The following is a 54,857-nucleotide window of genomic DNA, read 5'->3' as shown; positions in this document are numbered from 1 at the left end:
AACCTTCACGTCATTCTGCAAGCAGAATGTTTACTCACTCGTTGTTCAGTTTTCAAAGATCAAACTTGTTCAGTCACTGTCACTCATTCGCTTCAGTAACTTTTATATCATATCATTTCCGAACCAACTTTGCAAGCTTTTTTTCAAGTTTCTTTCGAAGCTTATTATTATTTGCTTGCCGCACCGCGTAAGCTGTGTTTTCTTGGCCGGATTTAGAATATACCATAACGTACAACCCTTTGACAACTTGTAAAATATCCCAGTAGGTATTCTTTTAAAAAGATTACTGATTACTATTATATAAGAACCTCAACACACTTGTATAATGAATATTGATACTACACTAATATGTTGCATTGTTTTAAATACTTATTACTGCTCCTGCACATCAATTAATAGAATAAGAATAAGCAGGCCATTGTTTCCTTAATGATTATCCTCATGCCTGCATCCATCATATCCCCCTCTCATCCATTGTTATAGATAAAGCTAGCCTTGGTAGCATGTACTCATTTATTCTAGTCTCTAAACAACCGCACTTACTTCCTCACCCTACTTCATCCCATCGGAAAATCTGGCCATTACCACGGTATCGTAATACTGTCCATCCGCATGCCGTCGATCTCGCTTGAGTACACCTTCAATTTCAAAACCGGCTGCCTCATATAATCGTATCGCTTTATCATTCGTTGCAAGTACCTTCAACGTTACCTTTTCAATCCCTTGTTGTTCTACCCATTGTAAAGACGACTCCAATAACTCTCTTCCTATGCCATATCCCCAGAAAGAACGGGCAACACATACTCCAAACTCAACCTGATGCGAAAAACGCTTTAACTCAGATCCGGCACACCTGCAGTACCCGACAATGTCACCTGATGCCACTGCAACCAGAAACAGATGGTTACGCTTTGCGGTATCCATGCGAATCAGCTCTCTGAATCCAGCAACATCAATGAAGGCTTCTCCCGCTTCACGATCCATGTTTTCCGTCTCTCCGTCCAGCTGCACACGAAGTGAGCACAACGTATCCGCATCCTTTTCCACGGCTGAACGAATGGTATATTGCATCCCTTTGACTCGATACTCCCGGTCATCAATGATCATCTTGCCCCTCTCACACCTTTCACGCTTATCATTAAACAACATTATCTACTCCGGTTAGGGTACATTCTATACTCTCGTTGCGTCATTCTCCACTTAATAATGCTCTTTTCAGTGCAATTACCTAATTCAATCTGGCTTGAAACCCCGAATCTTCAACTTGCCAGACTGACAACTCTTCCACCTCAACCCACCTCTGACGGGCTTTTCCCCGTTAACATCTTGAACACCTGGCTAAAATACGTCGCATTTCGGAACCCCGTCATCTCACTGACTTCGTACACCATATAATGTCCCGACTGCAAAAGCTCCACTGCCCGCTGGATACGATACCCGTTCAGATAGCTGACAAAATTCTCTCCCGTTACCCTTTTGAATAGCTGGCTTAAATACTTGGGGTGCACAAAAAGACCTTTAGCAATGGACTCAAAACTGATTTCCTCTGCATAATGCTCCTCTACGTATTGTTTCACTTGTGCGATAAGCTTGTTGCTTTTCTTCTCCCCCATCTCCTTCCGGATCTGCTCCAGCCATCCCTTAATGACGCCATCCATCCAGTTTATGAGATCATGCAAGGCATATTTAGACTGTATTTCACGCAGAAAATCACTCATCGTGAGTGGCGGTGTCAGCAACGGATGTTGCTTTTTCCAGCTGTGCATCATCGTATCAAATAAACTAACCGCTACCACCTGGGTATCCTGAATGCTCGCACAGTTCCCCTCATGCAGCGATTGGAATAGTTGATGCCAGACCTCCTCCGCCTCATTAATACGTAGATCAGTCCACGCCTCATCCCACTGATGGAGCAGCAAAGAATAATCCGTCATACTCTGCTCCACCCCTTCCGCTGTTTCCACATGATATATGCGGTTTCCGCCCTGAAACTCGGCTCGTTCTACAGCTTCCCTGCTCTCCAGATAAGAGTCGATAACCTCGCAGGGATGATCTTTCACCCGACCAATGCCGGCGCTAACTTCAATTTTCAGATACGTAAAGATTTGATCAATCATCTGGCCTACGAGAGCCTGCAAGTCCTCCAAATAATCCTTGTCTCCGAGCATAACGAGCACAAATACCTGATCGGAATAATCCACCACCTCTACCTGGCCATTTGCCATCCTAGCGGCCTGCTGCTTTACGGTCTCCTGAATGATATCCGCCGCTCCATAACGTAACAGTTGCCAGTCCCGCTCTTTCATACGTGTCATAAACCCCGGACGATTCAGCTGCAAACTGACTGCACGAACTTTATCATAGATTGCAAATCCGATATATTCCATCCGTGCCTCGGGTAATTCGTCCGCTCGATAACGTGTAGTCAGCAACTCATGAAGGAACTGTTTGCGTAAGTATGGGAGCACGCGTCCCGCTTCTTGTTTGTACGTCCGCTCCAGCCGCTCTCGTCGCTCTCGCACATCTTGTTCCAGTAACACCTCCCGCAGCACTGACTCAATCTCCTCCACCTCTGCTGGCTTTAGCAAAAAGTGATTCACGCCCCAGCGCATAGCCGCTCTGGCGTTTTCGAATTCGTCATATCCGCTAAGGATGATAATCGGCAAGTGGGGATAGTCACGCCGCAGTTCCTGCGTGACTTCAAGCCCGGTCATACCCGGCAAGTATACGTCGGTCATGACAAGATCGGGATGCACGCGGTGGAACAGCTCAAGTGCGTCCACCCCGTTTGCCGCTGTACCAGCAATACTCAGGCCCAAGGAGGGCCAGTTAATATGCTCGGTCAGCGCTTTAATAATATGCGGGTCGTCATCGACAAGCATAATGGTTTTCATCATTTTTCACCGTCCAGCCACAGATTTAATTGCTCTTCGGTCTCAATGCGCGGTAGTGTAATCTCCACTTCGACACCGCCTGAACTTCCATTCCGTAGTTGCGCGCCATACCTTTGTCCACAATACAACTGAATGCGTTGATGTACATTACGAACACCGATACCGCGCGCATCCTCCATGTTCCAATCCTCCGGCAAACCTTGTCCATTATCCGTGATTCGAATGGTGATGTCAGCAACAGATCCTTCCGCCGGGGCAATACATACTTGGATACGCAACGTTCCTTCTGATGGATGCCCATGCATCACCGCATTTTCAATAAAGGGTTGCAAGATGATCTTGGGGATGTGGCACCCACGTATACGTGGGTCAATGCGCTCCTCATATTGAATCGAGAACGGTAAGCGTTCAGATTGAATGCTGACGTAACAACGGGCATGCTCTAATTCATCCCTTACACGGATAAACAACCGGCCCCCACTCAGCCCGATCCGTAGCAGCTTGCTCAATTGCACAATCATACGACTAATGTCCTTCGCTTCATAATCAAGTGCACGCCAGTGAATCATATCCAGCGTATTGTATAGGAAATGGGGTTTGATCTGAGCCTCAAGCAAGCTGGTTTGTGCTTCCCGTTTCGCTCGGCTCTCTTCCTTGACCTGCTCCATCAGCATCGTAAGCTGTGAAGCCATATGGTTAAAACCATACGCGAGATGGGCGTACTCCTCTGTAAACGACAGTTTTACACGCGTATCGAAGTCCCCTTTTTCAAGCTGTCTCATTCGTTTGATCAGTTGGCGCAGAGGCCGAATAATCTGCCGTACAAACAAATATGCAAGTACAGCCGAGCATAACAGTCCAAACACGGCGATGCCGAGAATCTGCCAACCTGCTTGGCGCACCGGGGATAACAAGGTATATACAGGAATGGTCTGCACAAGACGCCACTGAAGCATAGCAGGTCTGGAGTACAGCACCAACTCTGCTCCACCCGGTTGACCTGATACCACCTCGAATCCATCTTCCCCAGGCCGAGCATGCTCCTGAATCCAGGCACTATCTATAATAGAAGAAGATGAATCGGTCCCGTCCACCGTTCCTTGAATTATAGTCTGTTTTTCTCCAGAACGTGATCGATCTTCTTGATCAGACGCACCTGCACTCCACCCTGACGGATCCGCTTTCCCCATCCGCATCACCACATTGCCTGCGGTATCGACCAGCAGCACTTTGCCATCGAGCACCATTGGAACATCGGCAAACCTGCGTACGATATCCGCTCTGCTTAAACGAATGAGTACGTAAGCGACCGTCCCCCCTCGACTGTCATAGATGCGCTGTGCATATCCCACTAAAGATTGCCCTGACTCATTTTCACCTAACGGAACCCAGGCTGCGTCCGCTTTATCCAGTGCTGCAAACCATGAATCATTCGATATAACATCTACAGGGAAAATACGGTCAGCCATCGTCACCGTCACTTCATTAAAGGCATCGGTGTACAGCTCAATCGAGGTAATCCCTTCACTCACCACCATGGTATGATCCAGAATTTTTGAAACCTCTCTCCGCTGATGGATCTGTGCCAACCTGCCCGTACGGGATGTATCCAACAAATTGGACAGCTCCCTGTTGCTTGCAAGCCCATAGGCCGTGCCTGTTACCCCAGTAATAAAATCAAAGCCCCGCCTGGTGCTCTCATTCAAAAGAGCAAGACGTGCTTTGCTGATTTCGGCAAATGTGACCGCCGAGAAGGATTGGTAGGCCAGCCATACAATAATGGAAACAAGCAACAAATTAAACGCAATAAAGCAAGTCACCATCAATGTGGAGAGCTTGCTTTGTTGCAACTTTTGAAGAATGTAGGTAGACCATCTTGTTTTTCGCACTCGGAATCAACTCATTTCGTCTTGGAATTACCCTTTGAGCCCAGAGGTCGCGATTCCTTCCACGAAGTACTTCTGACACACGATAAATACGATAAAACATGGCACAAGGGATAAAACAGACATTGCAAACATCGGACCCCAATCGGACTGTGAGCTCGAATCCAGGAACAGGCGTAGTCCCAGCGGAACGGTGTACTTGCTCACATCGCTCAGGTAGATCAATTGACTGAAGAAATCATCCCATGTCCACAAGAACGTAAAGATCATCGTCGTTACCAGTGCCGGAAAAGCGAGCGGGATAATGATTTTGGTATAGATTCTTACCGGGCCACAACCGTCGATCGTCGCAGCTTCATCCAATTCCCGAGGTAATCCCCGGAAAAACTGTACCATCAGGAAGATGAAGAATGCATCCGTTGCCAGCCATTTTGGTACAACAAGCGGCAAGTACGTATTCACCCACTCCAACTTATTAAAGAGAATATACTGCGGGATTAGCGTAACATGATGCGGTAGCATAATCGTCATCAGCATTAGCCCGAAGCAGATCGCTTTGAAGCGGAAGTTTAGCCGGGCGAAGGCATAGGCGGCCATCGAACAGGAGATCACATTGCCCAGCACGGCTCCAAGCGACAGAACGACGGAGTTGGTCAGAAATTTGGAAAAGGCATTCCCCTGAGCACCGGACCAGCCTGTCATGTAATTTTGCCAATTCCACTCCTTTGGCCAGAACCAGGTCTCCGTAAAAATCATATGCCCCGGCTTGAACGAACTGCCCAACATCCACAGAACAGGATAGAGCATCACAAGGGCAATACCTGAAATCAGTACATGTTTGGTGACAATCCATGCTACGGAGTTACGTTGTCCAATCATGATTTTCCACCATCCTCATAGTGTACCCACAACTTGCTGCTGCGGAATACGAGCAATGTAAATACGCCGATCAGGATTACCAGCACCCACGCCATGGCAGAAGCATAACCCATCTGGAAGAAGGAGAACCCTTTTTTGTATAGATAGAGAGAGTACATCAATGTGGAATTTACCGGACCCCCGCTGCCGTTACTGATAATGAAAGCCTGTGTGAACGATTGAAAGGACGTAATCAGCTGCATAACTAAGTTAAAGAAGATGACAGGTGACAGGATCGGCAACGTGATATAGAAAAATCTCCGCATCGGACCCGCACCGTCTACCGCAGAAGCTTCATCATACTCCGGTGGAATCTGTTTGAGCCCTGCCAGGAATATGATCATGGATGAACCGAACTGCCATACAGACAACAGAACAATGGAATACAGTGCGTACTTCGGATTAGCAACCCAGTCAGGTGCTTTAATGCCTACCATCGCCAGTACGCTGTTGAGCAATCCGTCACCGCCCAGCATTTTGCGCCACAACATTGCGATAGCTACGCTACCTCCCAGCAATGTCGGGATGTAATACACGGTGCGGTATATGCCAAGTCCGCGAATGCCTTTGTTGAGCAGCATCGCGACAAATAGGGCAAAAATCAGTTTGAGTGGAACGGAGACAGCAACGTAGGTAAATGTCACCTGAAGTGACTTGGTGAACAGCTTGTCAGACGTAAACATGGTGACGTAGTTATTCAGACCGACCCAGTTCGGGGCCGCCAGGATACTATAATCTGTAAAGGAAATGTATAACGAAGCAAGCATGGGACCCAGGGTCAGAAATACTAATCCGACAAGCCAAGGGGCGAGAAAAAGCAGTGCGGCTCCATTATGGGCGTATCGACGTTTCATGCGCCGGGCGGCTACTTTCTCGATTCTGGCTTGACTGACCTGTGATGTCGTCATTTTCGCAACCTCCCCGCAGTATTTGAAGTTAATCAGAACGATTTCTGCCAGTTGTATCTGTAAATATATCTACGCGATATATTTACAGATACAGATACAGGTTAAACTCGTCTAGCTACAAGTTATATTCTCTTTACTGGCTTGATCCAAGCGTTGCTTTGGCACCCTCAATAAACTGGGCAATGATGTCCGTCATACTACCTTGGCCAAAAGCGATCTGTTCGCTTGCACTTTTGAAACTCGTGTCTACTTCAGCAAAACCTTGCGGGTATGGTGGGCTAATTTCACTGGAATGCTTTGATACAGTGTCAATGAATTGGAAAATGACTTTTTCTCCCTCTGACAGCTTCGGTTGCATCTGCTCACGGATGCTCGCATTGACCGGTACACCGCGCTCTGATCCAAGAATCGCTGTCGCTTCAGGGTCATTCACCATAAAGTCAATGAACATGGCTACTTCTTTTGGATGTTTGGATTTGGCATAACCGGACAGGAACTGGCCTGGCTTCAGATACTCGCCGATCCGTTGTTCGTTCACACCATGTGGCAACACTTGAATGCCAAGCTTATGATCCTGGTTTTTGTTCACTTGTTGGAACGTAAGCAGTTGGTTGGACCACGCAAAGTCCATAGCCGCTGTACCCAAAGAAATCGGTCTGGTTTCAAGTGCATTTGTTGTGGAAGCAGCGACTTCAGCGGATGTAGCCCCTCTGTTCTCACGCAACGCAGCCCACATCTCAAACCACTCTTTTAATTGGTCGCTTGTTGCCGTCATGGTACCATCCTCGAACAAACCTTTGCCGGACTGGCGTACAAATACCTCAAACATATTCGTAGCACCGGAAATATCAGCCGAACCGTAGAATCCGTCTCCCTTCGCCGCAGCAATCTTGGCTGCAATGGCCGAGAAGTCCTCCCATGTCCAGCTTTCCTTCGGCTCTTCAATGCCCAGTTGCTGGAATAATGTTGCATCGTAAATGACACCTGGCGCATTCACCCCAAGGGTGATGGCATATAATTTATCGTCGATCGATCCGGCTGTAATCATGCTCTTGTCGTGGTCTTTGATGCGTAGCTCTTTATCTGCATAAGGCGTCAAGTCAAGCAAAGCACCGCGCCGTGCAAAGTCCGTCAGAAACGCGTAATCCATCTGGATGATATCCGGAGCGTTCGAGCCTGCAACCTGAGTCGTAAGTTTGTCAAAATATCCATCCCAGCCCGAATATTCAGCTTTAATCGTAATGCCTGGATGTTTCTCTTCAAACAGTTTAATCACTTTGGTTGTCAGATCATGTCTGGTCTGTGATCCCCACCAGGTCATGCGCAGTTCAATTTTGTCGGAAGCACCGCCTTGGCCTGATTCACCGGAAGATGCCGGTGTGCTTGAGGTTCCTCCAGAACAGGCTGTAGCGAATAATAACAGGGACAGGCAGAACAGGGTTACCCACTTTTTGTTGATGATCATGAATGAATTTCCTCCCCTTTTTGCTTATATGAAATCGCTTACAAAACTATTGTAATCGCCTGTCCCTTTACATGACATAAACAAAAGTAAGCTATCCTGTCAAAAAAGTAAGGGGTTCATCGGAAAGAAAAACCACCGGAAACCACATTCCCGGTGGCGCTCATTCCTTCATGATGGACAAGGAGTAAAATGAAACAGCTAGGAAGCTGGTACGACCTAGTTTAACCGGAATGCACGGCAGAAGCTGCAGACTTCGCCGGGCGCTCCGATAAATATTTTTCCATTTTGGCTACCTCTGTTCCAGCCAGCATCATAATCCCGATCCCGTGATTATCATTCGTAACGGTACGCAAATCTTGATCGTAGTATTCAGCCGTGAATGCATATCTTGAGCCGCTACATACACCATGAACGTTCCCTTGACGGTCAATGGCGTTGCTTACCAGTCCCTTCCAGGCCCGTTGAGCCGCTGTAACGTATGCCGAAGGATCTTTAAACCAGCCGAAACGCACACCACGTGCGAAACCATACGCAAACATGGCTGTACAGGAGGCTTCCAGATACGTTTCTGAATGATTCAACACCTGATGCCAGAGCCCGCTTTCGCTTTGCAGTGCTGCATAACCCTCGCATAGCTCGTTGAAAAACTCGATTAAAGCGGGACGCTCCGCGTGATCTTCAGGCAATGCCTCCAGTACTTCCGTCAGGGAGAAAAGAGTCCACCCGTTACCACGCCCCCAAGGAATCTGAGTCGCCTGTTTATATTTGAAATCATATACATGAGACATGATCTTGTATTCAGGCATAAACAAATATTTGCGATACAGTGAAAACTGTTTGGCCGCCTCATCGAGTGCTTCGGATTTCCCTGTCACACGAGCATACCGCACCAAGAATGGTGTACTCATGTAAAGGTCATCCGCCCACATCGTATTCTCGGCATATTCCCCAGCACATGTGCGATAGAACGCCCCGTCCGCTTGACGCTCCAAACGGTTAAGCATAAAGTCTGCGATTCGTTCGGCAATGGGAAGGAAAGTTGGTTCCTTGCATTCCGTATATGATTCCAACATCGCTGAGCCGAAGGAACCACAGTTGTCCAACATTTTCAACATAATTAACTGCTGATTAATAGAAGGGAAACCATACTGCTCACGATCCCATACAGAGTACTCATACATCCGGGTGCATGACTGTACATGTTCTGCGGCATAACGCGTAATATCTGTTCTTTGCATATATCGTCCCGCCTGGAGCAGGCCATAGACTGTGACACCCAGCGGGTAGTCCCAACGTCCGTAGTTGGTTACACTGCCCACGGTCCATTTATTGCTCAGCATCGCATTTTCATAATAAGGTCGGATGAACGTGTCTGGCCGATCCAAACGCCAGTACGTCCGCTCTGCTTGCGAAACGCCGCTCGTCCCTGTACCTTGCTGTCCTGCATTAGTCCGGTACACGCGATCCAAGCGCATCAAGTCTGCAAGTTCCGGCTCGCCTCCAGATTCAAAAGGACCTGCATAGAACCAACATTCCTCCAATGCTCCCTGCACTCGTTGCGGAAGCTCCAACTGAAGAGACTCCGTACCGACGGAAGCTTTCAGGTCAAATCCCCATGAGCCAGCACCGGCTTGACATTCACTTCGTACCAGAAGATCATTTCGGCCAAATGCGGCTTCTACCTGCACTTCAAACGATCCTGCATTTTTTATTGTTGCAACCGACTTGTCCCCGAGCCAGATCTGTATTGGACCAGAGGATTGTCCGGATAATCGAACTGGACGTCCAGAGGTATCACGATTGTTCAGGTGCGTCCATGCATAAGCATGTCTGCCCGGAAGCAGTCCATAGATTCGTTCCAAAGCCGGTTTATTCCGATCGGAAGCAGACCACTGGGTCTCTGGCAACCATTTAAGATCACTCTCTCCTTGACTCGCGAGCAGGTTTGGCTGGGCTTGTGCGGATGTCACAGGTTCAGAGAAGACCCATCCTGCTTGACCCGAACGCTCCTGAAAAGGAGAAAGCACATTAAGAATACGTACTTTGCCCTCATCAGAACCGAACTGGCATCCGAATCCGGCAGGGGTGTTTTTCATCTCCAGCCACACGGTATTCCAGCCAGGCTGAATGTCAATTCCAAGCTTCACCGTGGCATCTGGCGTTATCTCATCAATGACCGTAGAACGGTAGATCAACTCGCTGTTAAAATAAAAACGGACCGGTCCATAGCAACGTACCAGCACATCGAGATTACGGTTCTCATCCCCCCATACCAGTGCTGCGGCATAGGAGATGTGATCTTTCGGCGCATTTGGAAAGCGTTTACCAAGATTCAAATCATAAAGCCCTTTATCATTTTGCAAAATTCCGGAGTGCTGAAACGCCCGATATACGAAATCGGCCTGTGCATTAGCACCAATATATCTTTCGGCAAGCACCTTCAATACCTGCTCCTGATCTTCTCCAAATCGATAATACATGCTCTGCGGTTCACTGAAATACGTTGTCATTGAATGCCACATTCCTCTCATGTTGAAGTACTTCTCCATCTTATAAAGCCCATGCTTGTTTACAGGACGTTGTTCACTTATTTTCAGGATATAGATATAGCGCTTAACCTCAGTAAGGTTGCCCCTTTGTGGGGATGACAAAAGTATTACTTTTAACATTCATACCGATTAATAATCCTAGTATAACTGACATAGCTCATGGTGGCTATAGATTTTTGTTTACGCTTACAATACAATCGAAAATCCTCTCTTCGCTCACCAAAACCATGAAATATATGGTACCTGTTACAATCATGGTTAAAAGAAATTCGAGACGTAGCCGATATATATGAGGTAGTTTAATAACAACACATACTATTTTGGAAAGGACAGATTTATATTGAATACGCTAGAATCTCTGGTCAATTCGATGCCCTTCGTACGTCAAATGTTCCGTGATGATATCTCCATATCGATCAATGATCATGAAAAGGTATTATATTTCTCCGAAGCCCAAAGTCTAGATATTGGTGTAAAAGCCGGCGACGAACTACATGATGACTACAAACATTTCAAAATGCTAAGCAACAAGGATTCCCGCACTATTGTACGTATGCCTGGTGATCTCCAAGGGAGGCCGTTCGATTCCATCCTCATCCCTGTAAAAGAAAACGGACAAGTTGTCGGCATCCTGGGGGTCAACTATGCACTTGATAATCACCTGACACTGGAAACGCTGATTAGCGAAAGTGAAACAACAATCAACTCCCTTGTTGGCGGCATTCAGCAAATTGCAGCTCATTCGGAGCAACTGTCAACAACCTCGGAGGAAATTTTGCGAAATTCTAAGAAGGCATCCGAAAATTCAATTAACGTCACAAAAGTCACTAACGTGATTCGTGAAGTGTCCGAACAAACCAATCTACTTGGATTAAACGCAATGATCGAGGCCGCTCGTGTCGGTGAGCAAGGAGCCGGATTCGGCATCGTAGCTAGCGAAGTACGTAAACTCTCCGATCATACAAAACAAGCTGCATCGGATATCGAGACCTCTCTGGGCAGTGTGCAGCATTCCATGAAATATATGGAACAAGAAATTGGCCAGATTACGACAGCAACTGGAGATCAAGCCAAGCTTGTGACAGAATTTATGCAGAGTATCGAACAACTGAGCGAGACCAGTACGAATTTGAAAAAGTTTGTACAGCAGATGCTCGCGCTTGAGTAAACTTGAGTAATTTACCCTAGTCCTCACGAATTACATAAGAAATAGTCCCATCAAGACACACCTAGAGCCTCCGCTGTCATTCCCTGTTCGGGAAATGAGCGGAGGCTTGCTATGTACATGATTGAATATAGCATTCAGGCGTACACGGGAAAGAGAATGTACGTGCGAAAGCATACACTCGGAAGATCCTTATATCTCTACCGCAACACCAAAATGATCGGATACGACAGGCCCATTTTTACCATTTAACACAACGTTGGAGGTTTGAGCCTGGATAGGACGATTCGAGAAAATATAATCAATCCTTAGCGGTTGTTCATTATTCGCCCAGCCGGCAATCGCTTTGACTACAGTAGCTCCGTCGTCTTTTTGCCTGGCTGTCGTGTACAGATCATTCCAGCCATGCTCCATCATGTAATCGTAGCCTTGTCCACGAATCTCCGCCACATTGTTGAAGTCCCCCATCAGATACAACGGTTGATGCATATATGGTGCAAGCGCACGCTCGGTCAAATCCCATTGTCCCTTAAAAGGTTCCTGTGCATCATCCCACCAGTTATAATGTCCATTCACAAACCATGTGGATGTGGACTCACCTTCCGGGGTAGTCTCAATCCCGACGATTTTGCGTGTTCGATAGTTGTCATAATCCCGCATGTGGGATACGTATTCGCCGAATGTACGAGTAATGGGTGTTCGGCTTAGAATCGCCAGCCCCTCATCGTATGTACGAAACCCGATATGTGTTGGAATCCAGGTCCAGTAATACGTCTCGGTCAACTGCTGTAGGAGGACATGAGCGTAGTTATCTTTTTTAATCGTCACATCCGCTTCGGTTGCTGTATACGTCTGCAATTCCTCTTGGGTCAGCGCCGTTTCTTGAATCGGCTGGTTTACCTCTTGCATCGATATGATATCAAATTGATGTGTATTGATAAAATCAGCCAGTTGGCTGATCTTGTACCGTTGATTTTCTTCCGCCCAGGCATGGACATTTAATGTAAGGATTTTCATCTCTGTGCTCGCTCCTGTTGTTGAATATAGTCTTTATATGGCCGCCGCGCAGCCAGTACTGCTCCTGAAACGAATACATACGTTATAAGATAAGCATACACAATATGGAGTATTCGTGCAGTAGTTTCCGATGACGTCTGCACGAGCTTCTCCAGAACTGATATGATAGAAGGTATAATGGAAGGATTGAAACTCTAGGCCGTGACGTCGAAGACGTCATCATTAGTTAACCATGTATACCCCAGGAGATGGAATGATGAACATACCTAAGGATCAGATCATGGATGACACGCAGTGGCAAGCACTGATTCGTGAAGTTGCAGCTCTCTTCAACAACCTGACAATCATGCGTGGATTCCAATATTATAAACAGAAACGTGTTGGATCTATAAACTTCAACGATGCTCAGGCTATTACCGCCGAGGTACAAGGATCAGAATCTTACGAGGTCGTGCTCCGTATGCAGGACTTGTCCAGCAGTTATTGTGCCTGTCCGGTTAACTCTCCATGCAAACATATGGCCGCTGTATTGATGAGTTACGCCGAACAGCAAGGACGCCCCGTTCCTGCACTGGTCAATGCACATGCAAGTACTGCCTTGAAACAAACCAGCAAACCGGTAGGTTCTACTTCTGCGAGAGCTTACAGCTTTGGCGATGTTACGAAACAAGAGGAAGCTATCCAAGACAACTCTTCGGATGGCTACCAGTATAGCGAGATTAAGGAGCGGGCAACCGAACTCGCCGGAATGGACATTACGGAATGGCACGAACTATTTCGAGCGAGCCTCAAACGACTCGGCACAGGAACAGCAACGACGGCCTACGTTCAGGAAGCCGCGGATGAACTATACGCGATCAAACCCAAGATGTCAGTAGCGATGGATCAGCTGTTTGAGCTACATGTTCAGCTTTATCTCATGCGTTACTGTATACCGCCCGCGCGCAATTCGATTACGCATACTCCTGTGTATTTAAGTTACCCTGCCCAGCTGGCAGTAGACGCTCTCCAAAAAGGAATTGAGACCCTTCTGCTCCAGTCGCTGGACTTGTCCGGATTGAAGGGCACGGCACTTGAACAATTCTGGGCAAGGCTGGACGAAACTTCGGCTTATTTGCGGACAGAGATGTTGCCGGAGACAGCAAATATGATGTTCTTCACCCCTATTTACTCTAAGCTGTGGCTAAACTGGATTGTGCCCTGGCTTCGAGGTAGACAGGCAATGTTGGAGTCAGAACTACTTCTACTGAACGAAGCAGAAGCAAAGATCCTTTCGTCTGGAGGAGCTGTTACCGGCACAGAGAAGAACGCCAGAAAAGGAACTTTGCCATTGCCTCTTGTTCTGGCACAGAGCTGGATGTACTACCATCTGGAACAAGATTCATCGGCTTGGCAGAAACTCATCCATGGTAGCTCAGCTTATGGTATTCCTCCAGAACACCTGCTGTACTTTCTCCATACATTGACCGATGCAGCTGAATGGACACGTCTGTCCGAATGGCTGGTACAGCTCGGGCCTCTGCTCGCAAACCGCCGTAATGCTCCTTTACAGGATTACATGCGATTGTGGGATATCGCGATTCAGCATGTCCCGGACGCCGAGCACCGGATGTGGGACACGCTGGTCAGCATGCTTCCCCACTCCAGGCCTGCTTATGAGGATGCCATGCATTCGCGAGGACAGTGGCGCAGATGGATTGATTTTCAGCTGAGTACAGGCACTGAGCCTCTCGAATTCCGAGTAGCCGTATTGCAGCCCATTGAGAAAGATGCCCCTGAGTTGCTTTTGCCGTTCTATCATCAGGCGGTGGAGCGTTATATCGTGCACAAGAACAGGGATGGTTATAAAGCCGCAGTAAAGTTGCTGAAACGGCTGTCCAAAATATACAAAAAAATGAAGCAAGAGGAGCCGTGGGAGCAGTTCATCACTGCACTGGCTGTTCGCAACAGCCGTTTGCGGGCCCTGCAGGAGGAGCTTCGGAAAGGTAAACTGATTCCATGAGTCTAATTCACCCTTATACCGAAACGATTGAGGTACACGTAGCTTTGACCGGTTATGGCGACGCGCTATTTTACGGTGCCCTGAATACACATCACTTTGTGTCAGGCCAGTCGTTGAAGCAGCGTCTATTCGCATGGCATGCTCCCTCCTTTTACGGTACGGAGCTTGAAATCCGACAGATTGAAGAGATTGAGCTTGTCGTCTTGCCTGCGGAAGAGGTTCTCCCATTCTTTGCGGAGATGAAGACCCTGATTCATATTGAGTGGAAGTGGGATGAGCAGGCCGAGTACCTGATCCGACTAGCCCCAATACTGTCCTCGTCTATTGATCATCGCAAGTATGTACCCAGCTTTGAGGCTTATCGTGCCGGACAACTGCAATGGACGTGGGACTTGGATAGTCTGAAAAAGCAGGATCTGGCTGCACTTCACCAAGCCATGCAACAGACGGACGAAAGTTTCGCTGAAGGACTTGGCGCAGCTTACTCCGCTGCTGTGTTCCAGCGCTGGTACAGCTCCGAAGAAGCGGCCACCGACCTACGGCGGGAGTTCCCGCAGCTCTTCCCCGAGCGCGGAGTGCTTCCGCGAACAGGTGGTCTTGATGCTCGGTCGTGGCTGGTGTCCATCGGCTGGAAAGCCGATGCTGCACCCTTCCGCCCGATGCTGCAATTGCAGGAGCCGGATGAGGACGACTTCTCATGGCGACTGCGTTTGGTATTACAGAACAAGCTGGACGCCGCTGTTCTCGTGCCAGTCATGCTGGATTCACGCGGACGACTGGAGGGCGAGTGGCCCGAAGGTTGGACGCCATTTATTCTGGATCGCTCGGCTGGCTGGCTGGATCAGCTACGTGCGCAACTGCCGCGTCTTGGTAGCTCCATCAGCGGCAGACGAGATATTCTGAGCGATCCGCTGGATGATCAGCAAGCCTGGCAGTTCCTGACCCAAGAGAGCGGTCGCTTGCTAGCCGCCGGATGGCAAGTGCTGTTGCCGGGCTGGTGGGAAGCCGCCCGGAAGAAAAAACCGAAGCTACGAGCCAAGGTAAAACCGGAGGAAGGCAGCGAGCGGGGCCAATCGTTCTTTGGATTGGACTCCATCATTCATTTTGACTGGCGCATCGCCATTGGGGACAGTGACCTTAGCGAAGAAGAATTTGCAGATCTCGTCGCCCGTAACGAACGCCTTGTTCGATTCCGCGGCGAATGGGTGCCGCTCGACCCCGATCTGCTGGAGCAGATTCGCAGAGCCATGGGCGGCGTGGATCGGGAGCAAGGACTCTCGTTCCAAGATATTCTGCACCTGCATCTGCTTCACAATGAACAGCGGGAATATGCCAAGCAGAAATGGAAGGAAGGTCAACAGGCTGAGGGCGAACAGGAAGCAGAGTCATCTCAGACCAGCGAAAGCATCCGGCTTGAGGTGGAGTTGAATGATCATCTGAACCGGGTCATCGCCCAGCTTGGAGGCGGACAAGGGGGAGCTCCTTCCCTGCCCGTTCCGGACGGACTACATGCAGAGCTGCGTTCTTACCAGAAGGAAGGTTTCGCTTGGCTTGGTTTTCTGCGCAGGTTCGGCTTAGGTGCTTGTCTTGCGGATGATATGGGTCTTGGAAAAACGATTCAGTTCATTACGTATTTGTTGCACATCAAAGAGCATGAGCCAAGACTGCCGGGACAAGCCCCCGCCCTTCTGATCTGTCCAACATCCGTACTCGGGAACTGGCAGAAGGAAATTAGCCGTTTTGCTCCCTCCATCCGTGTCAGTCTGCATTACGGGGCACGTCGGTTAAACGGAGAAGAATTCCGGGAGCAAGCCGAACAGTCGGATATTATCATTACCTCTTACGCCACGGCGACGCTGGATCAGGAACTGCTGGAAACCTATACATGGGCGGCCATCTGTCTCGATGAAGCACAGAATATCAAGAATGCCCAGACGAAACAGTCCGTGGCTGTACGTAGCTTCCCGGCGAAACATCGCATTGCGCTCACAGGTACCCCGATTGAGAATCGGTTGTCTGAGCTGTGGTCGATCTATGATTTCATCAATCCGGGTTATCTGGGCAGTGCCCGGGCATTTCAAACCCGCTTCATCAGTGCGATTGAAAAGGATAAGGATGAACAGCGCATGCAGGATCTGCAGCAGCTAGTAAAACCTTTTATGCTTCGCCGCAAGAAAAAAGATCCGAATATCCAGCTCGATCTGCCGGACAAAAATGAGATGAAAACGTATATTCACCTCACAGGTGAACAGAGTGCATTATATGACCAATCCGTGCAAGCCCTGATGGATAAAATGAAAGAGCTGGAGGGTATCAAACGCAAAGGCGCGATTCTCTCCGCGTTAACCCAATTGAAGCAATTGTGTGACCATCCACTCTTGCTCACCAAGGAAACGTTGCCTGAAGAGCTGCCTGCAGATGACCCGGCAACCTCAACTTATGATGTGTACAGCCCGCAGGACATGGCGATGCTGATCAGCCGCTCGGCCAAGCTGGAACGGCTGATGGAACTTGTCCGCGAGCTACGTGATGAGGGGGAACGATGCCTTATTTTCACACAATATATCGGCATGGGGCAGATGTTACAGCAAGTGCTGCGGCAGGAGCTGCAAGAACCTGTACTCTACCTGCATGGCGGCACGTCGAAGACAGCACGGGATCGCATGATTGAGGAATTCCAGTCTCGCACACTGCCTGCGGACAAGCAGCCTTCGGTCTTCATTCTGTCGATTAAGGCTGGCGGTGTCGGCCTGAATCTGACAGCAGCCAATCACGTCTTCCACTTTGACCGCTGGTGGAACCCTGCGGTAGAGAATCAGGCGACAGACCGGGCCTATCGGATGGGACAGACCAAGGATGTACAGGTGCACAAGTTTATCTCTCTCGGTACACTGGAGGAACGCATCGACGAGATGCTGGAGAGCAAGCAACAGCTTAGCGACAACATCATCACCAGCTCCGAGAACTGGATTACCGAACTGTCGACCGATGAACTGAAGGATTTATTCACGCGTCGCCGGGACTGGTCTGGTTAAACTTGGGGGCAAAATAAAAAAAGAGCGAAGCTTTGGAATGATGATTCCATCTTTGCTCTTTTTTGCTTTTGTAACGTTGTGGTTTGTGATTAAAGTACCATTCGAAACCTTGTTTTAGATCCCGGTCTTAACGCATGTTGCCAATGATGGAGGATCTGGAGTCTTGCATTTTTTTAATGAAATTAGTCATCAAATCAAAAGCTTCATTCCGCTTGTTGGACATGGACTGTAAACGAAGCATGTCCATTTGTTGCGAATTGCTGAGAGCATCAATCTGCGCTTTTAGCGTTTGCACTGCGGCTTGATCCCCGTTTTGCTGAGCTACTTGCAATTTTGCATTCAGATCGGCGATCTGTTGATTCCGGTTCTGTACCGCTTGAATTTGCACTTGTAATTGAGCATCCAGTAGTTTAGCACGTTCTTGCTGCACCATCATCAATGCCGTTTCAATATCCATGGAGGAAATGTCCACGCTGGATAACGAAGATATCGGTTGAATCGCATAACTGCTTGCTGCAGATGCCGAAGTAACAACCGATACAGCTGCAATTGCCGCAACAGCTGTTGAAGAGAGAAGCTTGATTGACTTTTTCATAGAATAGACCTCCCGACATATGTAGAAGACATCTGGTGAAGATTGACATCATTCGACATGATTATACCAGAAGGCCCAGGACTTTAAATCTATTTATTTTAAATTTCAGATAAACTCCTGCAGCTCGGAATGTGCTATAACTCTGCCCCATTGGTGCGGATCACGTTTTGATACCAGTAGAACGAGTCTTTGCGGTATCTTTTCAATGTACCCTTACCGTAATCATCCTGATCCACATAGATAAATCCGTAGCGCTTACTCATCTCGGACGTGCCTGAACTGATCATATCAATCGGCCCCCACATCGTGTACCCAAGCACCTCGACGCCATCGGCGATAGCAAGCCCCATCTGTTCAATGTGTTTGCTCAAAAAATCAATCCGATATGGATCATTCACCGTGCCGTCTTCGTTCAGCGTGTCATAAAAACCGGAACTGTTCTCCAGAATAAACACAGGCTTATGATACCGGTCATAGACCAGATTCAGTGTATAACGCAGGCCGATCGGATCAATCTGCCATCCCCATTCGTTTGCAGGCAGATGCGGATTTTTGTATACGCTGTGCACGTTGCCTGCTGTCAGCTCAAGCTGCTCGGTATCGCTGCTGGAGATCATGGAATTGTAATACGACATGCCTACAAAGTCAGCCGTATGTGCCCGAATTCCTTCCAGGTCGCCATCCTCAATGCGGAGCTGAATGCCTCTATTTTTAAAATACGTCTTGCTGTAGTAAGGGTACTCTCCTTTGTTGAGCACATCCAGATAAAATTGATTTTTCATCTGATCATCCTGCTGCATCTGGAGCGCATCCTCCGGCTTGCATGTGTACGGATAGGTGGTGAAATAGGCCACCATGCTGCCAATCTGATTATTCGGATCAATCTCATGTGCCAGCTTGGTTGCTCTGGACGCAGCAACAAACTGGTGGTGTAGCCCTTGGAAGAGCATTTCCTCATAGTTAGGCGCGTCATACTCAATGATGCCTAGCGTTTTTGCCGACGCTTTTACACTCATATTGATCTCGTTAAACGTAACCCAGTATTTCACTTTGCCTTTGTAGCGATTGAACAGCACTTCGCAATACTTCACATATAGATCCACGAGCTTGCGGTTATACCAGCCACCGAACTTGTCCATCAGTACAATCGGGGTATCGAAATGGCTGATCGTAATCAACGGCTCCATGCCGTGCTTCAAACATTCATCAATGACCTGATCGTAGAATTGCAACGCCTTCTCGTTTGGAGTAGCATCATCCCCGCCCGGAAACACTCTCGCCCACGCGATGGAATAACGGAACACTTTGAAGCCCATCTCGGCAAATAAAGCAATATCCTCACGGAATCGATGATAAAAATCAATTCCCCGCCGTTTCGGATAGTTCGCCGCGTTAGGGTCGTTCCGTGCTTCCTCAATCATGTCCCAGTTCACCCGAATCTGCTTGGTCACCTTGCGGTCGTTCTTCTCGTTAAACTTCATGACCTCGGGAATGGTCAACGTTTTGCCATCCACATCATAAGCACCCTCTGCCTGACAAGCAGATAACGCACCGCCCCATAAAAAGTCTTTTGGAAAATGGGATTTGCTCATATTCGTCATTGTTATTTCCTCCTGTTATTTTATTTACGGAATAAGTTTAATTAAAGCTTCGCTTTCCCGGATCGGGCCACTGCTCGCTGTCGTGAGCACATCTCCATATTGTTGCATGTCGGTAACAACAATCGATGTAATCGTGTTATAACCTGCTGATCTAATGCCGTCCGGATCAAACTCCACCAACAAATCTCCTGCTTGGATGGTCTCTCCCTGTTTGATATGTGCGTTAAAATATTTGCCTTTCAGGCTGACGGTGTCTACCCCGATATGGATCAGAATCTCTACGCCGTTATTTGCCTTTAAGCCAATAGCATGTTTCGTGCGATAAAGAGCTTCAACTACTCCGTCAAACGGGGCATATACCTTGCCTTCCGTCGGCTCAATCGCAATGCCTTTTCCCATCAGTTCCTGTGCAAAAGCTTGATCCTCCACTTCGGAGATCGGTTTAATCTCACCCGTCATCGGACTTACGATGAGCATGTCTGAAGAAGAAGTGTCGGTCGAAATAGACTTTTCCAATGGTGCTGTGCTTCCCACATCATTCGATGAATCGATGCTTACTCTGCCAGATTTTTTTTGCGATGGGCTTCCGTCCGCATCTTCCTTGATGCCTGCAATCAGCGTGAATACAAAAGCTAACACAACGGCCGCGATACATCCAATGACTACATACATGTAACGATCCGATGTATATGTGCCTAATGCCAGTACACCGGGAAGGGCGATGGCATTAGCTGTCGTATGAACCAGACTGAAGAATCCAGATACGATACCTCCAGCAAGACACGCTGCGAAAAACGGCCGTTTATATTTCAACGTTACCCCGTAGATCGCCGGCTCGGTAATCCCGAACAAAGCTGTTAATCCACTTGAGCCTGCTGCTGATTTCATCGTTTTGTTCTTGGTTAGTACGAATACACCAAAGGCCGCACCAGCTTGCGCCAAGTTCGCTGCAAGAGCTGTAGGCAACAACACGGTTGCACCCAAAGTTGCCACTTGTTGAACCTGAATCGGCATAATGGCATAGTGCATACCAAACATAACCATAATCGGTTTGAAGAATCCGAGAATCGCCCCTGCCAGAACACCCGCCGTGGAGAATAGTGAGTTAATACCGTTCGTCAGCCAGTCACCAATATGTGAACCCACAGGGCCAAATACGATGAGTTCAAGCGGAACCATAATGAACAGCACGATCATTGGCGTAAGCAACACTTGCAAAAACTTAGGAATCACTCGATTGACGAGCGGATATAAGTAACTCATAATCCAAACAGCCAGAATAATAGGAATAACCGAAGATGAGTACTTCATTAACAGGATCGGCATGCCCAGAAAATCAACTGTGCTCACACCTGTCTCGGCAATTTTAGCTGCCGCATTCAAAATGGTCGGGTGCATCAGTCCAGCGGCAAGAGCCACCGCAAGATAAGGGTTCGTTTTGAACTTATGTGCTGCGCTGACAGCAAGGAAGAACGGCAGGAAATAGAAGATCAAGTCACCGATCATATTAATGATGACCATGAACCCAGACCCTTCAAGCCATCCGAGGGCAGCCATTACCGTTGCCAAGCATTTGATCATGCCGCAACCAACCAGTGCTGGAAGAATCGGTGTGAAAATACCGGCAATCGTTTCAAGTACCGCATTAAACGGATTGCGTTTTTTCTTCGATCCGCTGCTTGCTGCGGTTTCTTCGGAATTTCCCAAACGATCTGATGTTAAGGTTTTGACTTCATTGTAAACAGCATCTACTTTCGCTCCAATGATGACTTGAACCTGCCCCCCGGAGTTCTGCGCTTTAAGCACACCTTCCAGCTGGTTCAATGTCTTCAGATCAGCCTTACTGTCGTCCTTTAATACAAAACGTAAACGGGTAGCACAATGTGTAAGTCCGGATATATTTTGCTCGCCGCCAACGAGCTCAAGCACGTTTTTAGCCAAGTCTTTATTATTCATAACCCTCTTCTCCTCTGCTTCATGATGAATAATTAGATATATATGAAAAATGACCAAGCCGGGGAATCGTCATTCCCTACGCTTGGTCATGCCTGATCGAATCAGTAACAGTCCATTAATGAGTATTCAGTTGTCATACTATACAAACAAGAATGGTTTACACAGACACTTCGATGACAGAAGAACCTGGAGAGTAACTGTTATTCTACTGGTTCATTGGTGGTTAATCGCTGGATATGCAGGATCAGATACAATTTCTCATCATCGGAACATGTCCAGCCATAGTTTGTTTTCAGGAAATCAGCAATCTTCTCCACACAAGCGAGTTCCTTCGGGAACTTTTCCTTCACCATCGTATACAGGGACTCATTCTCATCTTTCAACGACTTGCCGCTCATCTGCCTCATGATGAAGTACCTTATATGTGTGGCGAACCGCATGAAATGAATGGAGTCCTCTTGAAAGTCAATCTTGAGAGCGTATTTGATTACGGAAAGAATCTCTCCCGTCACGGTAGTTACCTTGGTTGTATCACTCATCTCGCCGGAGCCTACCTGTGCATTCACAAAATGCAGGGCAAGCAGGGTGATCTCGGCTGACGGCAGAGTCAAATTCGTTTTCTCCTGAATCAGCTTCATTGCAGCTTCGCCTACCCGGGTCTCACCCGGATACAGTGTCCGCACTTCCCACTCCAGCGGATTCTTAATGCTGATGCCTTCCCTGGTACGGGAAAGGGCAAAGCTGATATGGTCGGACAGGGTGAGAAGCAGATTCGGGTTAAAGGTTTTGTTCAAAATCTCGCTGCCCAGCTTCATCACTTCCTCCGCCAGATAAATATCCTCAATCGGAATGCTGTTCAGCAGATCATACATTCGAATGTTCTTGGGGGCTACGAAAATTTTTTCCACCAGGTCCGTCTCGGTCAGCTCATATGGAGTTTTGAGAAACCCTACACCTTTGCCCACCACGAATACCTCTTCGTTATGCTCATTAATGGCAATGGCTACGTTATTATTTACTTTCTTGATAACCTTCAATGTCCTCACCCCCCGCTAGAAATAAAAAAAGACCGAAAGCGATTACACGAAAGCAATCGAATTCGGTCATGCCTGGTTTCCCCAGTAACAGTCCGTGTTAACAATATACTTTTATTATAGGCACATCCTTCGAAAAGTCAATTGGTCAATATCAGGAAAATCAGGGTCTGGTTCCTATGCAGATTGTATTACGGACGTGAAATACCTGGTTGTGTAGCCTTTAAGAGTGAAAATGAGCTTCCTTCTTGAAGGCAAAACATGGTCTGTTCCTTAAGATGAAAAAGTCAACAAGCTGTGGTACAATGAAGGAATTGTGTATTCGCAGACAGACATGCAAATCGAGTTCAAAAATGAAACATTTTGGGCACTCTTCATCGATTGATCATGCTGCCACTTTAGGGAGGTTTATGGAACAACCATGCTCATTATTGGTATCGCCGGAGGAACCGGCTCCGGCAAAACAACGGTAGCCCGCTCCGTTATTGAACGTCTGGGATCAGCGAAAGTTACATTCATATCCCAAGACAATTATTACAAAGACCAGTCAGACCTCACACCTGAGCAGCGCAGACTGACGAATTATGATCACCCGTTTGCTTTTGATAACGATCTGTTGATCGAACATCTTACCCTGTTAAAAAAGGGCCAGCCAGCGTATGCTCCCGTGTATGACTTCACCATAGATAACCGCGCTGCAGGCGAAACAATTGAACTTGCACCGAACCACATCGTCATTGTCGAAGGGCTACATGTGCTGATTGATGAGCATCTTCGTACACTGCTGGACATCAAGGTATTTGTAGATACGGATTCCGATGTACGTATTCTGCGCAGAGTACTGCGTGACATGGAGGAGCGTGGACGCTCGATTCAATCCGTGTACAAACAGTACCTCGAAACGGTCAAACCGATGCATGATGCGTTTATCGAACCGTCCAAAAAGTATGCGGATATCATCATCCCTGAGGGCGGACATAATGAAGTAGGGATTCAGATGCTGTCCATTCTTACCGAGAAATATCTCACGGGAGAAAACTGGAACAGATCTTAATCACTGTTGCCTAACGATAACAGGAGTTTTTCAGGAATTAATCCAGGTTACGATACAGCGTAATCTGGATTTTTTGTTTTCCGGGATGGATATATCATCTATACTATATGACATCGTTTCGTTGAGAGGAGTTTATCTATGGCTACTTTTGAAGAGTTCATGCAACATGATATTCGGGTAGGTACCGTGGTGGAGGCTGAACCTTTTCTGAAGGCTCGTGTTCCTGCGATTAAGATGAGAATAGATTTTGGGCCACTCGGTTTAAAAAATTCAAGTGCCCAGATTACCCACCGTTACACGCCGGAGATGATGATTGGCAAACAGGTCGTGGCTGTCGTGAATTTCCCACCGCGGCGGATTGCCGGTTTCGTGTCTGAGGTTCTTGTTCTGGGCGGTGTTCCCGGAGAAGGTGATGTCGTTCTGCTCTCTCCAGATCATCCGTTACCGAATGGAACACCGATTGCCTGACTTTATTTTTAAAATTCAATGCATATGGGGTTTTCAAATGTTGGAAAATGAAGTATTCTCTATGTATTGAGCAATAACTGAAATGAATTACATATGTTAGAGAGACCTTAAAGCATAAGGCTATGGATCTGCGGATTCGTGGCCTTTTTTTTGTGTTTACGGGAGGATATACATGGTAGAATATTGATTATTATTACAAATTTAGCATCTATATTCCTAGTAAGTACATACAAACCTATATCAATCGGTCGAGAGGAGTTAGATTCATGAGAAAACAGATCATTTCCAGCGTAACAGCATTAGCATTATTCGTAGGGGGATTTGGGAGTTTTGCGGGAATGGGCGGCACTATTACGGTGGAAGCAGCGCAAGCCGCCAGCTCATTTAAAGATGTACCCGCATCCCACTGGGCATCCTCAGCCATCCATTCCGCAGTAGAGAAAGGCTATTTCAAGGGATATGCAGACGGAACGTTTAAACCAGGTTCACCCGTGACCAAAGCTGAAATGGCCAGTATTTTAGCACGTTTGAATGATCAGCCGGAGTTGCCGACTGCTGAACCGAATCATTTTACAGATGTACCGGAGTGGGCTAAAAATGGTGTCGCTACGGCGATTGCCAAAGGATTTATCCATCCTTCCAGCTATAAGGACAAACTGGATGCTCAAGCTGCACTTGAGCGGGGCGAGATGGCGGAATGGTTAACACAAGGATTGAGTGTAGTGGATTCAGACTATGGACAGGCTCTCTCGGATGTGACGAACACCGTCATTCCCGCGAAGGAATATTTTACTGGCAAGCTGGCAGACTCGCAAAAAAATGCTGTCGCTGTTGCCCTCGGAACAGGGCTGATGAGCGTTGCGAATGATAAAACATTTGGCGTGAACCGCACCACAACCCGGGCAGAAGTCGCCGTGTTGCTCAGTCGTTACGCGTCCGTGGCCAAAACCAAACCTGCCGATCTTCAAGGGCTGAATGAACTGCGGCAGGTTGGATTGACGGGGACGAATTTGAGCGTGATTGCACCGAGGTATCAGAAAACCTCAAAAAATAAATTTCTTGATTCATATGATTATAGTAAAGTTACAACCGACTTTTCACAGGTTAGAAATAAAGATTTAGTTACGATTACGAATTATGCTGATGTTAAACTTCGGAACTGGATTATTGTAAATCCATACACTACCGAATCGAAAAGAAGTATCTTTTACCCTGTTTTTGTTGATGAAAAAGACTCCCTCTTACGTGGGTCTTACTATTCCTTTGCTGAAGTTGACTTAAATATTAAAGATTCCATGACGCAACTTCAGGCAGGGAGCCTCTTACAGTCACCAAGTATTAATCCCTTGAAATCACCAAATTCAAATTCATTCTTGGAGTACTCAGTACCTCACATTAATGATTTCCTAAGTAATAAGGGAGTATTTAAAGTTAAGAATCCAACATATTGGTCTACAGGATTGTTGCACTTCGATAAATCACTTACAACTCAAGTAAAAGTCATCGCTAAGGATGGAACAGATTTCAACATGACAGCAAACTAATAAATTTGAAGGGTGATCTAGTTTGAATCTAAGAACTATTATAAAAAAATCACTGATCTCAATAATATCATTAAGCTTGGTGATTCCTTTAAATCTTATTTACGCTGGGGGAGGCCCCGGTACAAAGCCTCCATTGGAGGCTCCTCGTTGGGAGCCTTCTACCCCAGCAAAATCCCAAAGGAAAATTAGTCCTGTAGAAGGTAAAGGTACAAGTAATATTGGCATATACATATATCAATTAGATAATATGAAATGGAAAGTAGAGGGAGAGTGTAATGGACAAGAGCTATCAAATAATTCGACAACTAACAAACCTAATTCTTCCTTTGTTTGTATAAATCTCCCTTTAGACCAAGAAGTCTATAAGCCATCACAATACAAAGATAAAAATGACCAGCCACATCATCACTCTGAGTTTGTTTCTGCATCAAATAAACCAATTTATATTGATAATTCAGATTACTATAGACCTGGTGATCCCATACTGGTAACTGTAGATAGATTCACTGGTGATATTGCAAAATTTACAATGCAAATTGGAGGAGTAATTCAACCAACAGGCTACAGACCATATAATCCACCCAAGTACTCCGCTGACTACATATTCAATACCGATATATATTGGCGGGCTGTCGCCGAAACCACCAAAGAAATCAACCTCTCCCCCGGAGGACAAATCCGGTTAAATCAAACCAAGCAGCTCAATGCGATGGTTAAAACCAAAACAGGGGATGGTAACTTTGGTGCAGAAACCAATGTAAACACAGGCAGCGGAGGAACGACCACGTGGGAGTCCTCCAATCCTTCGGTTGCAACGGTAAGTGATTCCGGGTTGGTACAAGCGGTTAGCAGAGGTACTACATCCATCACGGTTTTATGGGAAAAAGACGGATTTCAATTAACGACTCGAACAACCATCGGTGTTGAACAGGGAACCGGTGGTGGTGACGACGGAGGCGGGAATACCGGTGGTGGAGATAGCGGAGGCGGTGGTAGCTGTACGCCTACGATTGGATCACCATCTCCAGGTATAACGATGAATATGAGTGACCTTGATCCCAACGCAACAGGTATAATAAAGTCAGATAACAGAGGTAATGAAATATTCGATGTGCTAAAAGGAATTCCTACTTCCGAGTCTCTTTACACTAACGCCTTCGCAGATCATTATCTATTCAAGCAAGCCTGGACCAAAATGAGCGGCAAAGTTATATATGATTGTAATATCACCATCTCCTATGATAGAGAATGGACCGTACCCGGACCGCAGGTCTGTAATGACGACGGATGTAGGGAGGGTACACCTATACCTAAAAGCGATACCGTTCCTAAACCGTACAACTTCCAAATTACACGAGACTATTCCTACTGGATGATTAGTAATCTTGAGGTGTACAAGATCGCCAAAGCAACGATGAAAAATTATGCATTGCCTGGCGAAACCATTACGATGAATCCTGCCGGTTATGTTCCACCGACACTTGAGTCTAGCAATGATTCTGCCGTTGAACGCCATGTGAGGCCAGGACAAACGTCCTCCATCTCGTACACTCCATCCAAACGAACAGGTGGCTTGAATGCACCCCCGGATGTGCCAGATGACACAGCCCTATTAAAGGGAATGGCAGAAACTAACACACCACAAAGCACCGTAAAAAATGATTTGGTGAAATTCAACAATGCAGTAATCATGAATGATACCGAAACAACCAAGGATGGGCCGCAGCCAACCAATATACCTTCACCAACCACAATCGGACGTGATGTTTTGTACACTCCCAACCACAGGATCAGCAGTTCCCTGCTTAACAAAGCCAACACGGAAAGTTCTGGCCAAATCTATTATGATCTACTACCGGGTAACGTGAACGGCGGAGCCAACAAGATACTTCCGATTAATGGAATAAACACCGTTACGGTGCATACCCCCGTCGTAAACTACGCATGGGTGTCGGACGATCAGCCGCATAATCAGAAAACAATACCTGATCCTACCCGTGCTGCGCTCATTCTGGAGCGTCCCTTCATTGTGCGGATCCCTACATCCGGGCAGCACTTGGATGCGTCCAGTTATCCCGGATACGGCAATCGGGACTACGCCAAATATTATCGCATCAAACAGGTGTTGTTCCCGTTTGATGTCTATACAGCAGATCGAACACAGTTCATCCCAAGCCATACATGGGTCGACATTCCGGTTAACCAAATCGATACAACATTCTATCTGCCAGTATGGGTGGACGAGGGGAAGTATACCATTGAATTTCGGAACATCGCCGAGAATGCACCGGCAAACTTCACAGAGCAGCCCGATGCCAACACCGATCGAACCCATCATGTTGCAAGCGACAAAATACCTGTAGACGTAATCGGCAGGCTGTATGACTTTCATGTGACGGATGTATCCGACTATAACTGGGAGAGTGTATTCCGCAAACGACCAGGTAGCCCGGAACCTACAGGCCATAGCTACTGGAGCGGTTTACGCGGTATCGATGGTGACCCCCGAGGAAACCTCGCTCCATTTGTATTGCCGATTAGACCTGGAAGTCATCCGGTTCAGGGATTTCGAAACGTTGCTGTGAAAACAGGTTATCACTTCAAGTTTGATCTAAAGACGAAGGGTAATATGTTTGGAAAACAGGATGGCATTCGAATAACACCCACATTCTCTTTTATAAACAAGGATAACTCTTCCCGTCAGGATGTTGATCTATACTACCATCGGGGGCAGGAACGTCTTATCCGAATTGGTTCAGCTCAGGATATGGAGAAACGATTTGTTGTGTTGAACTCACGACTACGTAATGTGCCTGGCACAGAATTGAGCGACGCGGCACGTTACCAATATACGTATGAATTTTCACCAGACGAACGCAACCGTCTCACATTAGCAGAACATATGGTCAAAGTCGCCAACCAGACTTCACACCAAAAGACCTGGACAGGCCGTTACGACTGGATGATTCTGACGGCGCCGATTCGTACACTTATTGGACCTAAAACAAACATTCCTTCCAGCGTTAACGTGGACCGAGCAAACGCCGCAATCCAGCGTTGGTACGGGGAATACAGTCTTCCGGCTGATGTGTACGCCGTTCCCAAAGGCACGAACCTTGAACCCCTTGCCAGACAGAATATGCTGGATGAACAATCCGATATCTTTTTGAAAAATGGGTACATCGTCGTCAACTTTGATATCGAGAGTCTACGTAACGGCAATACACAGGCACCGCATCTGCAATATATCCATGCTCCACTTATGAATCAGTGGCAGTTAGAGGGCTACAACCGCTCCCCTGCAATCCATAACAGCACTAACAACAACAACAACAACAACAACAACAACAACAGCAGTAGTAAATGGCCATTGAAGGATGGTGATGTCCTCTTTTATTATGCGGACCAGTCCAGTCGAAATGACTTTCAGTCTCAGGTGCCTCACTGAGGATTAGAGTTACGATTAGGATTCGGGATTAGAGAACAAGGATTATGAAGCACCTCCACCAGATCGAGGAACTATGCTCATCCGTAATAATTAGAAATATCAAAACAACAAAAGGGCTATCTCAAATGAATTCATCTATCAAAATGAATTCGCTGCAGATAACCCTGTTTTCTTATGATTTATAACTTTCACATACATATAGTTAACCCATACTATCTGCTTCCAGCCGAAACCTCTACACGCTCACGCATCTGCATTTCACCCTTCAACTCTCTCAGCGACAGAGCGGAGGACATCAGACTTCGTGTATACGAATGATTTGCCGAACTGGTCAGCCCTGCACTGTTCACAACCTCCACTACTCTCCCTTGATGCATGACTGCGATACGGTCACTCACCTGCTGCACCACCGCAAGATCATGTGATATGAATATAGAGGAAACTCCTGTCTCCTTACGCAGTTCCATGAGCAGATCCAAAATCTGCTGCTGGATGGAAACATCCAGGGCAGAGGTAGCTTCGTCAAACAGAATGATCTCGGGCCGTACACCAATCGCACGGGCAATGACGGCTCGCTGTTGTTGCCCGCCGCTTAATTCGTGCGGATACTTATCCGCATCCAAAGCGGACAATCCAACGCGCTCCAGCAATCTACGTGTTTCCTGAGTAGCCGCCTGCCGTTTCATCATTTTATAATTCAACAGAGGCTCACCGATAAACATGCCCACCTTCATGCGTGGGTTGAAAATCGCCGCAGGCTCCTGAAAAACCATCTGAATCTGCTTGCGCATCTGGCGCAACCTTTCACCTTTCAAACGGGTAATCTGCTGCCCATGGTACCAAATCTCTCCTGAAGTCACCTGTTCCAGCTGAGTTACACACTTGGCCAGTGAGCTTTTGCCGCTTCCACTCTGCCCAACAATGCCCAGACACTCCCCGGGATATAACGCAAGATCTACGCTTTGTAAAGCCTGAACAGCCTGCTGCCCTTTCAACTCATACGTTTTACATACGTTACTCAGTTTTAGAATGGGTGATCTGTCATTCGTCATGTGCATTCCCCTCCAGCTCAGGTACAGCTTGAAGCAGCTTGCGAGTATACTCATGAGTGGGATTCGATATGACACGCAGTGTATCTCCCAGTTCCACCAACCTGCCGTCTAACATCACACCGATCCGGTCAGCCATATGGGCCGCAACCGCCATATTGTGCGTCACGAGCATCATGCCCGTTCCCTTGTCCGCACAGAGCCTGCTCAGTTGGCTCATCACTTCGTTTTGAGTCGTAACATCCAGCGCACTCGTCGGCTCATCCGCCAGCAACAGTTCCGGCTCCAACGTAGCCGCCATCGCAATCGCGGTTCGTTGCTTCATCCCCCCGCTAAGCTGGGAAGCATAGACATGCATGACTCGCTCAGGATCATCCAGTCCCATACGGGCCAGTGTGTGAACGGCCAATCTCCAAGCCTCTTTGCGAGACATGGGCAAGTGGGCACGAATGGTCTCCACATACTGACTTCCAATACGACGAATCGGATTCAGATACGAACCGCTATCCTGAAATACCATCGCGATTCGCTTGCCACGCATCCCTTGCCAATCTTGTTGCGAGTCACGCAGCAACACCCTCTCCCGAAAGACAATCTCTCCTCCGGTGTATCGTCCGCCTACAGGCAGTAGGCCCAGCACAGCCCGGATCAGGGTCGACTTCCCGCTGCCGCTTTCCCCCACAATGCCAATGATTTCTCCTGGCTTCATCGAAAAGGATACATCCCGCAAGGAAGGAACCCCTTCCTTATAACTTACAGACAGATTCTTCATCTCAACAAGCAAAGATGTCGTTCCCCCACGCAAGGACGTCATGACTACTCGACCTTAATGTTGCGGTCTAGCAGATAGAAGTCGATCGGGTACATCGTTGCACCCTTGACATTACTTTTGCTGACGATATTAATCGGCGTATATGTCAAAAACATATAAGCGGCATCATCCAGGATGATCTGCTGCGCTTCTGCCGCAAGGGCATACCGTTTCTCCACATCAAACTCCGAGTGAAGACGTTCAATCAGCTCGTCCAGCTTCGGATTGCTGTATCCGCCAACATTCCACTCCGCGCCTGTTTTGAAATAAAAGTCGAGAATATACTGCGGATCGCCCGTGATGCCTGTGTTAATACTTGTCAGAGCCAGATCATAATTCCCGCTCTTCTGATGGTCGGTGAGATCCTCATATGAGGCGAGCTCCAGCCCAACCCCAATTTCTTTAAGCTGGGATTGCATCGCAGCAGCCACAACGGAATCGGATTCATAAGCTGAGTTAAGGATGAGTTGTAACGATAGCTTCTTCCCATCCTTTTCCCGAATGCCATCTCCGTCTGTATCCTGATATCCGGCCTCATCCAGCAATTGTTTAGCCTTCGCAGGTTCGTAATCATATCCGGCAATTTTGTCGTACCCAAAAGGCAATGCAGAGGTAAACGGACCCTTGGCTGCTTGTCCACCCACCAGCGTATTCGCGTACATTTCGCGGTCAACTCCGTAAGATATGGCGCGACGAACCTTTACATCACTTAGCAGTGAATGAGTCGTGTTAAACCACACAAACTGCGTACGGAGGCTCGGAATTTCATCAATCGTATATTGTGTTTTATCCTGAAAAAGAGGCATCTGGCTGCGTCCCACGTTACTCGCTACATCAATTTCTCCTGATTGCAGCGCCAGCGCCCGTGTATTGTCATCCTTGATGTATTTCAGTGTCATCGTATCCAGATCGGCCGCACCGCCCCAGTATCCATCGTACTTTTTCACCTGAATCTCCTGGTCGGGCGTATATCCTGTAACCATGAACGGACCGGTAGCGATTGGCTCACTCTTGAATTTTGATGTATCTGCACTTGTATCCACAATAATAAACAGAGGCTCTGCAATATTGCCTAACAGTGAGGCATCAGGCTGCGTAGTTTTGATCGTCAGATCCTGCCCCTTGGCAGTCATTGACGCAATTGGCAGTGTGGATTGACCTCTCTCATTCAGCGAGATAGAGCGTTCGATTGATTGTTTCACCGCATCCGCAGTCACAGGATTGCCATTATGGAACGTTACTCCGTCGCGAATATGAAAATGCCAGGTTGTATCATCGATCCGATCCCACTTGTCCGCCAGTTTGGGAACCATCTTCATCTGCTTGTCAAACTGAACCAGCGTCTCCCCAATAGCCGCGCGCGTCAGCGTCCAGCCATTCCATTCCTCTGCAGGATCAAGGCTACTCCCCAACCAGAACAAGGCCACATTCAGATGTGTTTTCTTGCCCTCACCAGTCCCACCTGTCGCACCACTCGCATCCACACCTGTCTTTTTTCCCGTAGCATCGGATGATGGAGTTGTTGAATTTTTATCGTTACCACAGGCCGCGAGCAACAGAATAGTCATCATTGATATGATAGCCAGCAACCATGTTTTTTGAACCTTGCTCATGCTTTCCATTCCCTTCAGTTACACTGTATTTTTCTTGGGATCAAGCACATCTCGCAGACTATCCCCCAGCAAATTAAAAATGATAACCGTGCTAAATATCGCAAGCCCCGGATAGATTAACAGCCAAGGCGCAGTCTGCAGATATCTTCTACCTTCATTTAACATCGCTCCCCACTCGGGATCAGGCGGCTGTGCACCAAGGCCGAGAAAGGACAAACCCGAGATGGACAGCATCATGCCACCCACGTCCATCATGGCCATGACGATCAAAGCGGGCAACATATTCGGCAGAATCGTTCTGCTGATGATCTGGATTTTACGCGCACCGCTGAACGCGGCGGCAGTGACGAACTCTTTTTGCTGAAGAGAAATGACCAGGCTTCGGGCCATCCGTGCATACTTTGCCCACCAGACAACTGACAGTGCGACCACCGTGTTAAATAGCCCCGGCCCTAACATGCCTACTACGGCAATTGCAAAAATCAAACCCGGAAATGCCATCAACGTATCACACAATCGCATCAGCATCGTATCCGCCAGTCCTCGCAAAAAACCTGCAACGACACCAACTGCTACGCCTAAGCTGAAAACAATACCGATCATCATAAATGTGAGCAACAGAGAGGTGCGTGCTCCATATAAAAGTCGGGACAGGACACATCGCCCAAGCTGATCCGTGCCGAGTGGATACTCGGAGCTGGATGGTTGCAATACTTTGGTAAAATTCGTGGCAAGTGGATCGTGAGGTGCCAGAAGCGGCGCAATCAGAGCCAGAACGATCCATCCCGCGGTCAGGGATAGCCAAAAAATAAATAAACGGCGTTGTGTCAGGTATGCTCGAATCTTCATTATCATCTACACATCCACATCCAGTTGAATGCGCGGGTCACGCAGATGTGTCCAGAGATCCACGATCAGATTCAGGGTGACATAGATGACAGCCATCCAGATCACATACCCCTGTATCAGGGGATAGTCCCGAGTGAAAATGGCATCCACCGCCATCTGGCCCACCCCCGGCCATACAAATAAACTTTCCACGATCGTTGCTCCGCCAAGTAGTGCCCCTGTTGTCATGCCCAGAAGGGTCACGATCGGCAGCAGTGAGTTCGGCAAAATATGCTGCCAAATGATTATCGATTCCTTCACACCTCTCGCTCTTGCTCCCACCACGTAATTCTGGCTGATCTCCTCCAGCATGACTGTACGAATCTGCCGGCTATATTGAGCGATCAGTGGAATAGCCAGTGTGACAGCAGGCAGGATCAGGCTGTTCCAGCCGGAATTGCCCATAACGGGTAGCAGCTTCAGCTGCACACCAAATACCAGCATCAGTAACATTCCCAACCAAAAGCTTGGCATGGATAGACCGGCAAACGAAAACAGGCGAATCACATAATCCAGCCATTGATTCCGGCGTACAGCCGAAAGAACTCCGAGCGGAAAGGAAATCAAGATCACCAGAAACATCGCGCTCCCGGTTAACTTGAGCGTTGCTGGAAGGCGGGCCGTTAACACATCCAGCACCGGACGGTCATATTTATACGACGTACCAAAGTCTCCAGTGACTACTTGTCCCAGCCATGTGCCATACCGAACCAGAAATGGCTTGTCCAGCCCAAGCTCTGACCTCACCTGTCTGACCAATTCATCCGAAGGTGTTACTCCGGTGGACATCAGCATCAGTCTGGCGGGATCTCCAGGAGACAGATACGTTAATAGAAATGTCAGGAAGGTGATTCCAAACAGAACGGCGACCAGTTGTAATAACCGTTTAACGATATATCTGCCCAATATTAAAACGCCCTTCCCGGTTTAATGCGCGTACCGCCTTTATTCCCATTCCATTCAATACAAGCCAATTCAATCCAAAAAAGCGCCCTTTTCCGTTTCACGGGATAAGGACGCCTTAAATAAACAGATTTTCAGAAAAAATCATGCTCTTTAAACACCTTCCTATCTCCCGTAGGGTACTGCTGTGTTTGTCCAACCTGGCAGGTCTCCTGGCTCCAGTATCATTGCCATAGCAGCTCCTTCCCGGTCTTCGTAAGACCAGTGGATATGCTGCCTGACTCCTCTGTTACAGTGGCGGGACCGCGCCGGCATCACACCGGACTTCCCTTTTAAGCATCTACCCCAGCGGGTAGAGCACCAAGTTCCACGTATTCAATTCACTAAAAGTTGGTATCTGTAACACTTCTGTATCAGTATAGCGGCATACGGAATAATGTTCAAAACTTTTCTTTCAAAATTAAAATCATGAATGCGGCTAATCTCGCACTCGCGAACCCTTGGGTGATACCCCCGTCACGCGTTTGAACATTTTGGAAAAAAGCAGCGGGTCGGTGTATCCAACGGAGTGGGCTACTTCACTCACAGACAGCATCGGGTTACGAAGCAACTCCGCAGCGCGATTCATTCGATACTCCAGGAAAAAGGCTTGCAAAGACTTGCCATATCGCTCTTTGAACAACCCCGATAAATACGTTCGATCCAGCCCGACCGCCTGTGCAATATCCAGAATGGAAGTACGCTGGCTATACCGGTTCTCCATAAACTGCACAGCCTGCCGAATATAAGTCTCTTTCGTCGAAAGAAGCGAATTTTCTTCTTCTTTGATCGGCGAGGATGCGATTAATGCTGCCATAAGTCGGTATAACAGGCTTTGATGTAGCACATCCCCTCCTGCAACAGAGCTCGTTCCAGCCTGAAGCATCTCGTCATACAGCGCTGCCATCATATTCTTATCATGAGCAGTAAACACCGGTTGCTCCTCGCTTAACTGCGCACGTTGCATAAAAGCCTTCGCCTGTACACCTTTGAAGCCAAACCATGAATATGTCCAGGGCTTCTCTTCATCGGCTTCATAATGAATGACCGTGTCGGGTAATATGAGAAATCCTTGCCCCTCGCCCAAAGGATATTCCCGATCCCCCATATAAACCGTACCATGACCCTCATGTACGTAATGCACGATATAGGAATCACGCACCCCCGGCCCCCAATAGTGGGCAGGATCACATGCCTCCCAACCATAAAATAACAAGACCAGTTCCATCTGCGTCCAGCCGGCAGAGACCACATTCATTTCAACTTTCCGACTCATGTTTCCCCTCCTTTCGACGATGAGGTTAAAGATATCTTAATGTGAGCTTTTGTATCCCCTTACCAGCACATACAACAAATTATAACAGGTAGAAGAAAGGAAATCTTGCTGAAAACGAAAACAAAAATGGGATTATGCCATATTTGAGAGGGTTTGAGCCATAGTGATATGAGCCTATTCGGCCTATAGTTGGGGTACAACATTTTTTCGGGAAGGATGAACTTGAAGATGAACAAAATTACGTTTCTCGGTGCAGGCAGCACCGTTTTTGTAAAAAATGTATTGGGTGATGTGATGATGACAGAGGCCTTGCAGGACTTTGAACTGGCACTGTTTGATATTGATGCCGAACGTCTAAGTGACTCGGAGCGTTTGTTAAAAAGCCTGGCTCAGTCGCTGGGAAGCCGCTGTTCCGTAAAAACATACCATGATCGCAAAGAAGCGCTGCGCGGAGCTAAATATGTCATCAATGCTATCCAGGTAGGTGGATATGACCCGTGTACGATTACCGATTTCGAAATTCCGAAGAAATACGGCTTGCGTCAAACGATTGCCGACACCCTCGGCATTGGGGGAATCTTCCGTAACCTGCGCACCATTCCGGTGATGCTGGACTTTGCCAAGGATATGCAGGAAGTATGCCCGGATGCCTGGTTCCTGAACTATACCAACCCAATGGCTGTACTCACCAATGTCATGAACGTACATGGCGGAATTAAAACGATCGGTCTGTGTCACAGCGTGCAAGTCTGCGTACCTCATCTGTTCGATACGCTGGGAATTGACCAGACGGGTGTCGTTGCCAAAATCGCCGGGATTAACCACATGGCATGGCTTCTGGAAGTAACAAAGGATGGTGTCGATCTGTATCCCGAGATCAAACGTCTCGCGATACAGAAACAACTGGAGACTCATGACGATATGGTACGTTATGAACTGATGCATCGCTTCGGTTATTATGTTACCGAGTCTTCTGAGCATAGTGCGGAGTATCATCCGTATTTTATCAAACGCAACTACCCGGAATTGATCGAACGCTTCAACATTCCACTCGATGAGTATCCGCGCCGCTGTGTAAACCAGATTGCTGATTGGAAGGAAATGCGGGAGAAGCTGTTTGCGAGTGAAAATATTCAGCATACCCGCAGCCATGAATATGCCTCGCATATTATGGAAGCGATGGAGACAGACCGTCCGTATAAAATTGGCGGAAATGTCATGAACAATGGACTCATCACCAACTTGCCACGCGAGGCTTGTGTCGAGGTTCCTTGTCTGGTCGATGGTTCCGGCATCAGCCCAACGTATATTGGTGACCTGCCGCCACAGCTGGCAGCATTGAACCGTACCAATATCAACACCCAATTGCTCACCATTGAAGCCGCAATTACAGGCAAAAAAGAGCATATCTATCACGCGGCTATGCTTGATCCGCATACCGCTGCCGAGCTGTCCATGGACGACATCGTGGCGATGTGTGACGATTTGATTGAAGCCCACGGTGATTGGTTGCCAAAATTCTCATAATATAAACATCAAGACATACAAACGAAGATTTTAACCAAGATATATGACCAAAATATAAAAATCAAGCACCGTGCCTTTCCAAATCGAAGGGACGGTGCTTTTTTTCACTTTTTTTTCAGATCACTCCGCAGGTAGCAGAAAACGATATCCAATCCCCGGTTCCGTCTGAATATAGGATGGCCGGGTGGGGTCTTCCTTTAGCTTTTTACGCAGATGACCCACATATACTCGCAAATAGTGGCTGTCTGACTCATGGTGGTGCGCACCCCATACTTGCTGCAAAAGCTGGCGCTGGGTAATAATTTTGCCTGCATTCGAGGCAAGCACCTTTAACATCTCATATTCGGTCGGCGTTAATTTGATCTGCTCTCCATCCAGTTCAACCTGCCGGAGAGCCAGATCGATAACCAATGAGCCAAATCGTAAAATGGGTTCATCCGTTGTTTTGGCCACATGCCGCAGTGCCACCCGAATTCGGGCAACCAGTTCACCCATGCCAAACGGCTTCGTCACATAATCATCTGCGCCTGCATCCAGTGCGGCAATTTTATCGGCCTCTTGATCCTTTGCCGTCAGCACAATAATCGGCACCTGAGACCATTCCCTTATCCGGTGGAGCACGTCCATGCCAGATATGCCTGGCAAACCTAAATCAAGAATGATCAAATCAGGATGCACCACACTTGCCTGGGTAATACCCTCCTCTCCGTCAGCACACTCATAATGATCATATTGGTGAGCCTGAAGAGTCACTTTTAGCAGTTTGCGAATCTGTGGCTCATCATCAATCACCAGAATGCGAGCCCCTAATGCGGCATTCATCTAATCTCCAACCTCTCCTTGCACTGTATAGGAAAGCGGTACTTCATCCCTTCCTACAGGCAACTCTATACGTATTCTTGTTCCTCCATCCGGATTCCCCTCAGCTTGGATTGTACCTCCGTGAACCTCCACAATGCCTTTGCAGATCGCCAGTCCCAGTCCGGTTCCCGTAATATGCTGCGTGGAGGGCGAGCGATAAAACTTATCAAATACGCGAGCGCGCTCCGGTTCCTCAATCCCAACACCCTGATCATCTACGATGAAGGTCACACAACTCTGACTCGGTTCATTCTTAACCCTTATGATCACCATGCTCTCGTCGGGTGAATACTTGATGGCATTGCTGACGATGTTCACGAGCACCTGCTCGAGCAGCACCTCATCTCCGTCAAAAAAGACGGGCTCTTCCGGCAGTTGTACCGTAACTTCACGGTGAGGACTGAATTCTCTGACTTTTGCCAAAACAACGCTAATCATATCCCCCACATCACACCATTTGCGATTAAGTTGTAGCATACCGCTCTCCAGCCGCACCATGCCGAGCAAGTTGGTCACGAGACGATTCATGCGCAGTGCTCCATCGCGGATGTTGCCTGTCAATTCTCTGCGATCCTCGGGTGTAAAAAGACTGTCATTCTCCATCAGCCCGGTGGCTGAGCCGATAATAGCGGTTAACGGCGTGCGAAGCTCATGGGAAACCGAATCCAGCAGCGCAGTTCGGATGCGCTCCGATTCAGCGGTCACTTGAGCGAGGCGCGCTTCCTCAGCCAGCTTCACCCGGGCGATTGCGCCTGCCGCAAGACTGCCGCAGGCTTCCAGCAACTGGCGCTGCTCCCGCTGCTTTTCCGGCTCAATGGTAGTCATGCGCACGGCAAGTACACCGTGAATGTGATTCTCTGTTCGCAGCGGAACATACCGCCCCGCCGACTCACCGAGCTTTGGCGATCCTTTGCCTGCGATCTGCCCCTGTTTATAGACCCAATCGGCAATTGCCAGCTCCGAAGACTGGCTCCCCCAGGTACACTTCTCTGTCCCCATCTCAGACGCAGGTTCCTGTTTCATCCAAAGCTTCAGTTCACCCTGCTGATCCGGCAGATATATGGCAGCCGGGCTTTCGAGCATAAGGGATATCTGGCTCGTCATGTTATCCAGCAGGGCATCCAGATCGGTAATTGCAGTGATCTGCCGACTAAGATCATACAGGGCATTCGTTGTGGCTTCACGAGATTTAACCCGATCCAGCTGTTGCCGTAAACGCCCAGCGAGACTTGCCGTCATGATGGCAACGGCCAAATATACTCCAAACGAAATAAGATACCGCAAATCCTCCACCGTAAAACTGAGATAAGGTGGCACAAAAAAGAAATCAAACATAACAACGCTGAGGGTCGCTGCATATATTGCTGGCCCCATTCCCCAATATACAGCACTGATCAGTATGGGAAACAGGTACACCAGAGCAACGTTGACCAAGTCATCACTCATCCCGATAATATGAAGCAGTATGGTTAACAGAAGGATGGCAAGTGTTACCCATAAATAGGCGGGAACCCTTTTCTGACGAGAGATTCCCTGTAAGCTTTCCTGTTCTTTGCCCTCTTCCTCATATTCAGACAAATTCAATTCCACCCGCTTTATTTATAATCATCATCGGCTACGATTAATACATCGCGATGTCTCGACAGACGAACAAGCTGGTTCACCACCGATCCCGAGCCGCGATAGCCATTCAGCCACCATACCCGTTTCGCCTGCCCCACCACCAGTTGTGTCGCCTTCGCCTCCGTAGCCTTTGTAGCCAAGATGCCGGGCACGTCCCTCAACCTTGCACTTTGATGGATATGAAAATGACCTCCCAGCCGCACAGTGAGTTGCTCCAATCCAGCCAGGTGCTCCTTCACTTCTGGAGTCATTACCATGCCTGTGCCGATGTGTACATGATGGACATGCCAGGATGCCTTCAGCCGATAAGCCATGCGAAAACCTCTACGAATTAACCGCTCGGCGTGACGGTCACTGCTGACACACACAAAAACCGACTCCTCACGGCGCCATGGGCCCCGTAGTGTGCGGGCCGCCCGCTGCGATTCCAGCCGCTCATCCACATCGTCTGCAAGTTCGCGTAGAGCCAGCTCACGCAGTGCGATCAGATTACCCATTTTAAAAAAATTCGCAAGCGCCTGCTCCACCTTGGCATTTGCATAGATTTTACCCTCTCGCATGCGCTGCCGCAAGGCCTCGGGGGCAACATCAATCAGCTGCACCTCGTCCGCCAATTGCATGATCCGATCAGGTACCGTCTCTCGTACCCGAACACCCGTAATATGCTCAACGGCATCATTTAAACTTTCAAGATGCTGTACGTTCACGGTTGTAATGACGGATATGCCTGCGTCCAGCAATCGCAGAACATCCTCATAACGCTTTTGCCGGGCGCTTCCAGGCACGTTGGTATGCGCGAGCTCATCTACAAGCACCACTTCGGGGTGCAATCGTAAGATCGCTTCCGTATCCATTTCCTCCAGTCGTGTGCCTTGATATATGCTCTGTGCTCGCGGAATGATAGACAAGGAGCCGATCTGTTCCACCGTGCCCGCTCGTCCATGGGTCTCCAGCAGCCCGATTTGCACATCGATGCCTTTACGCAGCAGGTCATTGCCTTCCCGCAGCATCATGTACGTTTTGCCCACCCCCGGGGCGGCGCCAATATAGATTTTGAACGTTCCACGCCGAATCAGTCCAATCTGTTCCTTCATTTCCTGCTCACTGAGTCTGCGATAGGTTTTCTGCTCCGTATCACTGACTTTTGCCGGAACAACCCGTTCGCCCTCTCGCGCTGACCGATCCGCAACCAGTAGTAGATCTACCCCTTGCAGTTTGCGAAGAAGCGAGTTAACGAGGGAACCTTGCCATAACTCCTGCCAGCGTGTACGCCGCGAATGCCCCATAACGATCCGGGTATTCTGCTGCTTAATGGCATACTGTGCCAATGTGGCCGGGATGTAGCGGCGATGTATGACCGGAAGTTCCTCCATGTGGCCACCGATTTTCTCCACCATTTTCATCATATTGCGTCGAAATACTGTAGCTTCCTTCGTTAGTGGCTGCTTCATCTGACGGAAGACAACGACATGCAAGCTCCCGTTCAATCGACGGGCAATCTGCTGTCCGCGCTGAATGTAGATCGAACCGTTCCAGTGGTACTGCGCGGAGACAAGAATGCGTTCCATGATGCCCGTTGTTGCCAAGAGACCCATTTCTTCGCGATGTTCACGTAAAGACTCGTTAACTCCTTCCGCAACAAGTTTCAGTGCCAGCTCACGTAAAATGCCCAGATTACCATGGCCGAAAACGTCCGTACTCCCGTGCCCTTGCAGGTGACCTTCCGCAAGACGGCTCAAAATCGTCTCTGGCGTAACATCGATCAGCTTTATTTCATCCGCCAGTTCCAATGTGTCTGTCGGCACGGTATATGCCACCTTGATTCCCGTGAGCTGTCTAGCGAGTTCGGTATACCCCTCCAGCTCATACACATTCACGGTAGTTATGACGCTAATATTGTGACGCAATAGAAAACGGATATCCTCCAGCCTGGTCGCATGTCTCGCCCCCGCCCGGTTTCGATGTGCCAATCCATCGACCAGAACAACCTCCGGATTGCGAACCAGCAATGCATCCAGATTCAAATCTTTCATTTCCGCTCCGTCACTGCTTCGAATCCAGTGGATGCTGGGCACACGCTCAAGCTCACCAAGCTGTTCTACCGTTTCCGGCCTTCTCATCGTGGAGACCGCACAAATGACAACATCTATGCCCTGCTCGCGCAAATGATTGCCGTCTCTGAGCATATGATACGTTTTACCTGAACCGCTAACCGGGCCAATGTAGATTTTAAACGTGCCCTCTTGCAGCTTCGAAATCATGCGCAACATCTCTTCCGGCGATTTCCGCTTGAAGCTGCCCTCCATGCTGTCGCTCTCCTCCTTTCCGTTTTCATTTGCCTACTTCTCTACTGCAATCAGTGCCAGATTCAGCTCGTTAACATTGACACGTGGCTCGCCAAATATACCCAGCTGGCGGCCCTGTGTATGATTCTGAATAAGCTGAGTCAACTTCTGCTCACTAAGGCCTGTCGCTTGGCTAATCCGCGGAATCTGTGCCTCAGCCGCTTCAGGCGACAGGTCCGGGTCAAGTCCTGAACCGGAGCCTGTAACCAGATCAGCAGGAATATGTTGCGGCAGCGCAGGATTTTCCTGGCGGAGCGTAGCCAGCTTTTGGTTCATCTCTGCGATATACTCCGGGGATGCCACCGCGCGGTTGGAACCTGCGGAAGCAGTTGGATCATAATGTGCATTCGATGCGCGAGGCTGGAACAATCCCGGCGACTTCACTTCCTGCGCTAACAGGGATGAACCAATGATTTTCCCATCTTGAATGATAAGGCTTCCGTTTGCCTGTGAAGGAAACAGCAGCTGAGCAACCCCCGTTGTGACGAGCGGATAGAGCAGACCACAGACTAGCATGAGCACAACAGACAACCGCAACGCGGGGATAAACATCTTCATACAAATCACTTCCTGAATGGATTTAATGTTTTATTCAAAAAGGAGCAGACCAAGTTATCGTCACCATGAGTGACATTCCACTTGTACATCAGAGCTACAATGTCATTTACATCAGACCTGACAAAACCAGATCAATGAGCTTGATGCCGATAAACGGTACAATCACACCGCCAACACCATAGATGAACACGTTACGGCTCAGCAGCCGTTCGGCAGACATCGGACGATATTTCACGCCTTTCATCGCAATCGGAATGAGCAAAGGAATAATAATCGCATTAAAGATCAGTGCGGACAGAATTGCAGACTGCGGTGAAGAGAGATTCATAATGTTCAGGGCCTGAAGCTGCGGCATGGCGAGAATGAACATTGCCGGAATGATGGCAAAATACTTGGCGATATCGTTGGATATGGAAAAGGTGGTTAGCGCGCCGCGGGTAATCAGCAGCTGCTTACCTATGGAGACCACCGACAACAGCTTGGTCGGGTCAGAGTCCAGGTCAATCATGTTGGCCGCTTCTTTGGCCGCCATGGTTCCCGAATTCATCGCCAGGCCCACATCGGCCTGTGCCAGAGCAGGAGCATCATTGGTGCCGTCGCCGGTCATAGCGACAAGTTTGCCCTCCTGCTGTTCTTTTTTGATCGCCGCAATCTTGTCCTCAGGCTTCGCTTCCGCTATAAAATCATCCACACCTGCCTCCAGTGCGATCGTCGCTGCCGTCAGAGGGTTATCACCGGTGCACATTATTGTTTTGATACCCATGGCACGCATCTCAGCAAATTTCTCCTTGAGACCGGGTTTCACGGTATCTTTCAAATAAATCACACCATAGATCCGGTTATGGATCGCTACCGCCAGCGGAGTCCCCCCGGCCTTTGCAATCCGTGTTGCGATTTCGTCCAGATCACCCGGTACACGTCCACCTTCGGAGGTTACATACCGCTTGATTGCATCTACCGCGCCTTTGCGAATTTTTGTTCCATCACTCAAGTTCAGCCCAGACATGCGTGTTTCCGCAGTAAACTCAATAATATCGGCATTCGTGTAGTTGCCTTCCTCCCAGCTCTGCCCCTGCTTACTTGCAAGTTCAACGACAGAACGACCTTCCGGTGTTTCATCTCGCACTGAAGCTTGAAGCGCCGCCCGTGTCATCTCAGGTACAGTCACGCCCTGCACCGGAATAAATTCAGAAGCCATCCGGTTGCCGTATGTGATCGTGCCTGTTTTGTCCAGAATCAACGTATCGATATCACCAGCCGCTTCCACTGCTTTCCCTGACATGGCGAGCACGTTAAACTGTGTCACCCGATCCATTCCGGCAATCCCGATGGCGGACAGCAGGCCGCCGATCGTGGTTGGAATCAGGCAGACAAGTAGCGCAATCAAGGTGGCCAGATCAAGCCGGATACCGAGATAATTGGCCATAGGAACCATTGTCAAAATGACGATCAGGAAGATTAGCGTTAATACGGCAAGAAGGGTAGTCAAGGCAATCTCGTTTGGTGTTTTCTGACGCTGTGCGCCTTCCACGAGTGAGATCATTCGATCCAGGAATGATTCGCCGGGATCGGTCTGAACCCGCATGATGATGTAATCGGAGGTCACCCGTGTGCCTCCGGTCACCGAAGAGAAATCGCCTCCGGCTTCCTTGATCACCGGAGCGGATTCCCCTGTAATGGCCGATTCATCAATGGAGGCCAACCCTTCGATAATCTCACCGTCCGTTGGAATGAGCTGCCCGGCTTCCACACGGACGAGGTCCCCTTTTTTCAATTCGGTCGAAGCGACTTGTTTCACAGTTCCGTCCTTCTGCACCAGATTAGCCATCGTATCCGATTTGGTCTTACGCAAGGTGTCCGCCTGTGCTTTGCCCCGCCCTTCCGCCAGCGCCTCTGCAAAATTGGCAAATAGCAACGTAAAGAGCAGAATAAAAAATACAGCCACATTGTATCCACGCCCTGCATCCGAAGCGGTAAATAGATTGGGATCAATACATAATAGCAACGTAATGAATGCGCCGACTTCCACGATAAACATGACTGGATTTTTGATCATGACCATCGGATTCAGCTTTTTGAATGCATCTCGCATGGCCTGGAGCAACATCGCTTTATTTAAAGATCGTTTCGACCCGGGATGATGCTGAGCGTGGTTGATGCGTTGATGAATATGTTCTTTGTTTGGTTCCACTGCATTCATTGTGAATGCCACCTCCATACTGTACTTGCTTACTTCAACCCTTTGCCGTGCTTCCATGTTTATTAGGTGTGTCGCTGTCGCTCCGCTGGCTTATTCGCCTGCCATTTCTTCAGCCATCACCATCTATCTCATATCGCCTACCCTCACTCATTGCACCATCGCCAGATGCTCTGAGATGGGACCAAGAGCCAGCGAAGGGAAGAACGTCAGTGCACCTACAACCACAATCATCATGATCAGAATGCCAGCAAATAGCGGCGTATGCGTCCGTAGCGTTCCGGTGGTAACCGGAGCAACCCGTTTCACGGCAAGTGAACCTGCTATCGCCAGCATCGCAATCATCGAGATATATCTTCCCAGCAACATCACAATCCCGATAGCGATATTGTAAAAGTCCGTGTTGGCATTCAGTCCCGCAAAAGCCGATCCGTTATTGGCCGCCCCTGAGGCAAAAGCGTACAGTACCTCGGTTAGCCCATGAGCACCGCCATTGGATATGGAGGCCACAGCCTCCGGCCGCATTAAAGCAAGCGCGGTTGGCGCGAGAATAATCAACGGATGAATCAGCAAGGCGATACAGGCCAGCTTGATCTCTTTGCCTTCAATCTTTTTGCCCAGAAACTCCGGTGTCCGGCCGACCATTAACCCGCAGATAAAGACCGCGATAATGACATAGAGCAGACCATTCAACAAACCTACACCCTTGCCGCCAAATACATTGTTCAGCATCATCTGAGCAAGAGAGACCAGACCTCCAAGCGGAGTGAGTGACTCATGCATATTGTTCACCGACCCCGTCGTTGCCGCCGTAGTTACAGCCGTAAACAAAGCCGATTCGGAGATACCAAACCTGACCTCTTTACCTTCCATATTGGTTTGTAGTCCATTCGCATCCAGCGCAGGCACTCCGCGATACTCGGAAACAAACACCGTCGTCAGCATCACCAGGAACAGAACCCCCATTGCGGCAAACAACGTCCAGCCCTGTTTCCGGTTGTTCACCATCAAGCCAAATGCATAGACGAGTGCCGTAGGCAACAACATCATACAAACGATGTGCACGAGATTGCTCAGCGCGGTTGGATTTTCAAATGGATGCGCGGCATTGGTGCCGAACCAGCCTCCGCCGTTGGTTCCGATATGTTTAATCGACTCCAGCGAAGCCACTAACCCGCGGGTGATGGTCTGCTGTGCACCCTCCAGCGTGGTTGCGTTCACCGCACCGGCCAGCGTCTGCGGCACCCCTTGAAATACAAGGAATAGCGCTACGATGAAGCTCAGCGGCAAAAAAATACGGGTAATCGACCGAACCAGGTCGACGTAAAAGTTACCCAGATCATCCCGGCGTCCTACTAATCCGCGAATAAAAGCAATCGCCACCGCAAATCCCGTAGCCGCCGAGGTGAACATCGGAAACGTTACTGCGAGCAGTTGTGACAGATACGATAGAGCGTTCTCTCCCGTATAGGACTGCCAGTTGGTATTGGTCATAAACGATGCGGCTGTGTTAAAGGCCTGCGCTGCAGGCATATTATCGATCCCATCCGGATTAAGGGGCAGGAACTTTTGCATCCGCAGCACCAGAAACATCAGGATCAGCATAAACGCATTGGAGATGAGCACCGCGGCCAGATATTTTTTCCACCCCATCGTTTCATCTTCCCGTACGCCCATCAGCCGATATAATAACCGCTCCGGCCCGCCAAACACGCGATCAAGTCCCGTTCGCTGCCTGTCAAATACCTTCACCAAATAACTGCCCGCCGGCTTCACCAGCAACAAAATGATCAGTAGCATGACCGCTACTTGCACTACACCGATACCCATACCTGCATATCCTCCCTAATCCAACCTTGATGTTTCCTACTAACCTGCTATCTATCTTCAGCCACAGGCACATGATCTGAACAGTTACGTTAGAATTTCTCGGGCTTCACCAGCACGTACCCGAGATAGATGATCAGAGCCATGACAATTACGCCGATGAAAATCATCTTTTTCGCCCTTCCTTCCTGCCTTCAGGCCTTCAGGCCTTCTCGCAAAATTTCACAAATCCCCAAAACACCGCAAACAGCAGTATGATCAGTCCAATCATCGTTGCATCATTGACCATGCGCCTCTCATCCCTCTCTTCTTTACCGTTCATCTTCCTTTGCTACAGAGAAAATCGTAATACGAATCGCTGTAAAAAGGGGGTAAAGAAATGCCGCTCTAGCTGTAAAAAAAGCGTAAAAAAGACCCGCTCTTCTCAGCGATCAGCTGAAAGAACGGGTCTAACATAGGTGAATATCTATCTAGAATTACATGGAATAAGTAATCCCTCTTTAAGAACTTCGAGTAGTCCTTCCCTTCATATCACGAATCTTGGCATCCGGACTGCTTTTCATATATTTGTTAAAAAACTCTGGTTTGATTCCGGTCATGTGATGAAAGAAAGAGGTTTCTACTTTCCAATCTTGCTCGACCATATACCGAATATCGACAAGCCCTTTATTGGCAAGAAGATCAATGATCGTCCGAACCCGCATAGGTGTCTGCAAGGGGATCGTCTGATCAAACGGTTCTCTTTCCAAATATCCCCTTCGATGCATGGCCGCATAAAAATTACGGTGTGCTTTGGCATCCATCAACCCCAGATCCGCTGCACGGTATCCTAACACTTGCAAGGATGTCTTCCATTTATTTTTCAAATCAAGATATTGGTCGGGATTGGTTAGTTGGGAAATGGCTTGCATATCCTGTGTAAATTCTTCTTCCGGTAATAAAAATGCACCTGCGAACAGATTGGCTTCATTTTCAATGCCCTTATGCTCTTTGCGATCCAGATTTACGAACTCCAGGCGATAGTGAAGCAACAAATGACCAAGCTCATGAGCGATATCAAAATTTCTACGCACGGCCGAGCGTTTAATGTTGCCTAAGATGATGAAAGGACGATCCTCTTTCGTCCACAGACTGTAGGCATCAATCCCCTCGCCAATGGCCTTCTCGAAGACGTACACTCCGCTTTTTTCAATCCAGAACATCAGGTTTTCATTTGTTGTCTGCTCCAGATTCAGCCGCTCCCGCGCAAGCTTTGCAACATATTGAATCTGGGCTTTACGATCATCCTGTGATTGATTCATGTACTGGATCGCTTCTTCCCTAAGCTCAATAATCTTCAAGGTAGGAAGGCTGATCTGAGCAGTAATATAGTTTACAAAGGTATCCAGATACTCCACATGCTTTGCCTCTGTCTGTGTCTTGGAGATCACATTCATCACCTTGGATCGATACGCAATGTTCATCACGTTGATGTTACCCTGGTTGTTACGCTCAGTTAATTTGTCCTTCTCATAAAAATACTTGCTCTTCACACTGAAAATCCGTTTCAATTCATTAACGATAGGCACTTTGGGGGAAGTGTACGCATTTTCATACTGCCAGACCGCCTGCTCGGTCACACCCAGTTTTTCGGAAAGCTCCTTTCTCGAATACCCATGCATGATGCGCAAATTGGTCAGATTTTCACCCATGAACACACGGTTTCCTCCTTGCTAGACTAAGGGGTTACCCCTGCCGTTCTTCTTCCAAAATTTCAATATCATATGCTGCCGGATCAAGTATATCGTCCACGTCGGGCGCAAGAACTTCACGTTCATGATCGCTAAGTTCCGCACCTGAGATAAGATCAGACAGATCTTCTATAAAATAGGCTATATTATCATGCGGATTAGGCAAATAGTGCTTTACTTCGGATATTTGATACGCATCATCAATAGCATAGGTGAGAATGTGAAACTCATTATACAGAGATGACAGCTGTTTAAGTTCTTCTTTTACACGAGTAACTTGGCTTACTTGAATAGGCAAGGAAAGCTGCAATACCTTTTCGGAATGATCCGTATCACTCAGGGGTGGCTCTATCGGAAAGTCCAAACCCACATTAATTTTGGACAGGTCATGTAAATATGTGCGCATTATCCCCTTTCGGTCATCACCCGTAGGTAGTTTTGCCCGAGAAAAACATTTTTCATTAAAGTAAGCTGCATTTTTTATCAAAAACAGAACTTTGGAGTCCTTATGTGTGAATTGAAGATAATCCCAAGTCAAACCTGCTTTGGACTTTTTATGCGTGAACGCTTTTCCGTCGTCTTCCTTACAGTATTCAGCAATTTTGCTCTCTATGAAATTACCCTTTGTCCAAGCAAATGCTGAACTAATCTCCATGTTATCTCGTCGATCTATACGGTGCTCAATATATTCTCGGTACCCTTCGATAATAGCTTTAACAATCATCTGACTATGCTCAGGCTTGAATTTATATTGTTCCATATATATCACTCCGATTCAGAAGGTATAAAGGCTTCTTTTATTTTAAATGATATACCCCAGATATGATATGATTTTTTCTTATATTTTTAAAGTGAACAAATTACTGTATTAACTCACAACTTACCCAAACGGATTCTGCGCCCACTGTGTCAGCCGTTTTTTGGTGATGCGTCCATGTGAAGTGTGTTGAATAACCTGCCCTTGATCGAGTAGTAACACCTGCGGCGATTCATGGCGAACCTCGGTCTCTTCCGCGATGTGGCGAGATAATGGACGGTTCTCGATAACTTTCACCATCCGATATTCCATAGTCTGCTTCGGATCGGATGCATTTGTGCCGACAAAAGCCATGAACTCTCTATATGCTCGCGCGCTAACGGGACAAGTCGTGCTGTGTTTCAGCAAAAGCACCGGATGCTCTTGCGAACGTTGGAGCACCTCTTGCCAATCCTCAAGTTTATGTAATTCCAGAACATGCTCGCTTAACATCTCATGTGAATCGGCACCTGTACGTTTACTGACCACGGAACCGATCACCACGCCGAGGGCGGCGCCAAAAGCGATGCCCAGCCCAATCTGCCCCGTAGCTGTACCAAAGCTTGCACCAAGGGCCACACCGACTCCGAGCCAAAGTGCCTGATGATTTACCTTTTTCTCCACATCAAGTCATCCTTTCTCTACGTATGAATCAAGCGATTCGAAGCTATATATGCCGAACGACTAAACAGGCTTTTCCTGAATACTTCAATGATCATGTTTCTATCTCATATTTTGTTCAAATTATAGCACAGCCCCTGCACACAAGCTTTCAGAATCTGCATCTTTCGGGTACATAATTGTGTTACACTGATGGTAATTTGGAAACGATGAACATAAGAGCAACTGAAAGGCGGAAATCCAATATGACATACGCTTTTACGATTGAACCACCGGAATATTATGCACTGGACAACGAGCCTGAGTTAATGGCCAAGTGTCAGGAATGGGGCCTGATTTCGGCGAAAGCAACTAAACTTAAAACATTTTATTATAAAGGCAACGGACTGAATCTGCCTTGTAACATTTTAGGCTTTGTCGATCACATGACAGCTGTAATTGAGCTGGATAATGGACAAAAACACTGCATTCACCCGTCCTATCTCAAAGAAATGCAGGCCTCGGGCTACAGCACCAGAGGATTAACCGGAGTGGGCGCAGAGACGGGAACGGAACAGGGCTACACTACACAAGCCCATGCTTCCGATGAAACATCTGCCCAGAACGACTCGCCAGCCGAGCTGGTTGATCCGGAGGATGACATGGATGGGCTGGATTCCTTCTCCGAGCTCAAAGGTGATCCTGACGGATTGGTGGAGGAATACATGGGGCCTCAGGCAGGGAGCAATGCCAATGTGACTTCAGAAACCAAACCCAAAACCAAAGCTGCACCGAAAACAAAAGCCGTTAAAATCGATCTGCCCGAAGGCAAAGTGAAGATGAGCGGGGTGGTTAAAGAGTTTACGACAGTACCCAACCATTTCTCGGATAATGACGATGAAGTTATCATTTATGAGTCTGTAACCATTATGGAGCCTGATGTCATTGAGGTTGGAGAGGCTTGGTCCAGTCACAGTGCAACGATGAAGAAACAGGAATTAGAAGTTGGCGATGTGCTAACCTTTGAAGCTAAAATCATTAAAAAGAAGTTGACCCGCAATCCGGTACCATACAAAATCAACAACCCGTCCAAGATTCAGAAGGAAGATTAGTCTTTCGTTTATAAAAAAAAGCAACAAAAAACCTCCACGCTGCAATATGTAGCGAATGGAGGTTTTTTTCAGCTAGTTATTTAGTTATTACGTATTTTATGGTTCAACGCTTGAAACTTAGCACATACGCCCAGCCTATAACTGTCCCTATGCTTGTCCAGGTGTAGCGCTAATTTGGAACAGTACGCCAAATTTATCGGTTACATTACCGTAAGCCGGGCTCCAGAACGTTTCCTGAATCGGCATATTCACTTTACCGCCCACTTCAAGTTTACTGAAAATGTCCTTCGCTTGCTCAGCTGTATCCGTATTGACCGTTACCGTGATATTATCTCCAATGGTGTGAGGCATGCCGGGCAGTGTATCCGATAACATCAGCACCGAACTGCCGATTTGCAGAGACGCATGCATAATCCAGTCTTTGGCTTCTGGTGGAATCGGATGCTCCGGACTGGATGGGCCTTCCCCAAACGTCTGCATTGCGAGCACTTCAGCACCAAATGCCTCTTTGTAGAACTCGACAGCTTCACGCCCGTTACCGTTAGTTACAAGGTACACATTCAAGCTAATTGCCATGGATTGTTCATCTCCTTGGATTCGTGTAGTTTATGGGTCAGGCCACTTGCGACATGAGTATATAGGAACGAATTGTCCTTTGACAAGCACAAGTTTCCACTCTATACGGTGACCGTTACTGAGCTATATTTCCCAACATCTTCTTCTCCCATTCTCTACTTTATCCTCCCCCTCTCTACTCAAGAAAAAAGCCACTCTCCCGAGTACTGTCGGTCGAATGGCTATAAAAGTTATATTCAGTTATTACCCGTGTGATGCAAGTCTGTACTACTCTTTCCTATATTTATTGTGCCTGCACAATGCGATCGATTTCACTTTTTAACAAAAGATATCGATGCACACTTCTCATAATAGGTACTTTGGTGAGTTTGTTTTTATCCACGTATAATTTCATCTGGTCTTTACTCAGCCCTAGCAGGCTGCCCGCCTCAGTTACCGTCAATACCACTTCGGGATTCGTTGCGTTGAACGTCTTCTTTACCTTTTGGTTCCAGTCCTCAAATACCTGCATAGATTCACGATCTCTCCTATCCATAGCCAGTTATTTTCAGGCTGCGTACATTCAGTATAGCATACTTGTGATTATCGTCACTTATTCCTCTTTATGGCACTACGAAATGATCTCCTAATCCGTATGCTGTATATGACAAAAAGAGCCACGAAAACGCGGCCCTGTTCCAAATCACTATTAACGTTCCCTCTATGCTTCATCCCAGAAACGGCGCAGATTGTCCATGGCGATTTTGGAAGCGGCTTTGCATTCCTCCATGCCTTCGAACTCCACCGTGATGTTGCCATCGTAACCGGAGTCCTTGATCAGCTTGACGATTTTACGAATGGGGATATCACCATGACCCACAATTGCACCGCGCAGGAAGTTGCCATAGGTTGTGGTGAACCACTCCCCCTCCCCTGGATGCTCGTCATACGGACGGAAGTAGAAATCTTTAAAATGAATGAGCGAAGCGTACGGCAAATTTTTCATCACACCGATAATCGGATTTTCGTCTACACACATAAAGTTGCCAATATCCAGCGTTGTTTTAAAATTCGGCCGATCTACGGCATGCAATACTCGCTGAACCCGATCACTAGCCTGCACACTGAACCCATGGTTCTCAATCGTTGTGATCATCCCGTACTGCGCAGCATAATCCGCAATGATCTGGCTTCCCCTAACCATCAGAGGCAGATTCTGTTCAAACCAGGCAATCGTTGTGCTCTCCTTGGGCAGCCTGAATGCAGTAACGTCGTGGCGGAGATGCCGAACACCCATCCGGTGTGCCACATCCACATGTCTTTTGACCCGAGCCACCTCTTCTTCAAAAGCCTCTTCCGTCTCCTGGACGAAATTGGCCGGCATCGAATAGTTGGACAGTTCAATCCCAGCTGCTTCGGCGCGCTCCCGAATCGCATCCGCCAGTTCATGATTATCCTCCACCGTGTATCCGTAGGGAACCATCTCCATGTGCTCGCCGCCGTTCGCTGCAATCCAGTCGATTACATCCAGCACCGTCATGGCTCCCGAATTCAGATCATTCAACAAACTGTACGTGCTCAGACCTACCTTCATCTGCTCCACTCCTATCGATATTGTTTAATGAACTGCACGGCTTTGCGAATATCCACTTCCGGTTGGTCCCCCACTTCGCGCTCAATGGTCAGATACCCTGTGTAACCAATATCCTGCAGCGCGGCAAAATAAGCATCAAAATCAACAGCCCCTTCACCTAACGGAACTTCACGGAAAAAGGCACCGGAAGCTACCATTTCGGCAATTTTCTCATGATCCATCGGAGCGTAACCCACAGCACCGTACACGTCCCGCGGATCGACCTCTTTCAGACGCAAGCCATCCTTCACATGGGTATGCACGATATAATCCTTGAGCAACTTCACACCCTGCACCGGATCATCTCCTGTCACCATCACCATGTTCGCCGGGTCAAAGTTAACGGATACCCCGTTCGTGGAGAGAGTATCGAGGAACCCTTTCAGATCAGCAGCGGTTTCCGGCCCAGTCTCGATGGCAAAGTAGGCTCCGACACTTTTGGCGTACTGTCCCAGCTCTTCACAGGCGGCGTTCAGTGTTTCGTATACTTCGGAAGAAGGATCATGTGGAACGATACCGATGTGAGTGGTCACAATATTTGTGCCCAGATCAAGAGCCAGATCAACAATTCGCTTGGACTTTTCCACTTTCCATGCATTGTCTTCCTTAACCTGAAAGCCGTGACCGCCCAGATCACCTACCAATGCTGAAATCTCAAGACCGAGACCATCTATATAACTGCGAAGCTCTTTACGTGCCTCAGGAGACAAATTTTCCGGGTCCATTTCTCCCTTCACCGCGTAGATCTGTACCCCTTCTGCCCCCGCGTCCTTGGCTTTCAACAGCCCTTCCCGTACACCTACACCAAAACTGTCCACGATTACACCGATTTGATTGGTTAATTTCATGTCGTACCTCCCATGAGATTCAATGAGTTATGCTCTTTTACGTTTCAATCCATCGTGCATTAGTGAATTCAAAAATTATGTTATATAAGTTGAACTAAAGGAGGTTTTTACACGGAACACTCCGATGACAGAATAACCTGGAGAGTAGCGGTTATCCCCAGATTTTTTTGGATTCCCTTTTCCAAAGGGAAAAATCCGGTGATAAGCGTATGCTTCCGATGTAGCTTTCTAGCAGAAAGCTTTTAGGCGAACGCTTCGCTTTTTCAGGTTTTTTCTGTCCTCTCCGTTATAGTGTAAATGAATAGTTCAACTTAAATGGTATCAGCTCAAATAGACAAGCTTTACCGACTTGATTTCATAGGGTTTAAACGTCAGTTTAAAAGCTCCCCCCTCGCAAGGGAGTGGGGCAAGCTCATCTTCCAGCAGATTAATGATTGAAGCACTCACGTTTCGTTCATTCCACTGCACCTGTACCGTTTCACGGCCTCCGCTTGATTCGTAGAAACGCAGTACCGTTCCTGATCCGT

At 48.0% G+C, this 54,857-nt stretch carries 42 protein-coding genes and 1 riboswitch (1 of these 43 cut by a window edge); of the genes, 9 read left to right on the top strand and 33 right to left on the bottom strand.

Features of this window, described 5'->3' with window-relative positions:
- Positions 1 to 552 precede the first annotated feature (552 nt).
- From FS818_RS26030 to FS818_RS26000, 7 genes are all read right to left on the bottom strand, one after another.
- Positions 553 to 1,107 carry a GNAT family N-acetyltransferase gene (locus tag FS818_RS26030; RefSeq protein WP_145336088.1) on the bottom strand — a complete coding sequence of 185 codons (555 nt, stop codon included), beginning with the start codon at positions 1,105 to 1,107 and terminating at the stop codon, positions 553 to 555.
- A gap of 182 nt (positions 1,108 to 1,289) precedes the next feature.
- Positions 1,290 to 2,897 (bottom strand): response regulator, encoded by a 1,608-nt coding sequence (locus tag FS818_RS26025; protein ID WP_145336086.1) that lies wholly within the window; start codon positions 2,895 to 2,897, stop codon positions 1,290 to 1,292.
- The gene (locus tag FS818_RS26020) at positions 2,894 to 4,783 is read right to left on the bottom strand and encodes a cache domain-containing sensor histidine kinase (RefSeq protein WP_145336084.1); all 1,890 of its coding nucleotides are present in this window, start codon (positions 4,781 to 4,783) and stop codon (positions 2,894 to 2,896) included. Before FS818_RS26020 ends, FS818_RS26025 begins: the two co-directional genes overlap by 4 nt.
- A 27-nt stretch (positions 4,784 to 4,810) precedes the next feature.
- A complete protein-coding gene (locus tag FS818_RS26015; RefSeq protein WP_145336082.1) occupies positions 4,811 to 5,659 on the bottom strand; it encodes a carbohydrate ABC transporter permease in 849 nt (282 codons plus the stop codon).
- Positions 5,656 to 6,606, bottom strand: a complete 951-nt coding sequence (locus tag FS818_RS26010; protein ID WP_397351819.1) for a carbohydrate ABC transporter permease — start codon at positions 6,604 to 6,606, stop codon at positions 5,656 to 5,658. The genes FS818_RS26015 and FS818_RS26010 overlap by 4 nt, the downstream gene beginning before the upstream one ends.
- Positions 6,607 to 6,739: 133 nt before the next feature.
- Positions 6,740 to 8,071: an ABC transporter substrate-binding protein gene (locus FS818_RS26005; RefSeq protein WP_145336080.1), complete on the bottom strand. Its 1,332-nt coding sequence runs from the start codon at positions 8,069 to 8,071 to the stop codon at positions 6,740 to 6,742.
- A gap of 221 nt (positions 8,072 to 8,292) precedes the next feature.
- A complete protein-coding gene (locus FS818_RS26000) occupies positions 8,293 to 10,593 on the bottom strand; it encodes a glycoside hydrolase family 88/105 protein (RefSeq protein ID WP_260989976.1) in 2,301 nt (766 codons plus the stop codon).
- Positions 10,594 to 10,960: 367 nt separating this feature from the next.
- Here FS818_RS26000 and FS818_RS25995 point away from each other — a divergent pair, with 367 nt between their 5' ends.
- Positions 10,961 to 11,788, top strand: coding sequence for a methyl-accepting chemotaxis protein (locus tag FS818_RS25995; protein WP_145336078.1), 828 nt, complete (start codon positions 10,961 to 10,963; stop codon positions 11,786 to 11,788).
- 189 nt (positions 11,789 to 11,977) lie between these two features.
- Here the strand turns inward: FS818_RS25995 and FS818_RS25990 are convergent, their stop codons facing one another.
- Positions 11,978 to 12,802, bottom strand: coding sequence for an endonuclease/exonuclease/phosphatase family protein (locus FS818_RS25990; RefSeq protein WP_145336076.1), 825 nt, complete (start codon positions 12,800 to 12,802; stop codon positions 11,978 to 11,980).
- Between the two features lie 256 nt (positions 12,803 to 13,058).
- Here FS818_RS25990 and FS818_RS25985 point away from each other — a divergent pair, with 256 nt between their 5' ends.
- Positions 13,059 to 14,804: an SWIM zinc finger family protein gene (locus FS818_RS25985; RefSeq protein ID WP_186375605.1), complete on the top strand. Its 1,746-nt coding sequence runs from the start codon at positions 13,059 to 13,061 to the stop codon at positions 14,802 to 14,804.
- Between the two features lie 5 nt (positions 14,805 to 14,809).
- Positions 14,810 to 17,839 (top strand): DEAD/DEAH box helicase, encoded by a 3,030-nt coding sequence (locus tag FS818_RS25980; protein WP_145336112.1) that lies wholly within the window; start codon positions 14,810 to 14,812, stop codon positions 17,837 to 17,839.
- Between the two features lie 127 nt (positions 17,840 to 17,966).
- On the opposite strand, the gene FS818_RS25975 is transcribed toward FS818_RS25980, so the two are convergent.
- The 4 genes from FS818_RS25975 to FS818_RS25960 form a co-directional block, all read right to left on the bottom strand.
- Complete coding sequence (locus tag FS818_RS25975; RefSeq protein WP_145336072.1) at positions 17,967 to 18,434, bottom strand: hypothetical protein; 468 nt, start codon at positions 18,432 to 18,434, stop codon at positions 17,967 to 17,969.
- A 134-nt stretch (positions 18,435 to 18,568) separates the two neighbouring features.
- Positions 18,569 to 20,026 (bottom strand): glycoside hydrolase family 1 protein, encoded by a 1,458-nt coding sequence (locus FS818_RS25970; protein ID WP_145336110.1) that lies wholly within the window; start codon positions 20,024 to 20,026, stop codon positions 18,569 to 18,571.
- Between the two features lie 33 nt (positions 20,027 to 20,059).
- Positions 20,060 to 21,991, bottom strand: coding sequence for a beta-glucoside-specific PTS transporter subunit IIABC (locus FS818_RS25965; RefSeq protein WP_145336070.1), 1,932 nt, complete (start codon positions 21,989 to 21,991; stop codon positions 20,060 to 20,062).
- Positions 21,992 to 22,191: 200 nt separating this feature from the next.
- Positions 22,192 to 23,037 carry a PRD domain-containing protein gene (locus tag FS818_RS25960; protein ID WP_260989974.1) on the bottom strand — a complete coding sequence of 282 codons (846 nt, stop codon included), beginning with the start codon at positions 23,035 to 23,037 and terminating at the stop codon, positions 22,192 to 22,194.
- 409 nt (positions 23,038 to 23,446) lie between these two features.
- Between FS818_RS25960 and udk the strand changes: the two genes are divergently transcribed.
- The 4 genes from udk to FS818_RS25940 all read left to right on the top strand — a co-directional run bounded on the left by udk (position 23,447) and on the right by FS818_RS25940 (position 29,539).
- On the top strand, positions 23,447 to 24,079 hold the full coding sequence (gene udk, locus FS818_RS25955) for a uridine kinase (protein ID WP_145336066.1): 633 nt from the start codon (positions 23,447 to 23,449) through the stop codon (positions 24,077 to 24,079).
- Positions 24,080 to 24,217: 138 nt separating this feature from the next.
- Positions 24,218 to 24,547, top strand: coding sequence for a chaperone CsaA (gene csaA / locus FS818_RS25950; RefSeq protein ID WP_145336064.1), 330 nt, complete (start codon positions 24,218 to 24,220; stop codon positions 24,545 to 24,547).
- Between the two features lie 266 nt (positions 24,548 to 24,813).
- Entirely contained in the window at positions 24,814 to 26,091 is a 1,278-nt protein-coding gene (locus FS818_RS25945; RefSeq protein WP_145336062.1) for an S-layer homology domain-containing protein, read from the top strand.
- 529 nt (positions 26,092 to 26,620) lie between these two features.
- The gene (locus FS818_RS25940; RefSeq protein WP_145336060.1) at positions 26,621 to 29,539 is read left to right on the top strand and encodes a DUF5704 domain-containing protein; all 2,919 of its coding nucleotides are present in this window, start codon (positions 26,621 to 26,623) and stop codon (positions 29,537 to 29,539) included.
- Between the two features lie 212 nt (positions 29,540 to 29,751).
- On the opposite strand, the gene FS818_RS25935 is transcribed toward FS818_RS25940, so the two are convergent.
- The 6 genes from FS818_RS25935 to FS818_RS25910 all read right to left on the bottom strand — a co-directional run bounded on the left by FS818_RS25935 (position 29,752) and on the right by FS818_RS25910 (position 36,118).
- The gene (locus FS818_RS25935; protein WP_186375604.1) at positions 29,752 to 30,591 is read right to left on the bottom strand and encodes an ABC transporter ATP-binding protein; all 840 of its coding nucleotides are present in this window, start codon (positions 30,589 to 30,591) and stop codon (positions 29,752 to 29,754) included.
- Positions 30,581 to 31,402 carry an ABC transporter ATP-binding protein gene (locus FS818_RS25930; RefSeq protein ID WP_145336057.1) on the bottom strand — a complete coding sequence of 274 codons (822 nt, stop codon included), beginning with the start codon at positions 31,400 to 31,402 and terminating at the stop codon, positions 30,581 to 30,583. Before FS818_RS25930 ends, FS818_RS25935 begins: the two co-directional genes overlap by 11 nt.
- Positions 31,403 to 31,404: 2 nt before the next feature.
- Positions 31,405 to 33,012 carry an ABC transporter substrate-binding protein gene (locus tag FS818_RS25925; RefSeq protein ID WP_260989973.1) on the bottom strand — a complete coding sequence of 536 codons (1,608 nt, stop codon included), beginning with the start codon at positions 33,010 to 33,012 and terminating at the stop codon, positions 31,405 to 31,407.
- Positions 33,013 to 33,030: 18 nt separating this feature from the next.
- Positions 33,031 to 33,861 carry a nickel transporter permease gene (gene nikC, locus FS818_RS25920; RefSeq protein WP_145336108.1) on the bottom strand — a complete coding sequence of 277 codons (831 nt, stop codon included), beginning with the start codon at positions 33,859 to 33,861 and terminating at the stop codon, positions 33,031 to 33,033.
- 6 nt (positions 33,862 to 33,867) lie between these two features.
- Positions 33,868 to 34,806, bottom strand: a complete 939-nt coding sequence (gene nikB, locus FS818_RS25915) for a nickel ABC transporter permease (protein ID WP_145336053.1) — start codon at positions 34,804 to 34,806, stop codon at positions 33,868 to 33,870.
- Positions 34,807 to 34,988: 182 nt separating this feature from the next.
- Positions 34,989 to 35,183: riboswitch (cobalamin riboswitch) on the bottom strand.
- 98 nt (positions 35,184 to 35,281) lie between these two features.
- Entirely contained in the window at positions 35,282 to 36,118 is an 837-nt protein-coding gene (locus FS818_RS25910; RefSeq protein ID WP_145336051.1) for an AraC family transcriptional regulator, read from the bottom strand.
- Positions 36,119 to 36,346: 228 nt separating this feature from the next.
- Between FS818_RS25910 and melA the strand changes: the two genes are divergently transcribed.
- On the top strand, positions 36,347 to 37,645 hold the full coding sequence (gene melA, locus FS818_RS25905) for an alpha-glucosidase/alpha-galactosidase (RefSeq protein ID WP_145336049.1): 1,299 nt from the start codon (positions 36,347 to 36,349) through the stop codon (positions 37,643 to 37,645).
- Between the two features lie 120 nt (positions 37,646 to 37,765).
- On the opposite strand, the gene FS818_RS25900 is transcribed toward melA, so the two are convergent.
- From FS818_RS25900 to ytxJ, 10 genes are all read right to left on the bottom strand, one after another.
- Positions 37,766 to 38,467, bottom strand: coding sequence for a response regulator (locus tag FS818_RS25900; RefSeq protein WP_145336048.1), 702 nt, complete (start codon positions 38,465 to 38,467; stop codon positions 37,766 to 37,768).
- Complete coding sequence (locus FS818_RS25895) at positions 38,468 to 40,084, bottom strand: DUF4118 domain-containing protein (protein ID WP_260989972.1); 1,617 nt, start codon at positions 40,082 to 40,084, stop codon at positions 38,468 to 38,470.
- Between the two features lie 17 nt (positions 40,085 to 40,101).
- Complete coding sequence (locus tag FS818_RS25890) at positions 40,102 to 42,435, bottom strand: histidine kinase (protein ID WP_145336046.1); 2,334 nt, start codon at positions 42,433 to 42,435, stop codon at positions 40,102 to 40,104.
- Between the two features lie 33 nt (positions 42,436 to 42,468).
- Complete coding sequence (kdpC, locus tag FS818_RS25885; protein WP_145336044.1) at positions 42,469 to 43,032, bottom strand: potassium-transporting ATPase subunit KdpC; 564 nt, start codon at positions 43,030 to 43,032, stop codon at positions 42,469 to 42,471.
- Between the two features lie 106 nt (positions 43,033 to 43,138).
- A complete protein-coding gene (gene kdpB, locus FS818_RS25880) occupies positions 43,139 to 45,232 on the bottom strand; it encodes a potassium-transporting ATPase subunit KdpB (protein WP_145336042.1) in 2,094 nt (697 codons plus the stop codon).
- Positions 45,233 to 45,379: 147 nt separating this feature from the next.
- Positions 45,380 to 47,053 carry a potassium-transporting ATPase subunit KdpA gene (kdpA, locus tag FS818_RS25875; protein WP_145336106.1) on the bottom strand — a complete coding sequence of 558 codons (1,674 nt, stop codon included), beginning with the start codon at positions 47,051 to 47,053 and terminating at the stop codon, positions 45,380 to 45,382.
- Between the two features lie 95 nt (positions 47,054 to 47,148).
- Entirely contained in the window at positions 47,149 to 47,226 is a 78-nt protein-coding gene (locus FS818_RS29605; protein ID WP_145336104.1) for a potassium-transporting ATPase subunit F, read from the bottom strand.
- Positions 47,227 to 47,556: 330 nt separating this feature from the next.
- Entirely contained in the window at positions 47,557 to 48,753 is a 1,197-nt protein-coding gene (locus FS818_RS25865; RefSeq protein ID WP_145336040.1) for a spr1629 family repressor/antitoxin, read from the bottom strand.
- Between the two features lie 28 nt (positions 48,754 to 48,781).
- Positions 48,782 to 49,546: a spr1630 family ClpXP-sensitive toxin gene (locus FS818_RS25860; RefSeq protein ID WP_145336038.1), complete on the bottom strand. Its 765-nt coding sequence runs from the start codon at positions 49,544 to 49,546 to the stop codon at positions 48,782 to 48,784.
- Positions 49,547 to 49,666: 120 nt separating this feature from the next.
- Positions 49,667 to 50,206 (bottom strand): bacillithiol system redox-active protein YtxJ, encoded by a 540-nt coding sequence (gene ytxJ / locus FS818_RS25855; protein ID WP_260989971.1) that lies wholly within the window; start codon positions 50,204 to 50,206, stop codon positions 49,667 to 49,669.
- 242 nt (positions 50,207 to 50,448) lie between these two features.
- Between ytxJ and FS818_RS25850 the strand changes: the two genes are divergently transcribed.
- On the top strand, positions 50,449 to 51,294 hold the full coding sequence (locus tag FS818_RS25850; protein WP_145336036.1) for a hypothetical protein: 846 nt from the start codon (positions 50,449 to 50,451) through the stop codon (positions 51,292 to 51,294).
- A 147-nt stretch (positions 51,295 to 51,441) separates the two neighbouring features.
- Here the strand turns inward: FS818_RS25850 and FS818_RS25845 are convergent, their stop codons facing one another.
- The 5 genes from FS818_RS25845 to FS818_RS25825 all read right to left on the bottom strand — a co-directional run.
- A complete protein-coding gene (locus FS818_RS25845) occupies positions 51,442 to 51,870 on the bottom strand; it encodes a VOC family protein (RefSeq protein WP_145336034.1) in 429 nt (142 codons plus the stop codon).
- Positions 51,871 to 52,153: 283 nt separating this feature from the next.
- Positions 52,154 to 52,381, bottom strand: a complete 228-nt coding sequence (locus tag FS818_RS25840; protein WP_090924231.1) for a MerR family transcriptional regulator — start codon at positions 52,379 to 52,381, stop codon at positions 52,154 to 52,156.
- A gap of 189 nt (positions 52,382 to 52,570) precedes the next feature.
- The gene (locus FS818_RS25835; RefSeq protein ID WP_145336032.1) at positions 52,571 to 53,443 is read right to left on the bottom strand and encodes a sugar phosphate isomerase/epimerase family protein; all 873 of its coding nucleotides are present in this window, start codon (positions 53,441 to 53,443) and stop codon (positions 52,571 to 52,573) included.
- Between the two features lie 11 nt (positions 53,444 to 53,454).
- Entirely contained in the window at positions 53,455 to 54,330 is an 876-nt protein-coding gene (locus FS818_RS25830; RefSeq protein WP_145336030.1) for a sugar phosphate isomerase/epimerase family protein, read from the bottom strand.
- 321 nt (positions 54,331 to 54,651) lie between these two features.
- On the bottom strand, positions 54,652 to 54,857 hold the end of the coding sequence (locus FS818_RS25825) for an alpha-mannosidase (protein WP_145336028.1). Its footprint extends 3,085 nt past the window's final position; only the last 206 of its 3,291 coding nucleotides appear in the window; the start codon falls outside the window, past its right edge; the stop codon is at positions 54,652 to 54,654.

The sequence above is a fragment of the Paenibacillus xylanexedens genome, from assembly GCF_007680605.1.
GTDB classification, from domain to species: domain Bacteria; phylum Bacillota; class Bacilli; order Paenibacillales; family Paenibacillaceae; genus Paenibacillus; species Paenibacillus xylanexedens_B.
The sequence above is the reverse complement of the archived record's forward strand: the minus strand, read 5'-3'. Positions and strand labels throughout refer to the sequence as shown.

What these genes read in the sequence shown, in the direction of transcription:
- FS818_RS25830 (WP_145336030.1), bottom strand. Translation starts at nt 54,330, where the DNA reads ATGAAATTAACCAATCAAATCGGTGTAATCGTGGACAGTTTTGGTGTA.
- FS818_RS25970 (WP_145336110.1), bottom strand. Translation starts at nt 20,026, where the DNA reads ATGAGCAAATCCCATTTTCCAAAAGACTTTTTATGGGGCGGTGCGTTA.
- udk (WP_145336066.1), top strand. Translation starts at nt 23,447, where the DNA reads ATGCTCATTATTGGTATCGCCGGAGGAACCGGCTCCGGCAAAACAACG.
- kdpB (WP_145336042.1), bottom strand. Translation starts at nt 45,232, where the DNA reads ATGAATGCAGTGGAACCAAACAAAGAACATATTCATCAACGCATCAAC.
- FS818_RS25925 (WP_260989973.1), bottom strand. Translation starts at nt 33,012, where the DNA reads ATGAGCAAGGTTCAAAAAACATGGTTGCTGGCTATCATATCAATGATG.
- FS818_RS25890 (WP_145336046.1), bottom strand. Translation starts at nt 42,435, where the DNA reads ATGGAGGGCAGCTTCAAGCGGAAATCGCCGGAAGAGATGTTGCGCATG.
- FS818_RS26015 (WP_145336082.1), bottom strand. Translation starts at nt 5,659, where the DNA reads ATGATTGGACAACGTAACTCCGTAGCATGGATTGTCACCAAACATGTA.
- FS818_RS25930 (WP_145336057.1), bottom strand. Translation starts at nt 31,402, where the DNA reads ATGACGTCCTTGCGTGGGGGAACGACATCTTTGCTTGTTGAGATGAAG.
- FS818_RS26000 (WP_260989976.1), bottom strand. Translation starts at nt 10,593, where the DNA reads ATGTGGCATTCAATGACAACGTATTTCAGTGAACCGCAGAGCATGTAT.
- FS818_RS25945 (WP_145336062.1), top strand. Translation starts at nt 24,814, where the DNA reads ATGAGAAAACAGATCATTTCCAGCGTAACAGCATTAGCATTATTCGTA.
- FS818_RS25900 (WP_145336048.1), bottom strand. Translation starts at nt 38,467, where the DNA reads ATGAATGCCGCATTAGGGGCTCGCATTCTGGTGATTGATGATGAGCCA.
- FS818_RS25975 (WP_145336072.1), bottom strand. Translation starts at nt 18,434, where the DNA reads ATGAAAAAGTCAATCAAGCTTCTCTCTTCAACAGCTGTTGCGGCAATT.
- FS818_RS26030 (WP_145336088.1), bottom strand. Translation starts at nt 1,107, where the DNA reads ATGATCATTGATGACCGGGAGTATCGAGTCAAAGGGATGCAATATACC.
- FS818_RS25985 (WP_186375605.1), top strand. Translation starts at nt 13,059, where the DNA reads ATGAACATACCTAAGGATCAGATCATGGATGACACGCAGTGGCAAGCA.
- FS818_RS29605 (WP_145336104.1), bottom strand. Translation starts at nt 47,226, where the DNA reads ATGATTTTCATCGGCGTAATTGTCATGGCTCTGATCATCTATCTCGGG.
- FS818_RS25840 (WP_090924231.1), bottom strand. Translation starts at nt 52,381, where the DNA reads ATGCAGGTATTTGAGGACTGGAACCAAAAGGTAAAGAAGACGTTCAAC.
- FS818_RS26010 (WP_397351819.1), bottom strand. Translation starts at nt 6,606, where the DNA reads ATGACGACATCACAGGTCAGTCAAGCCAGAATCGAGAAAGTAGCCGCC.
- FS818_RS26025 (WP_145336086.1), bottom strand. Translation starts at nt 2,897, where the DNA reads ATGATGAAAACCATTATGCTTGTCGATGACGACCCGCATATTATTAAA.
- FS818_RS25990 (WP_145336076.1), bottom strand. Translation starts at nt 12,802, where the DNA reads ATGAAAATCCTTACATTAAATGTCCATGCCTGGGCGGAAGAAAATCAA.
- FS818_RS25835 (WP_145336032.1), bottom strand. Translation starts at nt 53,443, where the DNA reads ATGAAGGTAGGTCTGAGCACGTACAGTTTGTTGAATGATCTGAATTCG.
- kdpC (WP_145336044.1), bottom strand. Translation starts at nt 43,032, where the DNA reads ATGAAGATGTTTATCCCCGCGTTGCGGTTGTCTGTTGTGCTCATGCTA.
- FS818_RS25845 (WP_145336034.1), bottom strand. Translation starts at nt 51,870, where the DNA reads ATGGCAATTAGCTTGAATGTGTACCTTGTAACTAACGGTAACGGGCGT.
- FS818_RS25965 (WP_145336070.1), bottom strand. Translation starts at nt 21,991, where the DNA reads ATGAATAATAAAGACTTGGCTAAAAACGTGCTTGAGCTCGTTGGCGGC.
- csaA (WP_145336064.1), top strand. Translation starts at nt 24,218, where the DNA reads ATGGCTACTTTTGAAGAGTTCATGCAACATGATATTCGGGTAGGTACC.
- FS818_RS25850 (WP_145336036.1), top strand. Translation starts at nt 50,449, where the DNA reads ATGACATACGCTTTTACGATTGAACCACCGGAATATTATGCACTGGAC.
- nikC (WP_145336108.1), bottom strand. Translation starts at nt 33,861, where the DNA reads ATGAAGATTCGAGCATACCTGACACAACGCCGTTTATTTATTTTTTGG.
- FS818_RS26005 (WP_145336080.1), bottom strand. Translation starts at nt 8,071, where the DNA reads ATGATCATCAACAAAAAGTGGGTAACCCTGTTCTGCCTGTCCCTGTTA.
- FS818_RS25935 (WP_186375604.1), bottom strand. Translation starts at nt 30,591, where the DNA reads ATGACGAATGACAGATCACCCATTCTAAAACTGAGTAACGTATGTAAA.
- FS818_RS25910 (WP_145336051.1), bottom strand. Translation starts at nt 36,118, where the DNA reads ATGAGTCGGAAAGTTGAAATGAATGTGGTCTCTGCCGGCTGGACGCAG.
- FS818_RS25940 (WP_145336060.1), top strand. Translation starts at nt 26,621, where the DNA reads ATGCAAATTGGAGGAGTAATTCAACCAACAGGCTACAGACCATATAAT.
- FS818_RS25860 (WP_145336038.1), bottom strand. Translation starts at nt 49,546, where the DNA reads ATGGAACAATATAAATTCAAGCCTGAGCATAGTCAGATGATTGTTAAA.
- melA (WP_145336049.1), top strand. Translation starts at nt 36,347, where the DNA reads ATGAACAAAATTACGTTTCTCGGTGCAGGCAGCACCGTTTTTGTAAAA.